The sequence below is a fragment of the Vagococcus allomyrinae genome (genome assembly GCF_017829975.1).
Taxonomy (GTDB): Bacteria; Bacillota; Bacilli; order Lactobacillales; family Vagococcaceae; genus Vagococcus_D; species Vagococcus_D allomyrinae.
On sequence record NZ_JAEEGA010000006.1, the window covers coordinates 230,686 to 288,356 of the forward strand.

Genomic DNA, 57,671 nt, shown 5'->3' on the forward strand with positions numbered 1-57,671 from the left:
ATGAAACAGAAGATGTGATTTATAAAGTCAGTTATGCCGTAGTACCAGCACTTTCAGCTACACCAAGTGTTGTGTCACTCAATAAATCGGAGAATGTGAATGTCTATGTCTTTAACCCGCTCCTAGCAGCACCGGATCGTCATATCTATTTAACTAATAGCGTGAACATCAACGATAAATTACCTGTCATTACGGAATGGCAACATCCAAAGGCTGCCACGTTGACTCAGCTTGATTTTACTGGAACGGCTCCATCTGTAACAGGGGCCAAAGCTGCTTCTATGGATTTGCTGACTGAAGAAGTTGTCAATGGCAGTCTTAATGAAGTGACTTTGTCAAATAACGCTAAATTTAATCCTTCGTTAGGTTTTAAAGTCTATGTATTTAGACCTGAAATTACTAGTTCCAATAAACAAATTGAATTAGGTGACAGTACAACCTTACAAGAGCGAAAGGTTAAGACTTCTTGGAAAAATACGAAGACGACTTCGACCGTCATCGAAGGAACGGAACCAGTTGTATCTGCAGAACCTCAGAAAGTAGGCAGTTCCCAGATTGAACCGGCGATTGTCAGTCCAAGCGAGACAACGAATTATGCTTGGTTAGTAAAGGCTAATAATCAAAATGTTAGTCAGTATACTAGTCACGTAAACGCTGATTACGGCACTACTCCGAAACCAGCAGGTGCTCACTTTACGATTTATGTGGCGACGAGCCGTTTGACGATTAAAAAGGATGTCATAGCCAACGGCCCAAGAACTTTCGGAGATGAAACATTCTTATTTGAAATCACTTGGAGAAACGGTCAAAAGGTTGAAGTTTATTATCAAACGATCACACTAAACGAGAATCAAACTTCTGGTCAAACAACGCTGATGGAATTGAAAGCAGGTACTTATAGTATTAAGGAAATAAGTGAGTGGTCCAGTCGTTATGAGGCAGATACTAAACAAAAAGATATTCAAATTAGTAGCAAGAATCCAGGCACAGCGACATTTAAGAATACCCTTAAGAATACGAAGTGGTTGAGTCATGAAACGAAAGCAGTGAATCAGTATAACCCAGTGCCGAAGAAACGAGCTGATGTCAGGTGACTAAATTAATCAATCAACTTGGCTCATTACTAGTATTGGCATTAGCATTGTTAACGTTCTTCTTCTTTATAGGAAGAACCCAGGGAAGGGGGGCGTTTATCGTCCTTTCAGGCTCCATGGAGCCTGCTTATCCCGTCGGTGGCGTCGTCTTTACCAAACCATTAAATTTTTCTGAACTAACAGTTGGAGATGCCATTACCTTTCGAAGTCAAGGAAAAGACAATAAAGTGGTGACGCATCGTATTATTGAGATCAATCAGCAGGAAGGTTTTGCTAGAACTCAAGGGGATGCCAACAAAGTTCCTGATGGGCAAGTTGTCTTACCTAAAGATATCATTGGCAAGGTAACCAGCGGGGTCCCTTATCTCGGTTATGGCCTAGTTTTTTTACAGAGTCATTTAGGTAAGTGGCTAATGTTAATGATCGTGATAAGTAGTCTAATAATTTATGTGATTCGTCGATTTATTCTGACAAAAAAATCGACTATAACAGAAGTTAAAGTATGAGATGGGAGGAGATGAAATGAACAAGCAGTCCAAATGGCGACTAATGTTAATCGTGATATTCGTATCGGGCGGTTTACTATTAGTCAATAAGACTCAAGCTTGGCTGTTAGCAAAAACAGATGAGCGGGCTAATCAATTTACAGTAGGTAAGGTAACTCACGAAATTGAGGAAAAGTTTGATAAAAACTTAAAAACAGATGTGAAAATTACGAATACGGGTAACACGACAGCTTTTGTTCGAGTGAAAATTATTCCCCAGTGGCTGGATAAAACTGGCAATAACAGTGTGGGATTGGTGGCAACTGATACCTATGACATCGTTTTTAATGAAGTGAATTGGTTTGAAAAAGATGGTTTTTGGTATTGCCGTCAACCAGTAATGAGTGGTGAACAAACGGCTGTCTTGGTGAAATCGGCTAAACCTAAGGAGCAATTAGCTGAGGCGTATCAGGAGAAACTCTTCAATTTAGAAGTTATCACACAAAGTGTTCAGTCGTCACCAATTGAAGCAGTAATGGAATTATGGGGCGTAGACCCTAGTAACTAAAAAACTTGGAGGTAATTAACATGACAAACAATCGGAAAAAAATCGCAGGGTTATTAACAATTGGTTTATTATTATTAGTTGGAATTGCAGGCACATTCGCTTATTTAACAGATAAAACAGCACCTAAAGTCAACACGTTTACAGTTGGGAAAGTGGGAATTACCTTAACTGAACCTAAATGGGACGCAGCAACTAATCATAAAATCATCCCAGGAGCAGTTTTAGAGAAAGACCCAACAATCACTGTGACAGCGAACAGCGAGACGGCCTACGTCTTTGCTGAACTAGCGTTTACAGATAGTCTTGCTAAATATGAGTCGGCGGTGACCATTAATTATAGCTCTGATTGGACGCTCTTGAAAACCGATGGAAACAAGAAAATTTATGTGTATAAAACAACGGTACCAACTAAAAGCACTGATACAGTATTAGCTCCTGTCTTTGGTCAGTTGACATTTGCTAATACGTTAACAGCAGCTAGTCTTGAAGAATTGAAAACAGCTCAACTAACCGTTACAGGCTATGCAATTCAAGCATCAGGTTTTGCCGACGCAACGGCAGCATGGAGCGAAGTATCTAAATGATAACTGCCCACAAAACAGCATAAAAGGCGATTAATTCTTTTTTAAAGTTCCAAGAAGGTAATTATAAAATCAAAATAAGTCTTGCTTTTATTCACTATTTTTGGAACGGATGAAAGAGTATTCTATGCCGAATGATTTGTGGCAATCAATTGTTACAAGGTTTGTGGTACAAGTCGAAAATACTCAAGTTTATTGGCTTGTATCACGTTTAGGAAGGAGCGAAACAACGATGAAAAAGAAAGTAGCGGGAGTTATTTTGCTGTTAGGATTATTGGCAGGAGCTGTTTATTCAACACTGGCTTTGTTTAGCGACAGTCAAGTAAAAAAAGGAATCATTACTACTGGTCAAGTGAAGATTGCTTTAATTGAGGAAGATGCTAAAGGTGCTCCTTATGTTCAAGGAAATGATATTTTAGCCCCGGGTGATGAAATTAATCGAGTGGTATCCGTTGAGAATGTCGGGAATAAAGCTGCGTGGGTGCGAGTGAAAGTAGTTAAAAATTTTGTTGTCCCAAGAGCTGATATTGAGCCAGCTGAATTACGCTTAATTGAAGTTGATTATCAGAGCAAGTGGGTTGAGAAGGATGGTTATTATTACTATCAAGAAAAATTAGCCCCAGGTGCGGAAACTGAACCATTTTTCAAGCATGTTAAGTTGAATTTATTAGCTGATAATCGTTTTAGTAGCCAAGAAATTAACGTAGATGTAACGGCAGTTGGGGTCCAAGCGGATAATAACGGTACAACTGTTACAGACGCAACTGGCTGGCCGAATTAGCTAAATAAGTTAGAGTATTGAGGGAGGTTTAAAAGATGAAAGAACCAAGGAAACACCGTTTACCTATCCTAATACTGCTAATCAGTTTTTTCTACTTATTACCGATCATTGGTCAAGCTGCGGAGTTGGAAGATAGTATGCTGAATTATCAAGGGAATGGTACTTTTCAATTAGAGACGGAGGATTTGTTAGCCAAGTTTAAAGGCGTCATGCCAGGGGATAAAGTGCGGCAAAAGCTAACCATCAAAAATGATAGTGACAAAGAGGTTGAGATTAGTCTGAGCATTGTTAGTACTGATCCGATTGACTTAGCTTTTTTAGAGCAGCTAAACCTGACCTTAAGTCATGGGGCCGAGGTCCTTTATTCTGGTTCTATTCATCAGATGACGGAGAAGTCGGGAACGCTATTAGGTGAGTTTAAAGTTGGGCAAGATGAGGAATACTACCTGGATTTGACTGTTCCACTAAGTTTGGATAATCAGTTTAATGGCTATTTAACGACTTCAGAATGGACATTTGTAGCGACAGACAAAGCTGTTACACCGCCTGTTAAACCAGAGCCAACAAATCCAACAGAACCAACGAAGCCTGAGCCAGTCCCAGCCATCCCCACAGCTAGTAATAAGGTGAGTCCTACTGGTTACAGTCGATTGCCACAAATGGGAACAAAAGAAAGCTGGCAAGTAATAGGGATGTTACTGTTGATATTGGCAATATCAACAGTCGGCATGAAGCAATTGAAAAAGAGTGATTAGTGAAAGTAAGGAAGAGTCGATAAATTAACTAAAACAATGTAGTGATGACTGTTAGCAAGGTCGTTGTTGCATTGTTTTTAGTTTTAGTTATGAAGGAAAGAAATTTTTATCAAAGGCAAAGGTGGGGAGGTGATCAGTTCAATTAACAAGCGTATGCGAAAAACATTGCGTTAAAAGGACATAACGATTAAAATATAACTAAGGCTGAAGACTGATTTTTTACAAAAAGGTTACGAATTGACTGTATTTTTGTTACAAAGGTTGGTAAAATAGGATAACAGGGTACGAAGAGAAAGGAAGTGAGACTTATGCTTGGTGGGTATCCCTTAGAAACGATTTATTTTTACGCATTAATTGTTTGTGCAGCCTTGGCAGTTCTCTTGTTTATTTTTGGTGATATCTTTGATTTTGATGGACCAATTGATCCGATGTTAATCGTTCCGTGGGTTGCATTTACGTCGTTATTTGGATATATCGGTGAGAAGTTTTTTGTTGGAAATAGCTTGATGGTTTTCTTGATAGGGGCCGGCATCTCAACCTTGCTTGTTTTCCTATTAAATTTTTACATAGTAGTACCATTGCGAAATTCTGAAGCCACAATTTCAACCTCTGAAAAAGATCTTGAAGGTCGGACAGCAACAGTGGTGACGCCAATTCCTATTAAAGGGATGGGGGAAGTTCAATTTAAAAGTGTAACCGGCTCTATTACACGACCGGCTAGCTTTTACGAGCCCCAAGAAGCTGGAATTGCTAATGGCGAATTAGTGTTGATTATTGAAATTCGAGAGCGTGTCTGCTATGTGGTGCCGTATAAAGAAAGCTTCACTAAGTGAGGGATTGATCAGTCGATTAATCAGAATGGTGAATAAAAATTATCTGAAGGAAATCTCGTTAGTTAATCAACAGAAGAGGTTCAGTTATAGTGTCGCTAGGAGGGGCCTGATCTTTGATGAATCACTGTCATAAGGTTATATCTTGCTAGTGATACTGTCTCTATAAAGAAAGAGGAGGAAGAAACATGATATTGTTAGTACCGATTGGATTAGTCGTTTTTATTTTATTGATGTTACTAGTGGTTTTTATCACGAAATACCAAACAGCCAAACCCGATGAGGCTTTGATTATTAGTGGAAGTTATTTAGGGAGTAAAAATGTTCATCAGGATGAGTCTGGTAATAAAGTGAAAATTGTTCGTGGTGGCGGGTCATTTGTATTGCCTGTTTTTCAACGCTCAAACCGCTTAAGTTTACTTTCAAGTAAATTAGATGTTTCTACACCTGAAGTATACACTGAGCAAGGTGTACCGGTTATGGCAGATGGTACATCGATCATTAAAATCGGTTCTTCTGTGGAAGAAATTGCCACCGCAGCTGAACAGTTTTTAAGCAAAACTCGTGATGAACTTGAAAACGAAGCTCGTGAAGTATTGGAAGGTCATTTACGTTCGATTTTAGGGTCGATGACTGTTGAGGAAATCTATCAAAACCGTGATAAATTTAGCCAAAGTGTGCAAGAAGTTGCCAGTGTTGATTTAGCTAAAATGGGATTGATTATCGTTTCATTTACGATCAAAGAAGTTCGCGATAATAATGGTTATTTAGATTCATTAGGTAAACCGAGAATTGCGCAAGTGAAGCGTGATGCCAATATTGCCGAAGCTGAAGCGGATAAAGAAACTCGTATTAAACGCGCACAAGCTGAAAAAGAATCTCAAAAATCAGAGTTAGAGCGTCAAACTGAAATTGCAGAAGCCTCTAAAGAAAAAGAATTAAAATTAGCGTTGTATAAAGAAGAACAAGATGTGGCGAAGGCGAAAGCTGACCAAGCCTATAACTTGCAAAGTGCGAAGGCTCAACAAGAAGTTATTGCTCAGGAAATGGAAGTAAAAGTTATTGAGCGTCAAAAGCAAATTGAGTTAGAAGAAAAAGAAATTATCCGTCGTGAGAAACAATACGATTCAGAAGTGAAGAAAAAAGCAGATGCTGATCGTTATGCTCGTGAACAAGAAGCTCAAGCTTCCAAAGCCCGCGAAGTTGCGGAAGCCGAAGCTGAAAAATTCCGTGTGGAAGCTATGGCCGAAGCCAACGCTTCTCAAGTCCGTTTAGAGGGTAATGCGGAAGCCGAAGCGATTTTAGCACGCGGTACTGCTGAAGCTGAAGCGAAACAAAAAATTGCTGAAGCCTTTAAACAATATGGCGAAGCAGCTGTTATGAGTATGATCGTTGAAATGTTGCCGAACCTTGTTAAGGAAGCGTCACAACCGCTGGGCAATATCGAGAAGATTACAGTTGTTGACACTGGCCAAGGTGGCGAAGGAAGCGGTGCTAATCGTGTGACTAACTATGCGACTAATTTATTAGCTTCTTCTCAAGAAACATTGAAAGAAACCACTGGTTTGGATTTAAAAGAGATGTTACAAAACATGGCTAAAAAGAATGGTCAAAATGTAGTTAATGTAACGGAAGCAAAAGAAGATTAAGAAAAAACGACTGCGAGAAATCGCAGTCGTTTTTTGAGCGGAAAGCAGACATTACTCAGAACTTAGTGGAAGTTGTCATCTTGTTTTTGATAGTCAGCAAGTTGTCGTTTAAGTGTGGCAATTTCTTGCTTTTGAGCGAGAAAGGCTTCTTGGAAATCTGGAGTGACCTCGTGTGTTATCTTAGCATCAGGAGGTTTAACAAAGCGATTAACTAATAAAGCAACTAGCGTGCCGATGACAGTGTCCATAATACGAGAGATAGCATACCAGAAGGTTTCAGTCTCAGGCACTGTTAAAACGATGATAAATAGGGTAGCACAGGCTCCGACAATGCCAGGATTAAAGTTGAGAGCATCAGAAAATATAATGATAAAAATGACAAATAGAGGTATGAGGATCAGCTCTGCATAAAAACTATAATTAAAAATCCGATAGATGTAGATATAGATCAGTGCTAAACTCCCCCCTAAAAGGTTCCCTATGATTCGATAGGAGCCAAAGTGAATGGTAGATGAAACATCTTCCCTCATGGCGAAGACCGCGGCTAAGCAGGCAATTAAGGGGGCATCACGCTGAAGTAATTGAAAGAGCAAGATACAGAGCAAGACAGCTAGGGCTGTTTTGAAAGTTCTAAGTCCAAATCTTATAGGACCGGCTATCATTTTCCACGCTCCTTACTTTGAGCCGCTTCTTTCTCAAAGGTTTTAATAAGGCTTAATGAATAATCAATGTTTGCCTGGGCCTCTTCGCTAACGATGTCCATCGCCCCGTATGTTCGTTGAATAATGGATAATTCTTCATCCAGATTATCATCTTCCATTGGCAAGTCATCATAAAACTGTTTTTCTTGAGCGATACTAGTCTCAACGTAGACGTTTAAAGAATCAAAATTACTTGTGACGATTTCCAAACTTCGACTGATTAAGGTTAGTTGCCCATTATTAACATCTGCACCATTTTTTTTGACAATCCGATCTAGTTCTTTTTTTATCGTCTTAATGTTTTTTTGGTTCTTTGTCATTACGCTGTGTAGTTCTTGGCGTAGTTGCAAATTATCAAATACCTCACCTGTTTCATCAATAAACAGTTCCATGGCGGGGTCTGTTTCGCGATCTGTCTGAAACGCCTCAGGAATTTCTTCAATATAGGCAGAAAGTTGCTGATAGTTGTCACTTTGCTCCGTGAGGGCTGATTTCAAATCAGCAACGTTGGTTTTGGCTTGCTCCAACTCTTCAGTAATACCACAGGCAGTCATAAATAGAAGTAGTAACAACAGAAAACCAAACAGTGGTTTTTTTCTCATCTAAAAAATCTCCTTTTTACTATGTTATGATGTATTTAGACGTTTCTATTGTCTATCATACCATAAATGGGTGAAAAAATTGGCTTTAAAGGTTATAAAATCACTCGGTTTAAATGCTAAAGCATGCTATTCTAGATAGGTAGGAGTTGAATGAAGTGAAAATTAAAATTGGTTTAAGAACCGTTAAAACCGCAGTTTGTGCAGCGTTAGGGATTTTACTTGCCCAACAATTGGGTTTACTCTATCCGGCATCTGCGGGAATCATTGCCATCCTAAGTGTAACGAATACTAAACGTTCATCCTTTGAAACAGGTTTTTATCGAATTTGTTCATTAGGTTTAGCCACTGGGATTGCATTTATTTGTTTCAAAGTAATTGGATTTAACGCGGCTGCTTTTGGTATTTATTTACTTTTATTTATCCCGCTTGCTGTCAGAGGAAAAATGTCAGAGGGGATTCCAGTCAGCTCAGTTTTAGTGACTCATTATTTGGTGGAAAAAAGTTTAGATTATCGACTGATTGGTAATGCATTTTGCTTATTATTTATAGGTGTAGGGCTCGCTTTATTGGCCAATAGTTATATGCCGGATATCAGTCATAATTTACAGAAAAGTCAGAAAAAAATTGATGAAAAAATCCGCCAGTTATTGTTGGGCATGAGTCATTATTTAGCGGAAGATGGGGAGGCTATCTCCTGTGGTCCTTTATTGAGTCAAGTTGTTGTAGCCTTGGCGGAGGCTGAGGAAACAGCCCAACGTCACGGTGATAATCAGTTGTTGACAAGCGACGATTATTATTTTAATTATTTTACCATGCGACGTCTGCAAGTCAATGTTCTCGGTAAGATGAACGATTTGGTGAATCGTATTGATTATCGGCAAGGAAATACCGAACAGATGAGAGCCTTACTGACATTTTCAGCAGTAACATTTGCAGAAGAAAATGATGGTTTGGAGATTCGTAAGCGAATCGAAGAAACCTTGGCGTATTATCGTGATGCCCCACTGCCTAAAACACGGGAAGAATTTGAAAATCGAGCACGACTTTATCAGTTATTAAATGAGTTTGAACGGTTCATTGAGATAAAAATTGATTACACGATTAAGAATCAAAAAAAGAAACTCTCTTGGGACTAACTAAGAGAGTTTTTATGGTCAGTTGTGTCTAACAAGTAAAGGTTAAGGAACATGCCTCAGAATTGTTTTAAAGACGGCTAGTTAAAATAGACAGATATGGCTAAAAGGTTAACACTATAAAGCGCATGATGAAGAGTGTCTGAAAACCGTAGAGCCAAAAAATTTACGGAAGGGGTGATGAGGGGAGGGGACGTTGAAAGTAAAACACCGACTCGAGAGTCGGTGTTAGACATCAGTTTTTTATTTTACAGGACTTAAGGCTTCCACTGGGTGCGCATTTGATCCATTAAGTCCATAACATCGGTTGTTAAGTTCAATGAGTCATTAGGTAATGTGCCGTCAATCATTTGGTTCATGTTGCTCACTTCGTAGTTTAATGCCAACGTTTCTTCTCCTGCGCGGAAGGTTTCAACTTCCCCATCTAAATACGTAATAATCGCTGTATCTGCTCTAGGATAGTCATTGATTGTAATAAAGGCTTTCTCAAAAGCGACAATACCTTGTTTAGGCATTTTGGCTTGGAAAGTAAACGCAATCGTAGCCATCTCGTTTTGCTGATTGCGAAGAATAGTGACTGATTGTTCATCGACACCAGTTTGAAAAGGGCTCATTGTGGACTGGACAAAATCAGGCTGTTCTGATAAAAAGAGACGCACAAAGGATAGAGCATAAGTGCCAATATCCAAGATGGCACCACCTGCTAGTTCAGGACTAAAAAAACGGTTAGTCGGATCGGGCTCTTTGAAACTGCCAAATGATGCTTGAATCATTTTTAACTTGCCGAATTCCCCGTTGTCAATGCGTTCTTTAAGAGTTAGGTACAAGGGCATATTAAAGAGTGTCATAGCTTCGGCTAAAATCAAGCCTTTTTCTGCAGCTAACTGTTTAGCTTGGGCTAATTCTACTGAATTCATGGTGATCGCTTTTTCGCAAAGAACATGTTTGCCATTTTCTAAAGCAGGCAAAATACTTTCCAAGTGATGGTTGTGAGGAGTGGCGATGTAGACGACGTCCACAAGTGGATCAGCAAATAAGTCATCATAAGAACCGAAAGCTTTGGTGATATTATGAGCTCTTGTGAAGGCCTCAGCTTTCGTTAAGTCACGGGAAGCCGCGCCGTAAAGTTCTCCTAATTCTGGGTTGAAATTTTCAGCAAATTGAGTGGCAATCGAACCAAGTCCTACAATTGCCCAGCGGTAATGTGTCATAAATAATTTCCTCCTAAATTTAATCACTGTCTAAAGTTGAATCAAAACTAAAAAGCGCAACGTCACTGATTGCTTGCTGGCAAAATCTTTAAAGAATTAATTCAATAATAAGCGAGGGAATAATTAAGTGATGATTCCCTCATCTGACTAATATAAGTATAGCAGAATTGTGTATGACTTGAAAAAAAATCAACTTTTTCTTAATATTATAGGTGAAAGGTGCTTTTTTTGAGTGACCGTTGTAGAATAGAGAATGAGGTGATGAAAATGCATCAAGCTATGGTAAAAATTATTATCGATCGAATTCTAAGTCAATTTGATTCGGAGAATCGCTTTTGTAGCGATTATTTAGAAGTGCCTCTTCAACAATGGGAAGAGTGGAAACGTGGCAGTCTTGCTATGCAGCCAGAAGAAATGCAAAAAATTAAAAGTCTATTTTCTGATTATGAGTGGATGTTAATGCAGAAAATTATTAAACAAACGATTCTCTTTCCTGAGAAACGCAATTATGTGGTAATGGAGTATAAACGAGTTAAGTCGTTAATTGCCAAAAAGTGGCTTCAATCTGGTGAGGCAACAGTCGAGTTAATTAGTCAGAAAGATACCTATTCAAAATCACCAAGAGCTCAAAGTAAGGAAATGATCAATTTGAAAGTTTCCATGGAATATGGTGTGTGGGGATATGATGATATTTTGGAGTTCTCTTTACCAGCTGTTATTCAAAAACAAATCGAAGATTCGCCTGTAGATTTGCTTGAATGGGTCAATGAAAATTTAACCGATACTTATGTTACCAATGAAGATCAAGAGTGAGGGATGTAATGACCAAAAAAATAATTGGTATTTTGTCTGTTCTGATGGTTGGGTTTATGGTAATCATTTTTTTCTTTCCGCCTGAGACGCAACCAAGAAAAGAAGCCGTGTCAGAAAAAAACACTAAAACGGCAACCTCGACTGCTGTTGCTACTAAAAAAGAAGTAGATAGTGAGTTACCAGATGTATCAAGATCGGATTGGCAACTGATTTTAGTCAACCACGACACTCCTGTAACAGCAGAACCTAAAACCTTAACGGCCATGAAAAACGGTTATCAGATTGATAACCGAATTTATGATGCTTACTACAAAATGGAAGCAGCAGCGGCTGAAGCTGGTTATTCTTTAACAGTTATTTCGAGTTATCGATCAATCGCTGATCAAGAAGCGGTTTTTGACGCAGATGTCAGCAAATATTTGGCAAGCGGACTGAGCGAACAAGAGGCTGAGGCAAAGGCTGAAGAATATGTTACACATCCAGGAAGAAGTGAGCATCACACGGGCTTGGCAGTTGATGTGGTTGATCAAGTCTGGTACGATCAGGGAAATGGATTAGAGGAAGAATTTTTTGAAACAGAAGCTGGTAAGTGGATTGATCAAAATTGTGCCAAATATGGTTTCGTCATCCGTTATCCTAAAAATAAGGAAGAAATAACGGGCATTAATTACGAACCTTGGCATTTACGCTATGTTGGCACTGAGAGTGCGAATTATATGGTTAGCCATCAATTAGTATTAGAAGAATATTTAGATGTATTAAAAGAAGCAGGTAAATAATGAAAAATCAAAAAAAACGACCGGCTAAACGCCCCAAAAGTTATCAACGACGAACAAAAAAGAACTGGAAACAGTCTTTAACATTGTGGATTGCGGTTATTTTAATGTTAACTTTTTGTTTTGTCCTGAGCCTATCGTTGTTAAGTGAACACTATGAGCGACCGCTAGAGGTCGCGCAAGTTCCTCAGTCAGAACTGTTTATTGATGAAATAGCCCCACACGCGAAAGTGATTCAAGAACGGCATAATATTTTACCAAGTATTATTTTGGGTCAAGCAATTCTTGAGTCTGATTGGGGGCAAAGTCAATTGGCAGCGACTTATGGTAATTTATTCGGGATCAAGGCGTATGGCAACACGGATAAAGTTAATCTAGGAACCAGTGAATTTGTCGATGGTAAATGGATCGAAATCAAAGCTGATTTTCGTGTCTATCCTAATTGGCAGGCGTCAATGGATGATCACGCCTTACTATTTGTCAATGGCGTGGATTGGAATCCAAATCTTTATCAAGGTGTTATTCAAGCAACGACATACCAAGAAGCAGCCAGAGCTTTACAAGCTGCCGGTTATGCGACCGATCCTAATTATCAAGAAAAAATCATCGGTGTCATTGAGACCTATAATTTGAATAAGTATGATTAAAATCTTTTTTAGGGTGGAATATTGAACTGAAACTATTTCATGGTATAATAGGTATTTCAGTAACTGTTAGGCTAATTTTCAAAAGAGTGAACTGATTTCAGGGTGTTATGTCTTTAAATCGAAAAACAAGTTAGTTTAACATGACCTATTTAAATAAAATAGAACAGAATGATAAAAGGAGTTAATCAGATGAGAAAGCATGTTAAGGTCATAAAAGGATTTTTAAGTGGTTTATTAGTGTCAATATGTCTGTTGGGAGTAGGGCTGGTTACAGAAGCTAGCAATGTTGGACAACCATTACCCGAAACTGGTGAAGAAATAGCTAAAACCGGTTTAGTCATTGGCGGTATTATCATCGTCATTGTGATCATTATCGTATTAATTCGTCGTAGAAAGAAATAGAAGTAGGAGCTGGGGATGACCTAGCTCTTTTTTATTGCCAATGGTATTATTTGTGAGGCATTTAAACTTTTAAAAATAGTGGACTCTAAACGGAAATTCTGAGATATGGTAGTGGGAAATTTGTCCGAAAAGTTCTATTATCATCAGTTATATTTTTATATTAAATGTTTATGTTAAAAAATGAAAAAGCTTATTTTGTTGTAAATCTTAATAATCTAATGAGAAAATTAAAAATTATTAAGTTTTGGCTTGAAATAATGGGAATTATGGTAGATAATTAAGAAAACTTTTTGAAAAATTACAAGCTTGTATATGATCATAATTGGTTGATCGTCTCTACCTGGTGCCGTAAATACCAGACTATAAGCAGAAATAGGCATATTTGACCTTTTTTTGCTATGAAAAATAGCAGAAAAAGGTTTTTTTGTATTTTTTTAGGAGCAGTGTAAATCTAAGGAGGACAAGATGGAAATTTTAAAGAATCGAATCAGACAAGATGGAACAGTTTTGGAGAATGGTGTATTGAAAGTGGATAACTTTTTGACTCATCAAGTTGACCCAGTGTTAATGGAGGCTGTTGGAAAGGAATTCGCTGAGCTATTTAAAGCTGAACAGATCACAAAAGTTGTGACGATTGAAGCATCTGGCATTGCTCCTGCAATTTTTACAGGTCTATTTTTGAATGTACCTGTCATATATGCTCGCAAGGCCAAAAGTTTAACTATGAAAGAAGAATTACTGACAGCAGAAGTCTATTCATTTACAAAGCAAGTGACAAGTAATGTGTCAATTTCTCAAAAGTTTTTAAATGAAGAAGATAATGTCTTAATTATTGATGATTTTTTAGCAAATGGTCAAGCTGCCCTAGGCTTAGTTGAATTATGTCGTCAAGCAGGCGCTAAGGTTAACGGTATCGGCATTGTGATTGAAAAATCGTTTCAAGACGGTCGTGAATTATTAATTAGTAAAGGATTGCGAGTTGAATCTTTAGCCCGTATTGCATCGTTAGAAAATAATCAAGTAGCGTTTGTGGAGGAAAATTAGCATGGAACAGTCATCTAATGGTAAAGCAGCAGTTTTAGGCTTACAACATTTGCTAGCGATGTATGCTGGTGCAGTCGCTGTCCCGTTATTAATTGGTCAAGGGCTGGGCTTTAATACAGAACAAATGACTTACCTGATTTCGATTGATATTTTTATGTGTGGTGTGGCCACCTTGTTACAACTAACTGTCAATAAATACTTTGGGATTGGCTTGCCTGTTGTTTTAGGCTGTGCGATTCAGGCTGTCTCGCCATTGATTTTAATCGGCTCAACTAAAAGTATTGGGGCGATGTATGGTGCTATTATTGTGGCTGGGATCTTTATCGTGGTGATTTCCGGTGTTTTTTCTAAAATAGAGAAGTTTTTCCCGCCTGTTGTCACAGGGACGGTTATTACGGTGATTGGCTTGACTTTAATACCTGTTGCGATTGAAAAAATTGGTGGAGGCGTTAAAGGTGCCGAAGGCTTTGGTGATTTACGGAATATTGGTTTGGCGTTCTTAACGATCGCTCTTATTTTAGGGGTACAAGCTTTTGGTAAAGGTTTTTTTCGATCTATTTCAGTTTTAGTAGGCTTAGTTGGGGGAACCTTGGTTGCGTTAGTAACTGGTATGGTTAATTTCTCTGCCGTAAAGGAAGCTACTTGGCTTCATTTACCGCAACCATTCTATTTTGGGTTCCCAGAATTTGATTTAATGTCAATCTTACTTATTATTATCGTGTCAATTGTCAGTATGGTCGAATCTACAGGTGTTTATTTCGCTCTGGGAGATATTACGGGCCAGAAAGTTGGGAAGGAAGAATTAAAAAAAGGCTATCGTGCTGAAGGTTTGGCTGTGATACTTGGTGGCATTTTCAATACATTTCCATATACCGGTTTCTCGCAAAATGTCGGACTTGTTCAATTATCAGGCATTCGTTCAAGACGGCCGATTTATTTTTCGGCGTTTTTCTTGATTGCATTAGGGTTGTTGCCAAAGGCTGGTGCAGTAGCTCAAATTATTCCTGAGCCTGTATTAGGTGGTGGAATGTTAGTAATGTTTGGGATGGTGGCTGTACAGGGAATGAAGATGTTGTCTAAAGCCGATCTGTCCAATGAAAAGAATCTATTGATTATAGCCATTTCAATTGGCTTTGGTCTTGGGTTTAATATGGTTCCGACGGTCTTTTCACAATTTCCAGCAGCTTTACAAATGTTTACAGGGAACGGTATTGTGATGAGTAGCTTTACGGCTATTTTGCTAAACATCGTGTTTAATTATGGCAATTTAGAGGGAACAAGATCAGTTGTAGCAGATAAAAGGGCATAAAAAGCCGAAAGATAAGCCATTAAAAAGAGGTGTCACCTAATCGGTTGATTTTACGTCAAGTATATCTTAAAAGAATGTCAAAAAATTTGACTGAAAGTTTTGACACTAGCTCCTGCCATTGTTAAACTAAGGAAGGAAGGTTGCCCTAAACGCCTTTACCTAGTCTTAAAGAAAGCAGGAGATGACGTTGTCAGAATTATTTATACCTGGTCAGACAATTGGTATAATCGGTGGTGGTCATTTAGCCCGATTATTAACGCTATCAGCTAAATCCATAGGGTTTCATGTCGGTATTTTAGCTCCAGAGCAAGGATGTACCGCAGCCGAAGTGGCTGATTGGCAGATAGTAGCAGATTACACAGATCAGTTGGCGATGGTTCGGATGGCTGAAAAGTGTGATGTTTTAACTTTTGAACATTTGGATAATGATCTTTCGTTAATCCGTCAAGTCGATGAGCTAGTGTCAATTCCTCAAAGTTTAGAATTATTGGAATTTCCTCAAGATCGGTTATTAGAGCGAACGTTTTTGGATGCCAGTAATATTAACATAGCCCCTTATGCGCAAATCAATCAGATTGGCGATATTGAAAAAAATATTGAAGCAATCGGCTTTCCTTGTATTTTAAAAGGCGATCGAGGCCAAGGAAATGCTGAAAGCCAGCATGTGATGAAACGTATCTCTGATATTAGAGGCTGTTTGCCATTAGTGAGAGAGGGAACTTGCATTTTGGAAGCGATGATTCCGTTTGAAAAAGAGATCACTGTGATGATCGTCGGAAATGGCAATCATGATTATTCCAAGTTTCCAATTGTGGAGACCCGTTATCATAAGGACGGCCGGTTTGCTCAAGGGATCGTGCCAGCTGAGTTGCCAAATGAAATTACTGAGGAAGCTTATCGTATTGCGGATGATATTGCCGTCACGTTAAACGTCCAAGGTATTTTAACGATTGAAATGTTTGTCACAGAAGCCGGCATGATCTATGTTAATTCTTTAGCGCCAGGCCCACATAGTGCTGGCCACTATTCTTTAGAAGCCAGTAATTTATCTCAGTTTGACGCTCATATCAGAGGCATTTGCGGGTGGCAATTGCCAGATATTAAACTTTACTCAGCAGCTATTATGATGAATGTCGCAAGTGAACAGTTAATTGAAACAATCAGCTACATCCCTTTTGAAAAAAATTGGTATCACCATTATTATGGCACAACCTCTTTAAGTAAAAATGATACTGTGGGTCACATAACGATTTTAACGGACGACGTTGAGTCAGAACTGGTTCATCTTGAGGGGATTCAAATCTGGGAAGAAAACTCAGATTACAGATAAAGTAGTTGACTAATAAAATTAGAGGAGATAGTTAAATGATTGAACGTTATACACGCCCGGAAATGGGAAATATTTGGACAGATGATAACCGCTACAATGCTTGGCTCGAGGTTGAGATTCTGGCTGCTGAAGCTTGGGCAGAGCTCGGCGAAATTCCACAAGAAGATGTGGAGAAAATCAGAGAAAAAGCCACGTTTAACGTTCCTCGTATTTTAGAAATTGAACAAGAGACCCGTCATGATGTGGTGGCCTTTACGCGAGCCGTTTCCGAATCTTTAGGAAATGAAAGCAAGTGGGTGCATTATGGTTTGACGAGTACGGATGTCGTTGATACGGCTTATGGCTATTTGCTTAAACAAGCCAACGATATCTTGCGTCGTGATTTAGCCAGGTTTACTGAGATTATTGGCGAAAAAGCGAGAGCGCATAAATTTACAGTTATGATGGGGAGAACCCATGGTGTTCATGCTGAGCCGACTACTTTTGGGTTGAAATTAGCATTGTGGTACTCAGAAATGACACGTAATATTGAGCGCTTTGAGCATGCGGCTAAAGGCGTTGAAGCGGGCAAGATAAGTGGGGCTGTCGGGACGTTTGCCAATACGCCACCAGCAGTTGAAGCGTTTGTCTGTGACAAATTAGGGATTCGAGCACAAGATATTTCGACGCAAGTGCTGCCGCGTGATTTGCATGCAGAATACGTTTCAGCTATGGCGATTATCGCCACTAGTATTGAAAAATTTGCAACGGAAATTAGGAGTTTACAAAAATCGGAAACTCGTGAAGTGGAAGAATTTTTCGCTAAAGGTCAAAAAGGTTCTTCGGCGATGCCTCATAAGCGAAATCCGATTGGATCTGAAAACATGACTGGGCTAGCTCGCGTGATACGTGGTCATGTCCTAACGGCGATGGATAATATGGTTTTGTGGCATGAACGTGATATTTCTCATTCATCGGCAGAGCGGATTATTATTCCTGATACTACGATTTTACTTGACTATATGTTAAATCGCTTCAGTACAATTGTCGAAAATTTAACAGTTTTTCCAGAGAATATGAAACGAAATATGGATGCGACATTTGGTTTGATTTATAGTCAACGCGTCTTACTACAATTGATTGATAAAGGGATGACTAGAGAAGAAGCTTATGATTTAGTTCAACCAAAAACCGCTTATGCTTGGGATCATCAAACCCAATTCCGTCCGCTGTTGGAAGCGGATGAAACCATTATGGCCGCCTTAAGCCACGCCGATTTGGATGAAGCTTTTGATTATCATTGGCATATGAAGCATGTTGAGACACTTTTTGATCGTGTTGGTTTAGGCTAAAGTGAGAGGGGGGACGATGATCGTCTCTCTCTTTTTGTTTATGACAGCTAAGGAGATGTTTACTTGTTTTTCTGAATGATGAAAAGTTTGGTATACTGGATGCAGTGAATGAAAGAAAAGGATTAACTTATGCGAATAAAAAAAACTGAGAAAAAGGTCTATGATTATTTATTAATTCAAATCGAAGAAGGCGTATTTGGGCCAAATAGCAAAATAGTCGAACAAGATGTGGCTTATCAACTCGAAGTCAGCCGTTCGCCAGTCCGAAGCGCTTTGCTTAGATTAGAATCTGAAGGATACATTAAATTGATTCCTTACAAGGGAGCTGTCGTGTTAAGTAAACAATTGGACAGTAAAACCTATGTTGAGCAGTTAAAGGTGTTTGAATTATTGTTTATCCAGTATCTCTTTCAGGTTGAGACAAAGAAGAACCAACTGCCTTTTAACCAGATTGTTGAACAATTAACATTTATTTCTCAAGGAATTGATACGCAACCAAGAGAAACGGTTATTAGCATGGAAATGGACTTATTCAAATTGCTCTTAAGTGAGCAATCTAATCATTACTATAAACAATTATTGTTGGGGATTATCAAAGGTGTGTTGGAAACCGATTTCGTCGGTGTAACATTGCCAGAGGAAGAAGCCCCCCTTCTGTTTTTTTATCATTTAAAGAAATTAGTGGGGTATTTAGAAGATGGACAGTATCCTCAAGGTCGTCGCGAAATAAGAATTTTAATCAATCACTTAGTCTTGGCAGTAATAGACAAACAAGACGTGGGACAATTAAATAAGTATGAATCGTAAGTGGTTACATGTATAATGAAAGATGTGTGAAGGCACAAAGAATTAATTAATGACAACAATGGCTGGAGTCTTACAGTTTGTTTCTGTTTTAGCAATTTTGGCTAGAACCAAGGGAGAAAGGTGTCAGTGAGACCCTGTAAATAAAAGGAGGAAGTGTCAGTGGAATACATTAATTTAGGTGGAAATGAAGAGTTGAAAGTGTCGCAAGTGGCTTTAGGTTGCATGCGAATGACCAGCTTATCTCAAAATGAGGCAACATCATTGCTTGAGACAACGGTTAATGAAGGAATTAACTTTTTTGATCATGCTGATATTTATGGTGCTGGTGAATGTGAAGTGTTATTCGGTAAAGCACTAAATGATAGTTCAATCAAACGTGAGGATATTTTTATTCAAAGTAAATGTGGCATTCGTCAAGGGATGTTTGATTTTTCTAAAGAGCACATACTTTCTTCAGTTGATGGAATCTTACAACGGTTAGATATTGATTACTTAGATGTGTTAGCGTTGCATCGTCCAGATACGTTAGTTGAACCAGAAGAGGTAGCTGCTGCCTTTGACCAGTTAGAGAAAACAGGAAAAGTTCGTCATTTTGGTGTTAGCAATCAAAAGCCCATGCAAATTGAGCTGTTAAAAAAGAGTCTAAACCAACCGCTATTAGTGAATCAGCTACAGTTTGGCATTATGGCAACAGGAATGGTCGACCAAGGAATTCATGTTAATATGAAAGATGATGCCAGTGTGGATCATGATGGCAGTATTTTGGATTATTCTCGTTTACATGACATGACAATCCAAGCGTGGTCCCCTTATCAGTACGGCTTTTTTGAAGGTGTATTTTTAGGAAATGAGAAATTCCCTGAGTTAAATGCGACCATTGATACTTTAGCAGAAAAATATAATGTGACGAATACCGGGATAGCAACTGCTTGGATTTCGAGACATCCAGCTAATATGCAAACAATCTTAGGAACGATGAAAGAAAGCAGAATTAAAGAAGTGGCTAAGGCGTCAGATATTGTGTTAACTCGTCAAGAGTGGTATGAGATCTATCGCGCTGCTGGCAATATTTTACCATAATCATAATCAATGGCCTGTTCTCGCGAGAGGGCAGGTTTTGGTGTTTTGCTTGGAAAGCTGCCTAAGTCTTTTAATTGACGTGGGACTGGTTTCATAGACTATTCTATAGAAAGTAGGCAGTCAATGCGGCTTACCTTAAATCGGAGTTGTAACTGACAAGAAATTGTGACCGTGTGTCAGTTTCGTTATAATGACCTTAACAAGTTGGAAGGGATTGATTAGATGACAACAATTCGAGATATAGCCAAGCTATCAGGATACTCGGTATCAACGGTTTCCCGAGTATTGAATAACCACCCTTATGTCTCTGAAGAAAAGAGGCAACAAATCCAAGAGATTATCGATGAAATTAACTATATCCCTAATACTAAAGCCCGTCATTTGAGTTATGGGAAATCATTGAATATCGGCGTCGTTCTCCCACTGACCAACAATTCATGGTTTGAACAAACGATCAGTGGGATTATTGACGAGGCGGCTAAAGCGAACTATACTGTGACGCTGTTGCCAACCAATTATAATCGAGAATTAGAGCATCATTTTTTAACAGAATTGTTGGCAAAGGCTTATGATGGTTTGATTATTTTATCCCGTGGGATGTCTTTAGAAACAATCGAAGAATATGCCCAGCAAGCGCCAATTGTCTGTTGTGAAGATACGGGTGAATTTAATATTTCATGTGTTTACATTGAGCGCAAAAAAATGTACAAACAAGTATTTGAAGAGATTAAGGCGGAGGGGAAAATGCCAGTTGGTTTAACTTTAAGTCGGAATGAGCGCAAAAGTGCCAGCATGAGAACAACAGTTGAAAGTTTTATTGAAGTTTTTGGCTCGTTAGACCAAGCGGTTATTTTTCGTGATTGTCGCACGTTTGAGGAAGGCATGGCAGCGGGTGAATTTTTTGCCAAACAAAGCAATCCGCCACAAGTAGTGTTTGCAAACGGTGATGAGGTGGCAGCAGGTATTTATGATTATTATCAAAAAGGACAAGGGATTGGAATTATTGGGCAAGGAAATGAATTACTAAGTCGCATCTTGGGATTTCCAACCATTTTACATCCACTGAAAGAAATGGGCAAATTAGCCTTTAAGAGTTTATTTGATCAAGAAGTAACTCAAATAAAACTGGAGAGTCGCTGGATTAACCAGTCATAGTCTGAAAGCTGAGCGCTAAAGTCCCTTTTTTTCCTCCTAAAGCTACTCATGATACACACATGCTCAGACCGATCTGGTAAAACCATTCCAAGCGAACCGGCTGTTCCGCTTGTTCGCGTTTTGCGAAAGTGCCGAGCCTTAACTCTAGCATTTAAAATGCGTAGAAGTTTAGGACATCGAAGAGCCTTAACTCTAGCATTTAAAATGCGTAGAAGTTTAGGACATCGAAGAGCCTTAACTCTAGCATTTAAAATGCGTAGAAGTTTAGGACATCGAAGAGAGAGGATTATTCATAAGTCATCTGGTGTTATGCAGGATGTGCTGGGATGGCGAATTTCCCAAATAACCCGGGTAGCTAGTCTTTGAGCATTAATGGGAAAGACTGGCCTAAAATAAACGCGAAGGATTGGAAGGTGGGCTAGAAAAAAAACCGCACCGCCTTCAATTAAAGAGAGAGGACGATCAACACCGATTACTAAGCCAGGTCGCACGATAGTGACTGGATTTGTCAGTTTGTTTAAGTCGTTTTCTGCTAGTCGTTTATGTTCAAGGTATTCTTTAGGAATCAATGGCCCATTGGCGTTGGCTGAAAGAAAGACATACGGTATTTGGGGATAGTGAGCTACTTGATCAGCGATCAGTTGATTAGCCAGTACGATCATTTTTTGATAGGTTAGACGCTTTTTCTGGTTTTCTCGTAAAATGCCAATTAAGTTAATGACACCAGAAGCGTTGACCACGTACTGTTGCCAGTTCTTGTCAGTGAATATATCAGATTTTACCCAAGTTATCAGAGGATGGTTGCGCAAAAACAGGTTTTGGGGCTCTCCTCTTCGAGAAATGCTGACAACAGGAATTTTCTGGTCAACAGCTTCCTTGCAAATCGCTTGACCAATAAAACCACTTCCGCCAAAAATTAAGAGATAGTTGGTCATAGTAACCTCCTTTCTATGTTTATCATACCATGTCAAGATGAAACAGTGGAGTGATGTGATTTTATTAAGCAAAACTATTTTACAAATCTCCAGAGGTGTGATAAAGTATATAAGCGAATGTGAGGTAATGATAATGAACAAAGCAACGCCATATATTAGACGAAACGGCTCCCTACAAATGAATTAGATGAAGCATTGTATGGAGCATTAAAAACGATAGACTCTTCATCACTTTTTTTGGAAAAAATCAGGCTTGCAAAAGTCTTATTTGAGTTGTCTAAATTAAGTGAGGATAAACAGATTTTATCAGGCTGCTAGGATGTATTTAGTGGCCTTTGTATGAAAAAGCAGAGGTTGGTAGGTGACTACTGAACTCTGCTTTATTTTATTTTGAAAAAGGAATGATGACAATGAGTATCTTAACAATTGAAGATTTGAACTATGCGTTACCTGATAAAGTGTTGTACCAAGAAGGCAATGTTACTCTAAATAGAGGGGAACATATGGGGTTAGTTGGTAAAAATGGTGCTGGGAAAAGTACCCTAATTAAAATTTTGATTGGTGAGGTTTTAGCCGATTCAGGCAAAATTACTTGGCAAAACCATGTCAAATTAGGTTACCTTGAGCAATATTTATTGATAGAAGAAGGTCAGACTATTCGGGAATTTTTGCGCACATCGTTTAAATTTCTTTATGATTTAGAGAAAGAGATCGAAGGCTTGTATGCTGATTATGGAGAAAGTTTGGCTGATGATCTGCTCGAAAAAGCAGGGAAGAAACAAGAAATACTTGAACAAAGTGGTTTTTATGCGATCGAACAAAGAATCGAAAAGATGGCCTTTGGGTTGGGAATTGCAGCGATTGGCATGGAGAAGAAGTTGAGCGAACTCAGTGGCGGACAGAAGTCTAAGGTCTTTCTAGCAAAATTGTTATTAGAGGAGCCGGATGTGCTATTACTTGATGAACCTACCAACTATTTGGACGATACTCATGTTCAGTGGTTAGCGGGTTTCCTAAACGATTTTGCTGGTAGTTATTTGGTTATTTCTCATGACTATCAGTTTTTGAATGAAATCACCAATTGTATTTGTGATATTGAATTCGGACGCCTACAGAAATATCCTGGTAATTTAAAGAAAGCGTTGAAGCTGAAGGAAATTGCCAATGAGAATTATTTAAAAGAATACCATGCTCAACAGGAGAAAATTGATAAATTGGAAAATTATATCCGAAAATACAAAGCGGGTTCCCGGTCGACCATTGCCAAAAGTCGAGAAAAACAATTAAATAAAATTGACCGTCTATCAGCACCTGAGCGAGTGTATCAAAGTGCTTTTGAATTTCCTCACGCTCCAATTTTGGCAAATTATCTGATCGAAACCAAGAACTTAGCAATTGGTTATAAGCATGCCTTGTTGCCTACTATCGATTTAATTGTTCAGCGAGGCGAAAAAATAGCGATTAATGGGTTTAACGGAATTGGTAAGTCAACTTTGCTGAAAACGTTAATAGGTGAGATACCAGCTTTAGGGGGAAATGTCATTTTGCCAGAAGGATTGGAAATTAATTACTTTTCTCAAGAGTTAAATTGGCCTAACCAGAGTCTGACCCCTTTTGATTACGTTCGAGAAGCATATCCTACATTACTAGATAAAGAAATCAGAACTCAACTAGCTCGCAGTGGTATTCACGATGACAATGTAAAAAAAGCAATGAAATTTTTAAGTGGAGGTGAGCAAACGAAGGTGAAACTCTGTATCATGACGATGATCAAGAGCAACTTATTAATTTTGGATGAGCCAACCAATCACTTAGATACAGATACCAAACGAGCACTTCGCCAAGCTTTAGATGCTTATGAAGGGACGATGTTAATCGTTTCTCATGAGGCTGATTTTTATGAGAACTTAGTGGATAGAATTGTGAATATTGAAGACTTACAAGCTGGATAAGCTAGTCTGTGATACAATGTTGTTATTAAACTACGTGGTGAAAATGGATGATAAGTTGAGGTTAGCATATTGAAAGAAAAGAAAAAGAGCAGGTTTCCAAAGAAATTATCGCCGGTTCAATTCATTGTTTTGAGTTTTTTTGGCGTGATACTAATAGGAATGCTATTATTATCATTGCCAATTGCGTCAACGACTGGCGACACGAATTTATTAGACGCATTATTTGTTGCCACTTCCTCGGTTTGCGTTACTGGCTTAACGACGGTTAATACGGCTGCTCATTGGAGTTTATTTGGTCGAGGGGTAATTCTTTGTTTAATTGAGATTGGTGGCATGAGTTTTATGCTGATGACCCTTTTTTTTACAATGGTGGTTGGCAAAAAAATTAATTTTGGAACGCGCTTGGTACTAAAAGAGGCTCTGAATCTTGACGAACACACGGGTGTGTTAAGATTAGGCCTCTATGTACTAAAGTTTTCCTTTTCTGTTCAGCTAGTTGGAACAGTTTTATTGCTGGTCTCTTTTGGCCCTAAATACGGTTTTTGGAAGGGTCTAGGGTACAGTCTTTTTCATGCTGTCTCAGCTTTTTGTAATGCGGGATTTGATTTGTTTGGTGACAGTCTAGAAAGCATGCGACAGGACAGTTATGTCATGATGGTTTTAGCGGGGTTGATTATTGCTGGTGGATTCGGGTTTGTCGTTTGGCGAGAAGTTTTAACCTGGTTTAAGACGAAAAAAATGTCGATTCATTCGCGCTTAGCGCTTAACGTCATGGGGGGCTTACTAGTCGGTGGCTTCTTATTGTTTTTGTTGATTGAGAAGAATTTAGCTGCCTATAGTGAGGACTTATCATTTGGGCAACGACTAGTGAATACTTTTTTTCTAACGGTGACACCACGGACAGCTGGGTTCAACAGTATCCCTTATAGCGACTTATCTGATGCCAGTCTGATCGTGACGATGATATTGATGTTTATTGGTGGGAACTCGGGATCAACCGCTGGCGGGCTTAAAACATCAACTCTCGGTGTTTTAGGGCTATATGCTTGGGCGAGTATTCACGGTCGCGAAGCAACTGTTTATCGGGAGCGGACAATTAATCGTAAAGTTATCATGCGGGCTTTTGCTCTTTTCTTTATCTCAACGGCCATTGCAATTTGTGCCATCACCTTATTGTCAATGACAGAAACAATTCCAGTAGGGGTTGGAATTGAGTATGTGGCATTTGAAGTTTTTTCAGCTTTTGGAACGGTTGGTGTGACAATGGGCTTAACACCAGAACTGACCCTAATCGGAAAAGGCGTCATTATTTTATTGATGTTTATTGGACGAGTAGGGGTTTATACGTTCTTATTAGCCGTGGCTCGCCGTCAAAAAAATAACGATACTCTGATTCGCTATCCGGAAGAAAATATCATGGTTGGCTAAAGGTTTTAAGTAGTCTATGGTTACCTTTACAGTGGTACGAAGAGGTGACACGCAGACGATCATTTCAACGGAGAACTACCTTTTTGCTGTAAACCAAATAAAAGACGTCTCAAATGCATGACAATTTGAGGCGTCTTTTAGTTTAATTAGTGTCAAAATTATATTTCAACGATTTGCGAGAATGGAATGACAAGCCGTTTGTTTAATTCCTGAACCCGAGTGGTATCAATTTGAGAAGAATCTCTTACCTCTACTAAAGCTGATAAATCATATAACTTTTCAACTTTTCCTTTAAAGCATTCTTCAAGTAAGGGACTTGCGCATTGATATGTGTTACCGACAACGATTAAATCTGCTTCCATGAAAATTCACCTTCAATTTCTTATACAAAAAGAATCACCAAATCTAGTTGTATTTTTTTAGTACCCTTATCTTACGATACTTGCCTGATGATTTCAATATGAATATTCATAAATAACTCATTTTTTGTTAAAAAAGACTAAATTACTCATAAAAACAACAAAAAATTCATGTTATTTTCACATTTGATAAAGAAATTAGCACATTTGTAATTTTTAAACGCTTCATCAAGTTAAAAGCGATAAGTGAAAACGAATTTTTTATCAATTGCTCGGTTAAGTGAAAGCTGGGTCCGTCCATCTCAATCAATTCATAATTCATAAAACTTTAGTTTTAGAGATTAGGGATATCGGAGCGGATCTAGTGGGTGGGACAAAAGGACTTTATGTTCCAGTGTCGTCTTCACTAAGTGACATGGCTTCTAGTAGCAGTTCAAGGAAAATATCGCCGTTTAAGAGACTTGGCAAATAGATCTTTGCTAAAATGGTGTTATCACTGTCTAAGAGATTGACTTGTTGACCGTAATGCCAAGATAAACGATCTTTTTTACGAGAAGCCGATTTTGAAAAGTGATGCAGTTGGACATCTGCAATGTCAAACATGTCAACCGGTGTGCCATCGATGGTCAATTGGTGTCCTTGCCAGACGATTTCAGCTCCCGTGGGCATAATTTGAGAGACTGGTAGATTTCCTTTGCTTTCTTCAATGATCAATTCACGATCAAAGTCTTCTTGCTGACTTGTATCAACCGAAATGGCGTGATGTTTAGCTAAATAGGGGAACACAATAGCTTGACCAGCTTGGAGTTTCTCACGTAGTTCACGGCCCTTTAGGGCGTTAAAATGCTCAATAATATCTTGTTGAATCAGGCCAATCGGCATTTTTTTATCCTCTTTATCTCTTAAATAAGGAGAGAGAACGGTCCAGGAAAAATTTTTGTGTTCGTAGAGGGCGACGACATCTCTGAAACCGTATTCCATAGCGTCGGGCAGACGTAAAAGATGAATAAAATCGACATTATTCAAATTAACCGTATAGGAAGCTTTTCGGCTATGTACGTCAATGCTGTTATCAGATATGGTAAATGAAATTTTTCGTTTATCAACCATTAAATAAACGATGGTGGCGATAAACAGGATCAAGAAAAAGATAGATAGACCAATCAGTAGTCCGCTAGCGGATTTTAAAGTTGTTAAAGAGAACTTTAAACTTCCTATCGAGACTCGCGTTAAAGAGGTTAAGGTGAATCCAAAAAGTATTCCAAGGCATATACTTGCTGTCATAAATAGTGTAGCCCAGATAGTTAATGCTAATTTATGTTTGGTTATTCGTGTTAGCGTCCGATGTTTCATTAAAGTTCCTCCTTTTAGGATCGGTTTGATGAACGACTAAAGGTTAATCACTAAATGTCTTTTCATTATAACATGTTTTCGATGTATCCGTTGGACTCTAAAATGATGAGAGAACGATGGTTGGGTCAAAGGAAATTTCCTGCTGGAAGAAGGGAGTCATTCGTCAGTTATGTGAAATAAATGAGTAAAACACGAACAATAAATGCTTCAATTAATAGTAATATAATAAAATATCAGTAAATGACTTGCTTTTTCTGGTAATATAAGGTAAATTATCTTAGGAAGCAAACGTAGAACTGTTAATTAATTGTTAATGTTCGTGTTTTCTTTCTAATATAATGAGTTTAAACTCAACAGGAGGTTATCAACATGAAAATTTTCGATTATGAAGATGTTCAATTGATTCCAAACAAATGTATCGTAGAAAGTCGTTCAGAATGTGATACAAGTGTGGTTTTAGGAAAACACACCTTTAAAATGCCCGTTGTCCCTGCTAATATGCAAACAATCGTTGATGAGTCCATTGCTGAATGGTTAGCATCTAATGGCTATTTCTATATTATGCACCGTTTTGAAGAGGACAAACGAATTCCGTTTATCAAAGAAATGACTGAAAAAAACTTGATTTCATCAATCAGCGTTGGTGTTAAGCAAAATGAGTATGAGTTTGTAGAAGAATTGGCTGCTCAAGGATTGATTCCTGATTATGTGACCATTGATATTGCCCATGGTCATTCCAATGCTGTGATTAATATGATTCAACATTTAAAACAATTTTTACCTGATACCTTTGTTATAGCGGGAAATGTGGGAACCCCCGAGGCTGTCCGTGAATTGGAAAATGCCGGTGCTGATGCGACGAAAGTTGGAATTGGACCTGGTAAAGTGTGTATTACTAAGATAAAAACCGGTTTTGGAACAGGTGGTTGGCAGTTGGCGGCCTTGCGTCGCTGCAGTAAAGCCGCTCGGAAACCATTGATTGCAGACGGTGGTATTCGAACTCATGGTGATATTGCCAAGTCTATTCGCTTTGGTGCTACCATGGTGATGATTGGTTCCTTATTTGCAGGCCATGAAGAATCACCAGGTGAAACAGTTGTCGTGGATGGCGTGAAATTTAAAGAATATTTTGGTAGTGCGTCTGAATTTCAAAAAGGTGAAAAGAAAAACGTTGAAGGCAAGAAAATGCTATTGCCATACAAAGGCGCTTTAGTTGATACCTTGACGGAAATGCAACAAGATTTACAATCGTCTATTTCTTATGCTGGTGGTAAGGACATCGGTGCGATTAGAAAAGTTGATTATGTCATTGTTAAAAACTCAATTTTTAACGGAGATTCTATTTAATCCCTTTTTAACGATCTTTCCTTGGCGGAGAGGTCGTTTTTTATTTTCTCTGATATTGGTTTATTACTTGACCTGTCGTAGTAATAATGCTAAAATTGAATTACTTCGACAGACGTAGTATATCAGTCGTAGTAAAATAGTTCTGAAGATTAGAAAGGGTGTGAGCAGATGATCAGTAGTGATGTGATTCGTGGGTATAACGATCCGATGATCTTATCGATTTTAATTGAAGGAGACTCGTATGGCTACGAAATTTCTAAGCGAATTAGAGAAATTTCAGATGAAAAATATATCATTAAAGAAACGACGTTATACTCTGCTTTTACTCGCTTGCAAAAAAATGGTTACATCGATTCTTATCCAGGGGATGAAACCTTTGGCAAGAAGCGCACTTATTATAAAATAACGCCGGCCGGACTAGAGTTTTACCTAGCTAAACGAGATGAGTGGCAGATTACTAAAGAAGTTGTGAATAAATTTATTGGAGGAGATAGCGAATGAATACGATAGCAGATTATTTGGAAACAATGTTTATCAATTTACCTGAAACTTCTGACATCATGCAACTGAAGTATGATTTGTATGCAAATATGGAAGATAAATATAACGAGTTAAAGATGGCAGGGAAAAGTGAGAACGAGGCCATTGGTGTTGTTATCTCAGAATTTGGGAATATTGATGAAATATTGGAAGAGATGAACGTTCACTATCGCGAAGAAGAAGTGGAAGAAAGTATTCCTGTGGTGGATTTAACGGAGGCTCTTAGCTATGTAGAAGCTAAAAAGCGAATTGGCTTAGGGATTGGCATTGGGGTATTCTTTTGCGCGCTGGGCTTAGCGATCTTTTTAACGATTGCGGTGCGATTTGATTCACCTGTCGGAATAGTGCCAATGATGATTTTAGCTGCAATCGGCGTTGGTCTCTTTATAGTCAGCGGTTATAAAAATAACACCTTTCAATATTTGCAGAGAGACTTTGTTATGACTGGCGCTTCTCGAAAGGTCATTCAAAATGAAAAGCAGGCCTATGAGAAAACGCATATTTTGGCGATTGTTCTTGGTGTTACAGCCTGTATTGTCTCGGTCGTGCCTTTTTTTATGATCGTTTTCCTCCGTCCATACGATGATAATTTTGTTGGTTTGGGGTTGGGGTTAATTTTAGTGATTGCTTCACTGGGGGTTATTTTCTTAGTTTATACAGGTAATGTTACATTGGCATTTAACACGCTGCTAAAAAATGCAAAATCTCATCAACCGACTAAACAGGAAGTGGCCTATAGTCGTGTGGATCACTTGTTTGAAGCAGTTTACTGGCCAATTGTTGTGGTTATTTACTTAGTTTGGAGTTTTACTGGATCAGGGATGAGATGGTCGTATAGCTGGATTATTTTTATGGTAGCAGGAATTTTACAGGAAGCCATAAAGGCCCTTATCGGGATTGTGCCTACTGATAAAAAATAAAAAACGTCTTGAGGATTGTTTCCTCAAGGCGTTTTTGTGTGACACAAGCAATTAATCATGTCGAAAAATGATTAATTCTGGTTAAAATTAGGGGTTGTGCGTTTATAAAAACTAGTGACAATTTGCTTAACTGGGTAGTAGACAACAGTCACAATTACGAGTGTCGAGATACCGTTTACGAGAGAGGCAGGCAGTGAAAGGAAAGCGGCAACGGCAGCAGGTTTCAAACTAGCACCAGCAAACATGGCAATAGCAGTACTCTTTAAAAAGGTCATTGCAAGTTTGGTGATAACCGCACTGACAGCTACTAAGATAATTTTGTAGATGTGATCATCCTTTTTATTGAAGGCCATATAAGTAAGGGTGGCAACACCGCCTACAACAAAGCTCTCTACGATGAAATAAGGTGCTTCTGCAGCAAAACCGTTCATTACATCAAAAATAGCGAAACCTAAGCCACCAGCAAGGGAACCTTTACGAAAACCAAGTGTTAAAACAGCTAGCAATAACACTGAATTACCTAAGTGAATAAAAGGAGCTCCTACAGCTGCTGGCATAGGGATGCGAATCATGGTTCCGACAAATGTTAGGGTGGCGAAAAGGCCTGTTAAGACAATGTCTGCCGTTGAAATTTTCTTTTTTTCCATGTTAATCTCCTGCTTTCATGACTAGTTGATTAAGGCCGAGGCAGCCGTGCCTCGGCATGATTATACGCACCGTGCCACACGTGGCCTAAGAAAGGATTGATTTCTAAGCCATCTTTAATGGCCGCTGCTACAAAGGCCTTTCCTTGAATCACCGCTTCTTTTACCGTAAATCCTTTAGCTAATCCTGCAGTGATAGAAGCGGCAAATGTGCAGCCAGCTCCATGATTAAAATCGGTTAAGTACATCTCGTTTTCTAAAGTGGTAAATTCTTGCCCATCATAAAAAATATCGATTGCTTGATTGCCAGCGATCCGTTTACCACCTTTCACCACGACATTTTTTGGACCTAAATCGAGAATGCGCTTCGCCGCTTCTTTCATATCTTCAATCGTGTGTAATTCTCCTAGACCAGATAGAATACCCGCTTCTATCAGATTAGGCGTCGTGATAGTTGCCACAGGTAAAAGTAGCTCTGTCATCTTTGCGACGTTTTCAGGTTGTAATAACTCCGTTGTGCCTTTACATGCCATGACCGGGTCAATCACCACATTTTGTTGGTTAAAAACTTCGATGTAGTGACGAGCGACTTCAATGGTGCTAATTTCACCAAGCATGCCTGTTTTTAAGGCAGCTAATGGAGCGCCAGCATAAATGGTCTTTAATTGTTTCGCCACGATGTCTGAATCGACGGAGGTTACGGTGTGAGACCAGTTGTCATCAGGATCCATGGTCACAAAACTTGTAATGGCTGAAAAACCAAAGGTACCGTATTCTTGAAATGTTTTTAAATCTGCTTGAATGCCAGCTCCGCCACTTGAGTCAGAACCGGCAATGGTTAATACTTTAGGAATCATATTGTGTTAGCCTCCATCATTTTCTTGATATCTCTATCATAAACGATTCATTGATTGACAAAAACAGCCAATTGGGTTATTTTTAACTCATCCAATTAATGGGATGTGAAAAAGATGTGGCAATTGCCAGTGAAGAAAACCAAGCCAATTTATCAAAGTATTGTTGAATTGGTTATTGAACAGATAAAATTAGGTCGACTATTACCAGGTGAAAAATTACCTCCAGAACGTCAGTTGGCCACAACCCTTGGTGTCAATCGCTCAACGGTTGTTCATGCATTAGATGAATTGGCGGCCATGGGAGTGATTATTCGTAAACAAGGGAGCGGGACCATCATCAATGAAGGCAAATGGGGCGTTTATACTGGGGCAGCTACTAATTGGCGAAGTTATTTGTCTGGTGCCTTTAATCGTCGTGACCCTTATCTGGAAAAAGTCAGTCAATTGGCTAAAACGGCGGAAAATCAAGTGATCGACGCCTATACAGGAGAACTTCCTTTAGAATTAATTCCCAGCTTGGAATTACCGAGCGTATCGTGGAATGATTTTTTACTGGAAGAAAGTTTACAGGACGATTTAGGTTATCTGCCATTACGGCAACAAGTAGTAGAAGTTCTCAACCGGGAACGTTCTTTAGCGCTAACGACCGACCAGCTGTTGTTAACTTCCGGAGCTCAGCAAGCCCTATTTTTGATTATTCAAGTTTTGCTTCAAAGTGGTGATGCAGTGGCCATTGAAGAACCCTCTTCTTTTTATCCTCTGCCGATTTTTCAAGCGGCAGGTATTCGTTTGTATGGTGTTCCAATCGATAGTCAAGGCATGAAGGTGGAATTGTTAGAACAGATGATTATCAAGCGGAAAATAAAAATGGTTTTGGTGAATCCCAATTTTCAGAACCCGACTGGCACGACCATGTCTTTGTCTCGCAGAAAACAGTTGATTGCTCTATGCCAACATTATCAGATTCCAATTGTAGAAGATGATGTGTTTAGTCAATTGTATTTTTCAGAAAAAGCTAAACCTATGTTGTTAAAGCAATTAGACAGTGAAAATGTGATCTATATTGGATCACTGTCTAAAATCTTAGGAACGACTACTAAGATTGGCTGGTTAAGTGCGCCTGTCAAAGTAACGGAAAAATTGGCTGAAGCACGTCGTGAAATGGATTTCACCTTAAGTATCTTTCCTCAAGTTTTAGCGCTATCGGCTCTGACTAACCAGCAATTCGATCACCAAATTAGTATGTTACGTCAGGAATTAAAGCATCGTCGAGATGTCTTAATTCGTTGTTTACAGACGCATCTAGGTGAGGCAGTAAGTTATGTTATTCCAGAAGGAGGTTATTATTTGTGGTTGGAGATTTCAGGCCATAAAATTAAGTTAAAGCAGTTTGAGCAACTGTTAGAACGGGGCATATTAACCATGCCGAGTTTTGTATTCGGAGCCAATTATCAAGGGTTGCGAATCAATTTTGCTCGATTGTCGGATCAGGAATCTTTGGAACTGGTTCGAGTATTAAAAGCAACATTTATCAATTAAGGATTAATATGCAGAAAAGAGAGAAGGCTATTTTGTCTTCTCTCTATTGTTATTTATTATCGGCTGTAAACCGAGGGATAACGTGGGTTAAGCAAGGAAAATAACACTGAAATCCAGTAGCTAATTATTTATGACCTGTGTTAGAATGAACCATATCGCGAATAAAACTGAAAAAAGGGTATATCAAAGTAAAGAGAGAAGGGAAGAAAGTGGTACTGACTATCAAAAAATTAATCAGCCATCCACGACTAGCGGATATTTTCGTCATGACAAAAGAAGAGCATCTGGAACGGGAGATTAGCACTGTAACAGTTCTCGATGCACCAGATGGTCCCAGTTGGTTGAAAGGAGGCGAACTAGTTCTGACTTCAGGTTACATCTTTAAAGACGACAAAGAATTGACCACTTTTATCGAATACTTGATTAAAGTCAATGCCAGTGGCTTGGGGATTAAATTAAATCGTTATCATCAGCAATTATCTGATGAGGTGATTGCGTTAGCTAATCACCACTCCTTTTCGCTGGTCTTAATTCCATATCATTGTGTGTGGTCTGATGTGATTTCTATTTACTACTCGTTAAAAGAAGAGGAAGAAGGAGGCGTTCACCAAATTGCTTCTAAAGATATCTATGCTTTGTATGTTTCGGCTAAGTGGGGAACCAGTCAATTTGCTAAAGATCTTGCGGCTTTAATCAATTGCGAAGTGTTGGTCTTTAATTACAAACAGGAGATACTGTTCGAACATCATCAAAAGAACAATAAACCGCTCAGTGAATTACTAAATCAGGCTTTTTTAAAGCGATTTAAAAATCGTTACATCGAACGAGTTGACAATGATTCCTATTTATTTAAGCGAGGATTTGAGCGAAATCAATCGTTGTTTATCCTTATCCGTAGTGATAATAGGATGCTATTAGAGAGCGTATTAGAAGTCATTGTGATGTTGGATCGTTTTCAGAAAAATGATGATGTGAATACAACCATCGATGAAGAGTATGGTTTTTTTCTCAATAAGTTAGCGACACAAACACTGACGACAGAGGAGTTAACCCATTTTCAAGAAATTCATCAAACACAAGATGTCTATTATTCTGCCATTGCAATCGTTGAAAATAAGGACAGTTACACTATTTTTAATCAGTTTAAAAAGTATGTTTATCAAGAACTTTCTAAAAAAGATGTGGTATTTCATCACCATCTACAGTTTAGTAATGACCATGAGTCGCTGATTGTTTTGATAGAAATTCGTGAGGAACATTTGGTGGGCAGTATTAAGTTGCACGAGGCTCTTCAGCGAGTGGCTCAGCGTTTTTATGAAAAACTAGGGGATCGGGTTGTGATCAGCGAATTTTATCTTGGGCTAAACGATGTACGACGCTGTTATGAACAAGCTCAACAGACTCTGAACATCGGCAGGTTAACGTATCCCAATCAAGGATTTATTGCTTACGATCAAATTGCCTTGTTTGCTTTTGCCTCTCCTCAGCAATTAGCGTCTTTAAACTTCTTTGAGATTGAAAGTTTACTTCAGGAGGAAGGGAAAAATTCTTATGATATCGTTCAGACTTTGGAAACCTATTTAGAAGAGAAAAATTTTAAAAAAGCAGCGGAGCGGTTATTTTTACATGAAAACACACTGCGCTATCGCATTCAAAAAATGAAAGATATTTTACGGATAGATTTTGAGGACAATTTTTATGCGTCGCATTTATTAACTAAAATTAAGTTGTGGAAATTGCTGTAAAATAGGTACAGGGAAAAGACCTTAGTGTGACTATCGCAGTCTTTAATAAGGTTTTTTTTTGTGAAAAAAGCGGTTTGTAAAAATAAACGAAAAAAACAGTTTATTTTGTAGAAAAAAACAACGAAAAAATGAAAGCGTTATACTATGATGGAAGAAGAAAAAAAGAGAGTCAGGTGATGCAAGGAATGACTGAAACAAAAGGTGTGATATTTAACATACAACGCTTTTCTTTACATGATGGAAAAGGCATTAGAACGGTTCTGTTTTTGAAAGGATGTCCCTTAGCTTGTCGCTGGTGTTCAAATCCTGAAAGTATTTCAGGAAAAGTTGATATTTTTCAAGATTTAACCAAATGTATCGGTTGTGGTCTTTGTCAAAAAGCATGTCCAGAGGATGCTATCTACTTCGATAAAAAACAGAATACCTATATCATTAATCGTGAAAAATGTACGAATTGTGGACTGTGTGCGGAGGCTTGCCCAACTACTGCGATTACTTCAATTGGGCAAATTAGAACGGTCACCCAAGCAGTGGCAATGATTAAACGTGATCTTCCATTCTTTACTAATTCTGGTGGTGGCGTCACGTTAAGTGGCGGTGAGATTTTGTTTCAACCTGCCTTTGCTTTTGAGATTTTAAAGACGTGTAAAGAAGATGGCATTGACACTGCTATCGAAACATCAGGAAATGGGAAGTGGAAGTGGCTCAGTCAAATCGCAACCGTCACCAACACGATTTATTATGATTTGAAAGCCATGGATGCGGAGTTGCATCGCCAGCTAACAACGGTCAACAACGATAAGATTATCAAGAACTTAATCGCTTTAGATAGGCTGATCGGTGAAATGTCAGTGGCTCAACGCCCTCAACTAATCATTCGCATCCCGATGATTGAGGGGAGAAATGTGACGGAATCAAACATCAAAGAGACAGCTGATTTTTTAAAAACCAATCTGACTTTTTACGATCATTTAGAATTGTTGCCTTTTCATAACTTTGGCGAATCTAAATATCGTCAATTAGGCAAGACTTATGAATTTGCTGGAGTGGCAAATATGGGGGAAGAAAACTATTCGAGATACTTAGAACGTTTTAATCAATTAGGCATAAAAACTAATGTGATGACATGGTAAGAACATGGTCGTTATGTTGAATTTATAAAACAATAGGAGGATTTCAATGAGTAAAGTAGTTGAAGCAACAAGTAATGTGGAATTTGAAGAGTTCTCTCGAACCGATCGTGTCCAACGGCTGAGAGACAAGTTTATGAAAACTCGTCCGAATGTTGATATCGAACGTGCTGTGATTTACGATCGCGTCTTTAAACAGTCGGATGAATTGGCAAATGATCCCTTAATTGTCGCTCGTGCTAAAGCCTTTTACACGTTTTTGAACGAACGCACGATCTATATTGAGGATGACCAGCTTTTCGCCGGATCATTTGGAAAACAAGCTCGAGCTTTTCCTATTTATCCTGAAAGTGTTGGAGATGATTTAGTAGATGAGTATCGCAAGTTGCCTACGAGAGAAATTGATAGTTTTGACTATGCAGAGGAGGACCGCTTAATTTTGGAAGAATTATTACCAAGATGGCATGAGCATTCTCTACGACAACAAATTTTTCCTAACATGGATGACTTTGAAAAAAATCTCTTTTTAATGCATCCGAAAACTAGTATCGTTGGCGGAACCAACGTCTTCACTTTGGATGTTCCGCTAAATGGCCCGGCAGGTCATATTACACCTGATTATCAAACCGTTATGGCAGAAGGCTTTTTGGGAATCAAAGAGCGGGCGGAAAAAAGATTAATTGAGGCTAAAGAAAAAGGCGATAAAGAAGGCGTTGATTTCTTAGAAGCGGCGATTATTTCGTGTGATGCCATTGCTAATTTCGCAAAACGTTATGCTGATTTAGCCCGTGGGATGGCAGCTGAAGAAACCGATGAAAATCGTAAAACTGAGTTACTCGAAATGGCTGAACGTTGCGATCGTGTTCCAGCGCTACCACCTCGTAACTTTAAAGAAGGACTTCAGGCCGTTTGGTTTACATTTGTTGGGATTCAAATGGAAGCGTTCCAACGGTGTTTCAGTGCAGGACGTCTGGATCAGTATTTAAATCCTTTTTTAGAAAATGACTTAAACGAAGGAACGATTACGATGGCTGAGGCTCAGGAAGCATTGGATTGTTTGTGGATGAAGTTTCCAGAAACCAATTATATTAACTCTGAGTATTACTCTCATATCGCCTCAGGATTCCCATCTCAACAGCAAATCATCGTCGGTGGGCAAACACCTGAAGGAAAGGAATCTTCTAACTTGCTGAGCTATATGGCAATTCAAGCTTCAATTAATACGTTATTACATCAGCCGAGTATTTCTGTTCGATTCTGCGAGGATACACCAGATAGTCTGATTTCTAAAGCGTGTGAACTGGCTAGATTAGGAACGGGTCATCCATCCTTCTTTAATGATCGTCGTTGTGTGCCAGCTCTGGTTAGAAAAGGCATCGAGTTAGAAGACGCTCGGGATTATTCATCAGTTGGTTGCGCCAGCATTCAGCCGACAAGAAAGGATAAAGGTTCTCATAATGCAGGGTATATCAATGTTGCTAGTGCTTTAGAGTTTGCTTTGCATGATGGGTATTGGAAGAAAGGTGATCGTCAAATGGGCTTACACACAGGCGACCCACGTGAGTTCACTGACTTTGAACAAGTCATTGGGGCGTTTGAAAAGCAATTAGGTATGATGATTGACGTGTATTCAAAGACTGCGGTTAAAGTTGAAGAAGCGCATCGTGACGGTGTTCCAACACCATACATTTCTTGTTTTGTTCAAGATTGTATCGGTCGCGCTCGCGATAGAAGTAATGGCGGTGCTTTGATTAACTCTGGAATGACGCCACGAGGAATTGGTTTGGCAGATGTGGCCGATTCATTAGCCGCGATTAAGAAACTGGTCTTTGACGATCAAACATTAACGATGGGGCAATTGCTTGATGCTTTAGAAGCAAATTTTGAAGGGCAAGAAGAAGTGCGACAACTGTTGATTAATAAAGCGCCTAAGTATGGAAATGACGATGAGTTAGCAGATGAAATGGCCATGCGTACGGTAGATATTTACGTGAACGAAACAGATAAGCACGAAAGTTTATTTGGAGGCAAGTTCCACCCAGGCTTTAGTTCAGTGTCTTCTAACGTACCTTATGGAACAGCTGTTGCAGCATTACCAAATGGTCGTAAAGAATTTGTACCGTTGGCTGACGGTTGTTCGCCTAGTCATCATGTGGATAAAGAAGGACCAACTGCAGTCGCGATTTCTGCTGGTAAATTAGATCATGAAGGGATGAGCGGCGGTTCTATCTTAAACGTGAAATTTAATCCATTAACGGTGGCCGGAAAAGACGGTTTGGCTCATTTGACTCAATATGCTAAAGGAGCTTTAGAAGCTGGGGTTTGGCATATGCAATACAATGTTGTGGATGTAGAAACACTGCGTCATGCTCAAGAACATCCAGAAGAACATCAAGATTTGATTGTGCGTGTAGCAGGATACAGTGCCTTTTTCTGCGGATTGAGTAAGCAGTTGCAAGAAGATGTTATTGACCGGACAGAACATTTGATTGCTAACTAATTTTTCTTAATAGACTAACTGAAAAAGCAAAGACTGGTTCTTTGCTTTTTTAAAAGGAGAATTTTTAATGTATCAAGACATTATATATGAAGAAACAGGCAAAGTTGCCACGATCACTCTCAATCGACCAGCAAAAATGAATGCTTTATCTGATCAGATGAGGTCTGAGATTCGACAAGTAGTGGCTCATTTACAGCGATCAAATGAGATTCAAATTGTCATATTAACAGGGGCGGGAAAAGCTTTTTGTGCTGGTGGTGATATCAATGTTATGAAAGCGAACATCGATAAACAAATTCCTTATGAGGATCGCTTGATGGCTTATCGACGAGATGTGGTTGAAATGGTTCAGACTATTAAAAGTATCCCCCAATTGCTGATTGCGAAATTAAATGGTGCCACCTTTGGAGCTGGCTGTAGCCTTGCCTTGTTATGTGATATCCGAATCGCCGCCAGTCATGTAAAATTTGGTCTGCCTTTTGCCAAACGGGGGCTGATTCCCGATTGGGGGGCTAGTTACTATTTGCCCCGAGTGATTGGATATGCCAAAGCCATCGAGCTATCAGTATCAGGTAGAACGTTTTCAGCCCAAGAAGCCAAAGCCATCAATTTAATTGACTACGAGGTGCCTGAGTTAGAACTTGATGAGTTTATCTCGGCTTATATAAACAAAGTCTTAATGAGTAGTCCCTTTGCCATCCGGATTATTAAAAAAAATATGGAAGCATCCTGGCATCAGAGTTTGGAAACGGCTCTTGAGCAAGAAGCAAGTCTTCAAAGTAGTTGCTACCTTTCTGATGATCATCGTGAAGGGGTTGAAAGTTTCATTGACAAAAGACAACCTGAGTTTAACGGAAAATAACAAATAAAACGTGATGAGAGAGGTGGAAATACATGAGAGAAGTTGTCATCACTCACGGTGTGCGAACGCCAATTGGCAAGTTTGGACAATCCTTAAAAGAAATTGACGATATCAGTTTAGGAAAACAAGTTCTGGCAGAATTGGTGCATGTGCGCGCGGATCTTGATCCTCATGAGATTGATCATGTGATTTTGGGAAAAGTGAAACAAAATGCCAGTCTTGCCAATGTGGCTCGTAATGTGTCATTAGCAGCCAAGTTAGCGGAAGAAACCCCGTGTTTTACAGTACACCGACAATGTGGTTCTGGGTTGCAGGCGATCATGGATGGATTTGAAATTATTAAGGCGGAAGAAGCGGAAGTCATCGTGGCAGGTGGAGTCGAAAACATGAGCCAATCGGCATACTTTATTCGCAATACTCAAAATGGTCTTGGTAGTTCTGGAAATGTTAGGATCGAAGACTCTTTAATTGCCGGTGGTCCAAGTTCTATCCCAATTAAGAAATTCGGAAATTTTCCTATGGGATTAACAGCTGAAAACTTAGCTGATCAATATGATATTTCACGAGATGCCCAAGATCAATTCGCCCAAGAAAGTCAAGAACGAATGGCTCAGGCCATGGCATCAGGCTATTTTGACTCGCAATTGTTACCTGTTAAAAATAGTACGGGAGACGTGGTATTGGCCCAAGATGAGCATCCATTTTTAAGTAGTATAGAAAAGCTAGGTAGTTTGAGGCCGGTCTTTAAAAAAGACGGCAGTGTGACAGCAGGCAATTCGTCAGGTCGTAATGATGGCGCCGCCGCCGTTTTGATGATGACTCAAGAAAAAGCCGAAAAATTAGGGTATCAACCACTAGCAAAAGTTATCAGTATTGGGGCCAGCGGTTGTGATCCATTGATCATGGGGGTTGGTCCAGTGGAATCGACTCGAATTGCCTTAAAGAAAGCGGGCTTGACCATCGATCAACTAGACGTGATTGAGCTAAATGAGGCTTTCGCGGCTCAGTCGCTAGCTGTAATTGAAGAGTGGTCAAAGTGGAGTCAATCGAAAAAAAAATTGAGGGAAAAAATTAATCCCAATGGTGGAGCTATTGCTCATGGCCATCCACTAGGATGCACAGGAGCGGCTTTAACGGTTAAGTGCATGTATGAACTGCAACGAATTGAGTCTCATCGTTATGGGCTGATAAGTTTATGTTGTGCTGGTGGACTCGGCGTTTCAGTTATCATTGAGAAAGTCAAGGAGGGGTAAGACATGGAAAAAGTTGTGATTATTGGTGCCGTCCGTACCCCAATTGGTAAGTATAATGGGCGTCTCAAAAGTTTGTCCGAATCAACCTTATGTGGCTTAACCCTAAGCAGGCTTCTTGCTGAGTTAAAACTCGACGATCAACTGAATGAAATCGTCATTGGTAATAGCAAACAAACAAGTGATCCATCCAACTTGGCACGTTATGCTATGTTGGATGCGGGGTTGCCAGTCAGCATTCCAGCTTATACTGTTCAGCGACATAATGGTTCGGGAGGGCAAGCTATAGCTAAAGCGTACTGGTCAATAAAAAGCGGGATGAGTGAGGTGATTTTGGCTGGAGGAGCGGAGAGTATGAGCCAAATTCCCATAGAGATTCAACAATCTCGGTTTGTGTTTAATGGAGAGAGTGACGTAATCTTCGAACCGATTGAACGTCAAGTAGAAGAGGCCCAGCCGAAGGACATTTACGGGATTTGGGGAACCGTAAAATTAGCCGAAAAGCTGACGGAACATTACCGTTTGACGTCAGACCAACTAGAAGCTCACCGCTTAGCTTGTAATGAAAAAGCCAAAGAACGTAGCAAAGTTGTTAAGCGACTCTTCCCAATTGACGTTAAGCTACGAAAAACAACGGACTATGTTGCTGAAGACTATCTAGGAAATCATCAGTTGATTGCTACACCGGCAGACGGGGCAGCAAGTTTGATCTTAACGTCTGAAACCTATGCAAAGGCTCGAAAATTGCCGATATTGGCGGAAGTATTGAGTTTAAAACAGACTGCTGGTCATCCGATAGAAAGTGGCGTCGTTGATGTCAAAGGAGTTCAATTGGTCCTAGAACAAGCGGGTATCGAGCTAACAGACCTTGATGTCATTGATTTAGCAGAAGTTTCGGCAGCTTATGGTTTAGCTTTTAGGCAGGAGCTGGCAACTCTTGGAAAAGTTAAAGAGATTGCTGAAAAAATCAATCCTTACGGTAGTTTTTTGGAAAGTGGTATTCCTGGTGGTGCGACGAGTCCAATTCAATGTGTAAATGTTATAGATTATTTAGAAAAGAAAAAGAAAACAAAAGGCTTAATTATCACACAATGTGATGGCGGACAAACGATGACTTTACTGATCAAGAGGAGAGGATAATTAATGACGATTAACACGGTTTTGGTAGCAGGGGCAGGGTTTATGGGAACGGGGATTGCCCAAGTGTCAGCAGCAGCTGGCTACGACGTTTTATTATGGGATCTTCAAGAGTCATTTACGGAGAAAGCTTTAGCGAACGTGGCGGCGTCTCTGGATAAACGCATTCTTAAAAATAAATTAACAGAAGCTGAAAAACTCGATATTTTAGCCAAGATTAAGCCAATCAGTCAATTAACAGAAGGTAAGCGAGCTGATTTGGTGGTTGAAGCAATCATTGAAGATCTGGCTGTCAAGTCTAATTTGTTTAAAGAGCTAGATGACATTTGTGGACCTGAGACGATCTTTGCCAGTAATACTTCGGCGATACCGATCAGCACGTTGGCAACTAGCACACAAAGGGAAGCACTGTTTATCGGAGCACATTTTTTTAGCCCAGTACCAGCTATGAAGTTAGTTGAGATTGTACAAGGGTTAAAAACTGCAACTAGCACGTGCCAAGTGATTCAAGAGTATGTTGAATGTCTGGGTAAAACTGGGGTAGTTGTAAAGGATGGCCCAGGTTTCTTGGTCAATCGAGTGATGCATGCCTTTAGACAAGAAATATTTGCCTGTTTAGAAGAAGGCGTCGCAAGTCTGGAAGACATTGATACAGCAGTTAAATTAGGGTTAGGCCATCCTTTAGGTCCTTTTGAATTGAATGATTTTGCTGGGTTAGACATCGGTGTGGCGACGATTGAAAATTTGTACGATGGCTTTAAGGATCCTAAGTGGGCCCCGAATTTAACCGTTAAACGACTTGTGGAAGCGGGAGATTTAGGTCGAAAGACTGGCAAAGGTTGGTACGATTATACATCTGGTGAAAAACGCAAGCGGAAGGATTTAAATTTATAGGAGGAGAGATGGAGATGAAAGCTTATTTAGCAAAGGATTATCAAACCATGAAAGTTAGTCTGGATGATGATGGGATTGCTTTGGTTCGATTTAATCGGCCAGAGGCGTTAAATGCGGCAAACATCGAAATGAGCGTGGAACGATTGGCCATTTTTTCTCATTTAAGCACCGATGAAGCTGTTAAGGTGGTGATTATTACCGGAGATGAAAAGGCGTATTGCGCTGGAGGAGACCTGGCTGCATTTTCGCAGTTTAATGTTTCAGAAGCCATGACTTTTTCAGCTCGCGGCTTGGCTTATCAAAAAGCGTTAATGGATATGCCGAAGCCAACGATTGCTGCAGTAGCAGGTTATGCGTTTGGGGGCGGTTTTGAAAACGTCTTGTTGTGTGATTTAAGAATTGCGGCCGTTAATGCTCAGTTCTCTCTGCCTGAGATCAATGTGGGGATTTTTCCAGGTGGCGGAGGAACGCAACGTTTGGTGCAACACATTTCACCGGCGTTAGCTAAAGAGCTGATTTTTTTAGGGACACGCCTCGATGCTCAAAAAGCGTTGGATTTAGGCTTGGTTAACAAAGTAGTGGCAGTTGATGACTTGCTGGAGGAAGCATTTGGTTGGGCACGTCAATTGGCAGCCAAACCTTCACTTGCCATTAAACAAGCTAAAGCAGCTATCAATCACGCATGGGGAACAACGATAGAAGTAGGAATGGAGAATGAGGCAACAAGTTGGTCAGCACTTTTTGGAACTGTCGATCAAAAAGAAGGTATGCAAGCATTTTTAGACAAAAGAAAACCTAAATTTTTAGGCAATTAAGGAGTGAAATAATAAAAATGAATAATACATGGTTAATCGTTGGAATACTCATTACATTCTCGTGTATGGTCGGGATTGGTATCTATACGTCTCGTCGTGTTAAAAACTCGGCTGATTTCACCGTAGCAGGACGCTCAGCTTCACCGGTGATGATCGCAAGTACGATTTTAGGGAGTTGTGTCGGCGCAGGAGCGACGGTCGGAACAGCAGAAACAGCCTTTAAAATCGGTATTGTTGGTTGGTGGCAATCTTTAGGAATTGCAGTCGGTTGCTTAATTTTAGGTCTGTTTTTAGCACAACATATCTATAAAACCAAAACCGAAACCGTTTCGCAAGTCTTGGTTAAAACATATGGACCCAAAGTCGGGCCAATTACTAGTTTATTCGGGGCAATTGCGGTTTTCTTTTCCATCTTATCACAAACAAAAGGATTTATTCCTTTGTTGCAGTCCTTTATTCCGGTGCCGATTGTCACAGCATCAGCCATTTGTGTCGCTTTGGTTTTAGCTTATGTTCTGTTTGGCGGAATTTTTGGAACAAGTCTTGGTGGTATGTTAAAAATGATCATTATTTTGATTTCATTGATTATCTGTGCCATCATCGCCTTTTCTGGTTTAGGTGGTATCTCAGGGATTAAGAGTAGTTTCGATTTTGATCCTTGGTTAAATCTATTCTCTCGTGGTGTTTCTAAAGATATTGCCATCGGCTTAGGGTTTGCATTAGGAGTGCTTGTGACACAGGTTTATATCCAAGCAGTTTTATCGGCTCGAGATGCTAAAGCTGCCCGTGATGGTGCCATTTTGTCTGCGTTTATCGGTTTCCCAATTGGTTTGTTCGGCGTCTTGGTGGGCTTTTATATGAGACAAAATTTTCCATCAATCGATCCGGCTCAGGCTTTTCCGCAATTTTTAATATTGAAGTTTCCACCAGTATTAGCAGGGATTAGTATTGGCGGATTGATGCTAGCAGCATTAGGTAGTAATGCTGGTTTAACATTAGGTATCTCAACCACCGTGAGTCGAGATATTTACAAAAAAGTCTTTCGGAAAAATGCCGATGACAAAGAAATGCTCCTTGTCCTTAGAATTATCATGGTAATAGTTGCGGTGGCTGCCGGTATTTTTGCCATCACTAAGGCCGGAGAATTGATTCAAACCTTTATCTTCTTGTCATTTGGTTTGCGAACCTGTGTGTTTTTAGTGCCGATGTTATTTGCTTTTTACTATAAGGGTCGTTTAACAAATGAAGCGGGAATCGCGGCTGTCTTAGTAGGGCCGACGGTCAACTTAGTCTGGAATCTATTTAAACCAACTGAGCTTGACCCGATATATGCTGGGTTAATTGGAGCCACGGTCGCCTTTATTCTTGTTAACGAAATTGCTAAACGCATGAAGAAAGAAGACACAGGAGTACCATTATCAGCAACTGATACAGAATAATACAGAATAATTGAGGTGAGGAAAGATGAGCAAAGCGCTTGAAGGGGTGAAAGTATTAGAATTAACCCATGTGATTTCAGGGCCTTTTTGCGGGATGTTATTGGGGGATTTAGGGGCCGATGTCATTAAAGCCGAGCGACCAAAAGTTGGCGAATTTTACCGTGAGGAAGCTCAGAAAAATGAAGCAGGAATTAGTATTATTTATCCAACCTATAATCGCAATAAAAAGGGGATTACGTTGAATGTAAAAGCGAAAGAAGCAAAAGAGATTATGGAGCGGTTGATTAAAGAGACGGATATTTTTATTGAAAACTACCGCCCAGGGTTACTAAAAAAGCTTGGTTTTGGGTATGAGGAGCTAAAAAAAATCAATCCCAAATTGATTATGGTGTCAATTTCTGGTTTTGGTCAGAGCGGGCCTTATGCTAATGCACCAGCTTATGATATGACGATTGCGGCTATTAGTGGGTTAATGTCAGTCAATGGTGAGCCCCAACATCCGATGAAAACCGGCCCAGCCATTTCGGACTTTTTATCTGGAATTTACGGTGCGGTGGGAGCGCTAGGCGCTCTACATCACAGAGAAAAAACAGGAGAAGGACAATACATTGATGTTTCGATGATGGAGTCAGCTATGTCTGTTTTTGATGCTTTTTTTGCTCAAACTCATTACACTGGTGAAGCGCCGATGGGAATGGGGAATCGGCGAGCTAACTACGCTCCAGTAAATTCTTTTAAAGCAAAGGATGGTTATGTCTATATTGCTGGTTCGAAGCAAAGTCACTGGGAGTCTTTAGTCAAAGTGATGGGGCGTACAGATCTGTTGGCTGATGCGAGATTTATCACAGCCAAAGATAGAAAAAAGAACGAAGGTGAAATTGAAGGAATTGTTGAAGCGTGGACTCTGACGTTGACGATGAGTCAACTGATTGAAAAACTTGAGGAAGAAGCCATTCCTTGTGCACCAGTGAAAGGGTTGAGGGAAGTGATGGTTGATCCTCATGTGAAGGCTAGAGGATCGCTGATAAACATTCCTTATCCTGGTTTAGGCGACTATCCAACCCCAGCTTTTGCGCCTAAGTTTTCCAGTATTGAAGTTTCCCAAAATTCTGCGCCTTTATTAGGGGAACACAATCGAGAAGTTTATTGTGACATTCTGGGATATACAGAAGAAGAATTTCAAGCGCTAAATGATACAGGGGTAATTTAACTACCGTTAAAAGCCGCGTCGATCGACGTGGCTTTTTAGATAGCCAATTGGCAATGGGTGGAAGAAAAGGTACAATAGAACTAGAAAAAAAGTAAAGGAGAGTTATATGACAACGATTATCGATCATTTACAAGCCCATCGTAGTTATCGAGATTTTGATGAGAACTATGAGTTACCTGAGGCAGACTTAAGGAGTATTTTAAAGGCAGCACGCCAAGCACCAAGTTGGATGAATGGACAATTTTATAGTATTTTAGTTATTCGTGATCAGGAGAAACGTCGCCAGTTAGTAGAGTGGAATCCTGGGAACCCACATATGTTAAACTCCTCTATTTTTGTGATGTTTATTGCCGATTTCCAGCGAACATCTGCAGTGAGCCAACATTATCAACAGGAATATCAAGTAACAGGTAATCTTGACGCCTTAATCACTGCCACAACAGATGCCGCCTTAGCGGCTGAAAACTGTTTGATAGCAGCTGAAAGTCTCGGTTTAGGAGGGTGTGCCATTGGCAGCATTCGTAAGCATTCACAAGAGATCATTGACTTGTTTGAACTGCCGGAGTATACCTTGCCATTATTTGGCCTTGCTATTGGCAAACCAATAGTGGAGATGAGAGTCAAACCGCGTTTACCTGAGCAGGCGGTTATTCATTATGATCGCTATCAGCCTTTGAACTATCAAGACATTCTTGAGTATGATCAAACGATGAAAAAATTTGGTGAGGCTCGGGAAACAAAACTTTGGAGCCAGAAATTTGCCGATTATTTTGAGAAGAGTACAATACCAAATTATGAAAAAGTACTCAAAAATCAAAAGTTTTTATAACAGGAAATTATCAATTTTAAAGTAACTAACTAGTTTATTTGACCGTTATTTGTGAATAGTGAGAAAGAAAATCGGTTTTTATTTGACAGTTCTTGTTTTAGAGCCTATAGTTAAGGTGTACCTAAAATAAAAACCAAATAATCTGTTAGGTGAGGCTCCTATATGGAAATACGCTGCTGCCCAAAAACATCGAGAGATGCCAATGGGTCAACTGGAATTGTCGAGAAAGGCTCTTCTTAATGTAGCTGACAGTAATGTCTAAGCCATATAGTGCTAAAACTCGACGTTGAGATTACTTTTTTGCTATGTCTAAGGGCCTATTTAGCAAGCACTTCTCACGCCGAGAAGTGCTTTTTGTCTTTTTTTAGACAACATTTAACAATGTTAAAGTGTTTTATTTTAAATGAGGTAACGGGAAAGGATGAGGAAAATGAGGCAACAATTGATTCAAGAACCAACTGAGCCTGGAAGTGATCGATGGCGAAGAAGAGAGTTAAGTCATTTTCTGACACATTCTAGTTAAATATAAGATCTGAAACACGTTATTATTGTTATATTATCGGTGAATACCAACGTTTAAGGAATGGTAGAAAAATGTCTAAGTTTTTTTCTTCGCGAGAAAGTGAGGAAAAATTAATGATGAATACAAGTAAAAATAAAAAAACAACAATCAAAATCAACCGGCAAGAAGCAAAAGATTCAGAATTGAAAAAATTAGCAGCCTTATCAGAAAGAGAATTAATGATGGAGTTTCGCACATCAGCTGACGGTTTAACAACAGCTGATGCCGCCCTGCGCTTAGAGGAACATGGTCCCAATGAAATTGCAGCTCAAAGTCCGATACCTGCTTGGAAGTTATTGTTTCACGCCTTTCAAGATCCCTTTGTGTATGTCTTGGCATTATTATTAGTTGTATCAGCTATTACTGGCGATTATGATGCGGCGGTGATTATGGGAATCATGATCTCTTGTAGTGTGATTATCAAGTTTATTCAAGACTTTCGTTCTCAAAAAGCCAGTTTTGAGTTAAAAGAAATGATTGAAAATACTTGTGCCATTACTCGTGATGGTGTCACGACGGAGATCCCTATGGATGAAGTCGTACCAGGTGATATTGTGACGTTATCAACCGGTGATATGATTCCGGCTGACGCGGTGTTGATTTGGACCAATGATCTATTCGTCAATCAGTCATCTTTAACGGGTGAATCAATGCCTGTTGAAAAATTTGTCGATGCAGGCATAGACGTCCAAAAAATTCAGTCTGATGATATTACAGCATTGGATATGCAAGATTTAGTCTTTATGGGGACTGACGTCCTAAGTGGCCAAGGGAAAGCGATTATTTTACGGACAGGTGAAGGCACCTTTTTTGGGGACATTGCGAAAAGTGCCAGTGGGAAGCGTGGTGATACGGCCTTTGATGTCGGAATTAGCAAAGTTAGCAAATTGTTATTGCGAATGGTTGCGGTTCTATTTCCAGTAGTTCTTTTGTTAAACGGCTTTACGAAAGGCGATTGGAGCCAAGCTTTCTTCTTTGCGATTGCGGTGGCAGTTGGTCTAACACCAGAGATGTTGCCGATGATCGTCACCAGTAATTTGGCTAAAGGGGCCTTAAGCTTGTCAAAGGAAAAAGTGATTGTCAAAGAGTTGGCTTCGATTCAAAATTTAGGTAGCATGGACGTGTTATGTACCGATAAGACTGGTACCATTACTGAGGATCGGGTCGTCTTAGTAAAGCATGTCAACCCATTAGGGGAAGTGGATGAGGCAGTCTTAGACATGGCTTACTTAAATTCAAAATACCAAACCGGATGGAAAAATTTAATTGATCACGCTGTCCTTAATTACTATGACACCTATCCTGAAAAACAAAGCTTTGAAACAGTGAAAAAAGTGGATGAAATTCCTTTTGACTTTTCTCGTCGTCGCCTAACAGTAGCCGTTGAATTGGACGGCCACCATGTCATGGTGACCAAAGGGGCGGTTGAAGAGATGGAAGACAGCTGTTCTCACGTGGCAATCAATGGAGAGCTAGTGGCAATTACTGAAGAACTAAAAAAGCAAATGCGAGATGTCAACATTAAGATGAATAAACAAGGGATGCGCGTGATTGCGGTGGCTTACCGAAAAGATGTTCACAGTGAGCCTGTTTATACAGTGAAAGATGAAACGGGCATGACTTTAATTGGATTTGTCGGTTTCCTAGACCCGGCTAAACAATCGGCTGTGACAGCGATTGCTTCCCTTCATCAACATGGTGTTAATGTCAAAGTGTTGACCGGGGACAATGAAATAGTGGCCCGCAAAGTTTGTAAAGACGTGGGGATTCAAGTCGACGAGGTGTTAAATGGCTTGCAAATAGCGGAAATGTCTGATGAAGAACTGCGAAAGAAAGTTGATGGCATCAATCTGTTTGCTAAATTATCACCAATGCAAAAATCGCGGATTATTGACCTGCTGCAAGTTAACGGGCACACAGTAGGGTTTATGGGCGATGGGATTAATGATGCACCGGCTTTAAGAAAAGCGGATGTGGGGATTTCGGTTGACACAGCAGCAGACATTACCAAAGATGCCAGTTCTATCATATTATTGGAAAAAAGTTTGAATGTGCTCGAACACGGTATTTTAGAAGGCCGTAAAGTGTTTAGCAATATGATGAAATACATTAAAATCACCATTAGTTCTAATTTCGGTAATGTTTTTTCAGTGTTAGTGGCAAGTGCTTTTCTACCATTCTTACCGATGTTGTCCATTCAATTATTAATCCAAAATTTGATTTATGATATCGCCCAACTGACGACGCCTTGGGATAATGTGGATGAAGAGGACATCATCAAACCAGTTTCCTGGGAAACAACTGGTTTATTGAAGTTTACACTCTGTATCGGACCTGTTAGTAGTATTTTTGATATTGCGACTTTCTTAGTTATGTGGTTTGTTTTTGGCGCCAATACAGTGGCGCAACAAGGGGTGTTTCAAGCGGGATGGTTCTTGGTAGGATTGATCAGCCAAACACTGGTCGTGCACATTGTGCGAACCAAAAAGTTGCCATTTATTCAAAGTAGAGCCAGTCTTCCACTAGTTTTATCTAGCGTCGTGGCAATTGTGGCTGGTTTAGTTTTAGTCATAAGCCCGCTTAGGAAGGGGTTTGATTTTGCAGCTTTACCAGTAGCTTATTGGCCATGGTTAGTTGGTATTTTAGTTGCCTATGTTATTACAACTGAAATCGCCAAACGGATTTATATACGGGTAAATAGAGAATGGTTATAAGGTGACAATTAAAATGAGACTGGTGCTAAAGGCCAGTCTCATTTTTACTTTATGTTAAGATTTCATGAAATAAAGAAAGTTCGTGTTTTAACTCGAAAAATGATTAGAATAGCAAAAAAGTTTGGTAATAACGGATAGGATAATAAAAAAACGTTTAGCGAACAAAATACTTATTTCACTAACTAATTGAAAAGAAGCGTTGGAAAAAGTTTGAAAATGGACGATTGGTTGGGCGTGGTGAGTTGTTTATGCAGAAAAAAGAACTGAGGGTCTTTGTGAAAATGAAGGATGTCTTAAATTGGGACAGCATAAATGTTGATAAATCAGCGTGATATAAATTATAATTAAGATGTTGTATAACAGATTAAAGAACTGACTTATACAGAATGTAACAGGAGCGAACAGAAATGAAAATAAAACCATGAAAGCGGTGATTATATTAGTGAATTGATTCACTATATACTACAGACGTAGGAGCTGTCCTATTTTTGCGAGAAAGTGATTTTTTGAGCCGCTTTGCTTGCAATAGTCTGTTTCTCGTGTTAAATTAAGAATGTGCTCGCAAGGAATACTAATACAGATTTCTTGCACTGTTTGGAAACGAACACTAATAATGCAAAAGAGAGAGGATTGTGTAACAATGGCGACTAAAAAGAATAGCCCAGTTGATTTTGAAGCTTTGTTAGAAAATATCAACGCTGATTTTCCAACTTTACAAGTATTAGATGAGAATGGAAAAGTGACTAACCCAGATTTAATGCCAGATTTATCAGATGAAGAATTGGTTGAATTAATGACTAATATGGTGTGGGCTCGTGTCCTAGATCAACGTTCGACAGCATTAAACCGTCAAGGCCGTTTAGGTTTCTACGCTCCAACAGCTGGACAAGAAGCCAGTCAACTAGGCAGTCAATTTGCAATGGATAAAGAAGATTATCTATTACCTGGCTACCGTGACGTTCCGCAATTAATTAAACAAGGATTACCATTAAAAGAAGCATTCTTATGGTCTCGTGGCCATGCTGCTGGTAACTATTACCCAGAAGAATTAAAAGCTTTACCACCACAAATTATCATCGGCGCGCAATACGTGCAAGCTGCTGGTGTGGCATTAGGACTTAAAAAACGCAACAAGAAAAATGTTGTGTTTACATATACAGGTGATGGTGGTTCATCACAAGGTGATTTCTACGAAGGCATTAACTTTGCGGGCGCTTATAAAGCAAACGCAGTGTTCTTTATTCAAAACAATGGCTATGCCATTTCAACACCACGCGAAAAACAAACAGCTGCTAATACATTAGCTCAAAAAGCTGTTGCTGCTGGAATTCCAGGGATTCAAGTTGATGGTATGGATGCCTTAGCTGTTTACGCTGTTACTAAAAAAGCAAGAGATTGGTCAATTGCTGGTAACGGCCCTGTTCTAATCGAAACATTAACTTATCGTTATGGTCCACATACATTATCTGGTGATGACCCAACACGTTACCGTACCAAAGATATTGAAGATTATTGGGAAAAACGTGATCCATTGGCTCGTCTACGTATTTTCTTAACAGAAAAGGGTCTTTGGACTGAAGACAAAGAAGAAGCAATTATTGAAGCAACTAAAGAAGAAATCAAAAATGCAATTAAGGAAGCCGATGCAGAACCAAAACAAAAGATTTCAGATTTCTTGAAAAACATGTTTGAAGTTTCTCCACAGAGCATTAAAGAACAAATTGCAATCTACGAAGCGAAGGAGTCGAAATAACAATGGCACAAAAAACAATGATTCAAGCAATTACAGATGCACTTGCAATTGAACTTGAAAAAGACCCTAATGTTTTAGTTTTTGGTGAAGATGTCGGTAATAACGGTGGTGTTTTCCGTGCGACTGAAGGCTTGCAAGAAAAATTTGGCGAAGATCGTGTCTTTGATACACCATTAGCTGAGTCTGGAATTGGTGGTTTGGCATTTGGTTTGGCATTGGAAAACTATCGTCCAGTTCCTGAAATTCAATTCTTCGGTTTTATCTTTGAAGTAATTGATGAGGTTATTGGTCAAATGGCGCGTACTCGTTACCGTATGGGTGGCACTCGTACGATGCCTATCACCATCCGCGCGCCTTTCGGTGGAGGTGTTCATACACCTGAAATGCATGCTGATAACTTAGAGGGATTGATCGCTCAATCTCCTGGTATCCGTGTCGTTATTCCAAGTAATCCATACGATGCCAAAGGACTATTGATTTCAGCGATTCGTGACAACGATCCAGTTGTTTTCCTTGAGCATATGAAATTATACCGTTCATTCCGTGAGGAAGTGCCAGATGGCGAATACACGGTTCCTTTAGATAAAGCGGCAGTGACTCGTGAAGGTTCTGATATCTCGATCATTACTTACGGTGCGATGGTTCGTGAATCAATCAAGGTTGCAGACAAATTAGCTGAAGAAGGAATTTCTGTTGAAATTATCGACTTGCGTACAGTTGCGCCACTTGATATTGATACCATTATTGCGTCTGTTGAAAAAACTGGCCGTGTGGTTGTCGTTCAAGAAGCTCAAAAACAAGCGGGAGTTGCTGCTCAAGTTGTTTCTGAAATTTCAGAACGTTCTGTGTTGTCATTAGAAGCACCAATCGGTCGCATTTCTGCACCAGATACTATTTTCCCATTTGGTCAAGCTGAAAATGCTTGGTTACCAAATGCGACAGATATCGAAGCAAAAGTAAGAGAAATCCACGCATTTTAAGAACCTCTTTGAATGCATTAAACAAATTGATAATGGCTAAAAGGAGTATGCGCAAGCTTACTCCTTTAGCAGATAGTAATGACCAGAGTCTGAGCTGTTAAAACTTCAAACCATTTCATTCTTCGGGCAACCGATTATTCAATGGTTTTTAGGTTTGCACCGCTCAACTTTTATCAGACTTGATGAAAAGAAGGGAAGTATACGATCATGGCATTTAAATTTAAATTACCAGATATCGGTGAGGGCATTGCAGAAGGTGAAATCGTTAAATGGTTCTTCGCAGTCGGCGATACAGTTAATGAAGACGATACATTATTAGAAGTTCAAAATGATAAATCAGTGGAGGAAATTCCATCTCCAGTGACAGGGAAAGTTCTTAGCATTTTGGCTCCAGAAGGAACAGTGGCTAATGTCGGCGACGTCTTAATCGAAATCGACGCCCCTGGTCACGAAGATGAGAGTCCAGCCGCACCTGCAGAAGCTTCAACTCCTGCACCAGCCGCACCGGCTGCAACTGGTGGAGTTTTCCAATTCAAATTACCAGATATTGGTGAAGGAATTGCAGAAGGCGAAATCGTTAAATGGTTCTTTGCAGCTGGCGATACAGTCAATGAAGATGATACCTTATTAGAAGTTCAAAACGATAAATCAGTGGAAGAAATTCCATCACCCGTGACAGGGAAAGTCGTGTCAATCGTGGTTCCAGAGGGAACGGTTGCCAATGTTGGTGACGTGTTAATTGAAATTGACGCTCCAGGGCACAATACTGCTTCAGCATCAGCACCTGCTGCTCAAGCTACAGCAACAACTGCTTCAGCAGCGCCAGCCGCTGTCCCAACAGCCGCTGATCCGAACAAACGTGTTCAAGCGATGCCTTCAGTTCGTCAATACGCTCGTGAGAAAGGTGTAGACATTACAGCTGTTGTGGCAACTGGTAAAGGTGGCCGCGTCCTTAAAGAAGATATTGATGCCTTTGCAGGCGGCTCTGTGGCTCCAGCGACAACAACTGCAACACCAGCAGCAACAGAAGCGTCAGCAACAGCAACAGTTACTAAACCAGCAACACCAGCACAACCGTATGTTGGCAGTGGCGAACCAGAAACACGTGAAAAATTAACGCCAATGCGTAAAGCTATTTCGAAAGCAATGGTTAACAGCAAACACACAGCGCCTCACGTGACTTTATTTGATGATGTTGAAGTCTCTAAAATGTGGGATCACCGTAAGAAATTTAAAGATGCAGCTGCCGCTAAAGGCACTAAATTAACCTTCTTACCATATGTGGTGAAAGCACTTGTGGCGACAATGAGAGATTTCCCAATCTTAAATGCGTCTATCGATGATGCTACCCAAGAGATTGTTTATAAAAACTACTACAATATCGGAATTGCAACAGATACACCAAATGGTTTATTTGTACCAAACATTAAACACGCCGATTCAAAAGGCATGTTCCAAATTGCTGATGAAATCGTTGAAAATGCTGGTAAAGCCATGGAAGGTAAATTAGCTGCGGCAGAAATGCGTGACGGCACTGTTACTATCAGTAATATTGGATCAGCCCGTGGTGGTTGGTTTACACCAGTTATTAATTACCCTGAAGTTGCGATTTTAGGTGTAGGGACGATTGCTCAACAACCAATTGTCAATGAAGATGGTGAGTTAGCAGTTGGTCGTGTTATGAAATTATCATTGAGTTTTGATCACCGCATCGTTGACGGCGCAACAGCTCAAAACGCTATGAACAATATCAAACGTTTATTGGCGGATCCAGAATTATTATTAATGGAAGGATAAGGTGAGAAACTAATGGTAGTAGGAGATTTCGCATTAGAATTAGATACAGTCGTAATCGGTGCTGGCCCTGGAGGTTACGTAGCAGCTATTCGTGCCGCTCAAATGGGACAAAAAGTAGCGATTATCGAGCGTGAATATATTGGTGGTGTTTGTCTAAACGTTGGATGTATTCCTTCAAAGGCGCTAATTAGCGCTGGACATAAATACCAAGAAGCACTTGATTCTGAAGTCTTTGGTGTGACGACTGAAAATGTTAAACTGGACTTTGCTAAAACACAAGACTGGAAAGACAATGTTGTGGTAAACAAATTAACAACTGGTGTTAAAGGTCTCTTGAAGAAAAATAAAGTTGAAGTGTTAATGGGCGAAGCCTTTTTCGTCGATGAGCACACATTGCGCGTCATTCATGAAGATTCAGCTCAAACTTATGAATTCAACAATGCGATTGTGGCAACTGGTAGTCGCCCAATCGAAATCAAAGGATTCAAATTTGGCGGTCGTATCATCGATTCAACTGGCGGCTTAAACTTAACCGAAGTACCTAAAAAATTGGTAATCGTCGGTGGTGGTGTTATCGGCGCTGAACTAGGCGGCGCATATGCTAATTTAGGCGCTGAAGTTACGATTCTTGAAGGCTCTCCGCAAATTTTACCAACCTTTGAAAAAGACATGGTAAGATTAGTCGACAAATCATTTAAAGACAAAGGCGTTAAAGTTGTCACTAAAGCAATGGCTAAAGAAGCGATTGATAATGGTGACAGCGTCACAGTTAACTATGAAGTTGACGGTAAAGCTGAATCAATCGAAGCTGATTACGTGATGGTAACAGTTGGTCGTCGTCCAAATACCGATGAGCTTGGCTTGGAAGTTGCGGGCGTTGAAATGACTGATCGTGGCTTAGTTAAAGTTGACAACCAAGGACGTACCAACGTGAAGAGTATCTTCGCTATCGGTGATATCGTTCCTGGTGCTGCTCTTGCTCATAAAGCAAGTTATGAAGCTAAGATTGCGGCTGAAGCGATTGCTGGTAAACCAGTAGCCGTTGATTACCGTGCAATGCCGGCAGTTGCCTTTACTGATCCTGAATTAGCAACAGTTGGGTTGACCCAAGCAGAAGCTAAGGAACAAGGCTTAGATGTGAAAGTTTCTAAATTCTTATTAGGTGGTAATGGCCGTGCCATTTCACTTGATCAAACAGAAGGATTTATTCGTCTAGTCACAACGAAGGAAGATAACGTGATTGTTGGTGCACAAGTTGCCGGTGTAAGTGCAAGTGATGTGATTGCTGAACTAGGTTTAGCAGTTGAAGCTGGCATGAACGCTGAAGATGTTGCCTTGACGATTCACTCTCATCCATCATTAGCCGAAGCGGTTATGGATGCGGCTGAATTAGCTTTAGGTTTACCAATTCACGCTTAATTGATTGTAAACTACCTTTCATGGAGAAATCTGTGAAAGGTAGTTTTTTAGTATGCTCCCAAAAATTGGAACTAATTTGACATCGGATCGTTAATCGTTTACGATTAATCAAACAATAGCGGGTTTATAAAACAATTTGTTGAAAGACAGTTGGTTTGATATAGAAGGAAAGTAGGAGAGGAGATAAGTTGGTATATCTGAAAGCTATTTTAGCAGGGACTTTAGTCACTGCTTGTGTTATCGTTGGAGCAGGTTTGTTTGGTTACAGTGGTGAAAAAGTGCTGGGATTAATGATTTTGATAGGGGGGCTATTAGCAGGGAGTTTAAGTGGGATTTTTAGTAATGGAGAGCGCCAGCATCCTTGGAATAAATGGAGCCAGCGCGAGTTAGTGGATTCGATTAATCAAGGGGTGTTGGTATTTCTTTTTACTTTGCCAGTGATCGTTGGCTTTTTTATCAATTATGTACTTTTCATCAAATAAAGACGGCTGATGTGATATCAGGCGTCTTTATTAGGTGATTGGTAGGCTTTCCGAACTAATTTGGGGAATTGATGGGCTAGTCGTTCAAATGCTCGTAAGACCTTTTCAGGTATGTCAACGTGGGCGATAAATTGTTTCCCTTGAGGACCGTAGCCTTGAAGATCATCTTTTAAGCGGGGGATTTCTCCTAAAATTAATTCAATGTAGCGTTTGGGTTCCCACATGCCCCAGATCGTTGGTTCGAGTTTTAAGCTGTCTTGAGACTGGCTAAAAAGGGGGAGGTAGGGAGCGTAGCTATAGATCTGGGTTAATTTAGTCGGCCATATTTTAGCAAAGGTGGCTCCCATTCGTCGTTGCATAGCAGCATCTTGCATGATAAGTGTCTGTTTGGGGGAATAATCTGATGCCAATAACGTGTCTAAAGCAAATTGAACATTCTCACCACAATTAGTGGACATAGTTTCCAAGAGCAGTGAATCAACTGGGACATGGTAAGTTGCTGTTAAATAATCGGCAAAGAGGATGGCCTCTGGTTGGTTAGCTATTTTGGATTGAAAGGCCGCTTGCAAATGATCAGTTGTGTGACCGATTCCCCCTACTACCATGATTTTTTTGACTAAGCCAGCTTGCCAAAGTTCTCCCAACACATCAGCTGCCGCTGGAATGGCTCCACCGAACAGAATAACTAAATCAAAGCCGTCAAGCCCTTGTTTTAAGAGGGTTTCTTTGTTTAAATTTGGAAAATCCCTTTGTGCCAAATAGTTACTGATAAGATTGAGGTCGCTAATAAATTCTGGTTGATGTGACAAAGCGTTTCACCTGTCTTTCTTAGTTATAAAGTGGTTACTTTTTAAGTATAAACCATTCGCTTAAGGAAGTGGAATTATCTTTTGTGTTATTTTATACCTGAGTCCTCTCCGTCTTTAAAAACAGATATGGTATAATTAGCAAATAATCTGGTTGTAGGAGGAGAAAAATGAAACTAGTGTTGGAAACCGTTACGAAAAAATTTGATCAAAAGGCAATTATTGAAGGTGCTTCATTTGAATTTGAAAAGGGAAAGATATACGGTTTACTAGGGCGTAATGGGGCAGGGAAAACCACGTTATTTAACTGTATTTCACGAAATTTACAACTTGATAATGGCCAAATCGCCATAGAAGAAGGAGATCAACGAGACGATAATTATGACAAT

The 57,671-nt window shown here is 39.7% G+C and carries 53 protein-coding genes and 2 riboswitches (2 of these 55 only partly in view); of the genes, 44 read left to right on the plus strand and 9 right to left on the minus strand.

Going from position 1 to position 57,671, the window contains the following annotated elements; genetic code table 11:
* The 8 genes from I6N95_RS11115 to floT form a co-directional block, all read left to right on the plus strand.
* Positions 1-1,094: the 3' portion of a vWA domain-containing protein gene (locus I6N95_RS11115; RefSeq protein WP_245249431.1), read on the plus strand. The gene continues 1,936 nt to the left of window position 1, outside the view; only the last 1,094 of its 3,030 coding nucleotides appear in the window; its start codon lies beyond the left edge, outside the window; it ends in the stop codon at positions 1,092-1,094.
* On the plus strand, positions 1,091-1,600 hold the full coding sequence (locus tag I6N95_RS11120; protein WP_209527608.1) for a signal peptidase I: 510 nt from the start codon (positions 1,091-1,093) through the stop codon (positions 1,598-1,600). Before I6N95_RS11115 ends, I6N95_RS11120 begins: the two co-directional genes overlap by 4 nt.
* Before the next feature lie 16 nt (positions 1,601-1,616).
* Positions 1,617-2,147: a hypothetical protein gene (locus I6N95_RS11125; RefSeq protein ID WP_209527610.1), complete on the plus strand. Its 531-nt coding sequence runs from the start codon at positions 1,617-1,619 to the stop codon at positions 2,145-2,147.
* A gap of 20 nt (positions 2,148-2,167) precedes the next feature.
* Positions 2,168-2,731 carry a SipW-dependent-type signal peptide-containing protein gene (locus I6N95_RS11130; protein ID WP_209527613.1) on the plus strand — a complete coding sequence of 188 codons (564 nt, stop codon included), beginning with the start codon at positions 2,168-2,170 and terminating at the stop codon, positions 2,729-2,731.
* 229 nt (positions 2,732-2,960) lie between these two features.
* Complete coding sequence (locus I6N95_RS11135) at positions 2,961-3,509, plus strand: hypothetical protein (protein ID WP_209527615.1); 549 nt, start codon at positions 2,961-2,963, stop codon at positions 3,507-3,509.
* Between the two features lie 35 nt (positions 3,510-3,544).
* Positions 3,545-4,264, plus strand: a complete 720-nt coding sequence (locus I6N95_RS11140) for a hypothetical protein (protein WP_209527618.1) — start codon at positions 3,545-3,547, stop codon at positions 4,262-4,264.
* A gap of 308 nt (positions 4,265-4,572) precedes the next feature.
* Positions 4,573-5,097, plus strand: coding sequence for an NfeD family membrane protein (locus tag I6N95_RS11145; RefSeq protein ID WP_209527620.1), 525 nt, complete (start codon positions 4,573-4,575; stop codon positions 5,095-5,097).
* 185 nt (positions 5,098-5,282) lie between these two features.
* Positions 5,283-6,743: a flotillin lipid rafts scaffold protein FloT gene (gene floT, locus I6N95_RS11150; RefSeq protein ID WP_209527623.1), complete on the plus strand. Its 1,461-nt coding sequence runs from the start codon at positions 5,283-5,285 to the stop codon at positions 6,741-6,743.
* Between the two features lie 62 nt (positions 6,744-6,805).
* Here floT and I6N95_RS11155 read toward each other — a convergent pair whose 3' ends face one another.
* Entirely contained in the window at positions 6,806-7,405 is a 600-nt protein-coding gene (locus tag I6N95_RS11155) for an FUSC family protein (RefSeq protein WP_209527624.1), read from the minus strand.
* A complete protein-coding gene (locus I6N95_RS11160; protein WP_209527626.1) occupies positions 7,402-8,046 on the minus strand; it encodes a hypothetical protein in 645 nt (214 codons plus the stop codon). The genes I6N95_RS11155 and I6N95_RS11160 overlap by 4 nt, the downstream gene beginning before the upstream one ends.
* Before the next feature lie 161 nt (positions 8,047-8,207).
* Between I6N95_RS11160 and I6N95_RS11165 the strand changes: the two genes are divergently transcribed.
* On the plus strand, positions 8,208-9,182 hold the full coding sequence (locus I6N95_RS11165; RefSeq protein WP_209527776.1) for an aromatic acid exporter family protein: 975 nt from the start codon (positions 8,208-8,210) through the stop codon (positions 9,180-9,182).
* 254 nt (positions 9,183-9,436) lie between these two features.
* Here the strand turns inward: I6N95_RS11165 and I6N95_RS11170 are convergent, their stop codons facing one another.
* The gene (locus tag I6N95_RS11170) at positions 9,437-10,390 is read right to left on the minus strand and encodes a Gfo/Idh/MocA family protein (RefSeq protein WP_209527628.1); all 954 of its coding nucleotides are present in this window, start codon (positions 10,388-10,390) and stop codon (positions 9,437-9,439) included.
* 267 nt (positions 10,391-10,657) lie between these two features.
* Between I6N95_RS11170 and I6N95_RS11175 the strand changes: the two genes are divergently transcribed.
* The 11 genes from I6N95_RS11175 to I6N95_RS11225 all read left to right on the plus strand — a co-directional run bounded on the left by I6N95_RS11175 (position 10,658) and on the right by I6N95_RS11225 (position 21,084).
* Positions 10,658-11,203: a hypothetical protein gene (locus I6N95_RS11175; RefSeq protein WP_209527779.1), complete on the plus strand. Its 546-nt coding sequence runs from the start codon at positions 10,658-10,660 to the stop codon at positions 11,201-11,203.
* 8 nt (positions 11,204-11,211) lie between these two features.
* Entirely contained in the window at positions 11,212-11,982 is a 771-nt protein-coding gene (locus I6N95_RS11180; RefSeq protein ID WP_209527630.1) for a M15 family metallopeptidase, read from the plus strand.
* Positions 11,982-12,626, plus strand: a complete 645-nt coding sequence (locus I6N95_RS11185; RefSeq protein WP_430727534.1) for a glycoside hydrolase family 73 protein — start codon at positions 11,982-11,984, stop codon at positions 12,624-12,626. The genes I6N95_RS11180 and I6N95_RS11185 overlap by 1 nt, the downstream gene beginning before the upstream one ends.
* 189 nt (positions 12,627-12,815) lie before the next feature.
* On the plus strand, positions 12,816-13,028 hold the full coding sequence (locus I6N95_RS11190; protein ID WP_209527631.1) for an LPXTG cell wall anchor domain-containing protein: 213 nt from the start codon (positions 12,816-12,818) through the stop codon (positions 13,026-13,028).
* A gap of 286 nt (positions 13,029-13,314) precedes the next feature.
* Positions 13,315-13,411, plus strand: a riboswitch (purine riboswitch).
* 82 nt (positions 13,412-13,493) lie between these two features.
* Positions 13,494-14,072 carry a xanthine phosphoribosyltransferase gene (locus tag I6N95_RS11195; RefSeq protein WP_209527634.1) on the plus strand — a complete coding sequence of 193 codons (579 nt, stop codon included), beginning with the start codon at positions 13,494-13,496 and terminating at the stop codon, positions 14,070-14,072.
* Position 14,073: 1 nt separating this feature from the next.
* The gene (locus I6N95_RS11200) at positions 14,074-15,381 is read left to right on the plus strand and encodes a nucleobase:cation symporter-2 family protein (RefSeq protein WP_209527636.1); all 1,308 of its coding nucleotides are present in this window, start codon (positions 14,074-14,076) and stop codon (positions 15,379-15,381) included.
* A 187-nt stretch (positions 15,382-15,568) separates the two neighbouring features.
* Entirely contained in the window at positions 15,569-16,711 is a 1,143-nt protein-coding gene (locus I6N95_RS11205) for a 5-(carboxyamino)imidazole ribonucleotide synthase (protein WP_209527638.1), read from the plus strand.
* A gap of 35 nt (positions 16,712-16,746) precedes the next feature.
* Positions 16,747-18,042 (plus strand): adenylosuccinate lyase, encoded by a 1,296-nt coding sequence (gene purB / locus I6N95_RS11210; protein ID WP_209527640.1) that lies wholly within the window; start codon positions 16,747-16,749, stop codon positions 18,040-18,042.
* A gap of 129 nt (positions 18,043-18,171) precedes the next feature.
* The gene (locus I6N95_RS11215; RefSeq protein WP_209527642.1) at positions 18,172-18,849 is read left to right on the plus strand and encodes a GntR family transcriptional regulator; all 678 of its coding nucleotides are present in this window, start codon (positions 18,172-18,174) and stop codon (positions 18,847-18,849) included.
* Between the two features lie 222 nt (positions 18,850-19,071).
* Complete coding sequence (locus I6N95_RS11220) at positions 19,072-19,929, plus strand: aldo/keto reductase (protein WP_209527786.1); 858 nt, start codon at positions 19,072-19,074, stop codon at positions 19,927-19,929.
* Positions 19,930-20,151: 222 nt separating this feature from the next.
* Positions 20,152-21,084 carry a LacI family DNA-binding transcriptional regulator gene (locus I6N95_RS11225; RefSeq protein WP_209527644.1) on the plus strand — a complete coding sequence of 311 codons (933 nt, stop codon included), beginning with the start codon at positions 20,152-20,154 and terminating at the stop codon, positions 21,082-21,084.
* Positions 21,085-21,374: 290 nt separating this feature from the next.
* On the opposite strand, the gene I6N95_RS11230 is transcribed toward I6N95_RS11225, so the two are convergent.
* Positions 21,375-22,019, minus strand: a complete 645-nt coding sequence (locus I6N95_RS11230) for an NAD-dependent epimerase/dehydratase family protein (RefSeq protein WP_209527645.1) — start codon at positions 22,017-22,019, stop codon at positions 21,375-21,377.
* A gap of 410 nt (positions 22,020-22,429) precedes the next feature.
* On the opposite strand from I6N95_RS11230, the gene I6N95_RS11235 reads away from it, so the two are divergent.
* Together I6N95_RS11235 and I6N95_RS11240 are read left to right on the plus strand one after the other, a co-directional pair.
* Positions 22,430-23,971 (plus strand): ABC-F family ATP-binding cassette domain-containing protein, encoded by a 1,542-nt coding sequence (locus I6N95_RS11235; RefSeq protein ID WP_209527647.1) that lies wholly within the window; start codon positions 22,430-22,432, stop codon positions 23,969-23,971.
* A 66-nt stretch (positions 23,972-24,037) separates the two neighbouring features.
* Positions 24,038-25,399 carry a TrkH family potassium uptake protein gene (locus I6N95_RS11240; RefSeq protein WP_209527789.1) on the plus strand — a complete coding sequence of 454 codons (1,362 nt, stop codon included), beginning with the start codon at positions 24,038-24,040 and terminating at the stop codon, positions 25,397-25,399.
* A 158-nt stretch (positions 25,400-25,557) separates the two neighbouring features.
* Here the strand turns inward: I6N95_RS11240 and I6N95_RS11245 are convergent, their stop codons facing one another.
* Positions 25,558-25,761: a DUF2187 domain-containing protein gene (locus I6N95_RS11245; protein ID WP_209527649.1), complete on the minus strand. Its 204-nt coding sequence runs from the start codon at positions 25,759-25,761 to the stop codon at positions 25,558-25,560.
* 381 nt (positions 25,762-26,142) lie between these two features.
* Entirely contained in the window at positions 26,143-27,111 is a 969-nt protein-coding gene (locus I6N95_RS11250; RefSeq protein ID WP_209527651.1) for a hypothetical protein, read from the minus strand.
* A 369-nt stretch (positions 27,112-27,480) separates the two neighbouring features.
* Between I6N95_RS11250 and guaC the strand changes: the two genes are divergently transcribed.
* The 3 genes from guaC to I6N95_RS11265 all read left to right on the plus strand — a co-directional run bounded on the left by guaC (position 27,481) and on the right by I6N95_RS11265 (position 29,918).
* Positions 27,481-28,458, plus strand: a complete 978-nt coding sequence (gene guaC / locus I6N95_RS11255) for a GMP reductase (RefSeq protein ID WP_209527653.1) — start codon at positions 27,481-27,483, stop codon at positions 28,456-28,458.
* Positions 28,459-28,626: 168 nt separating this feature from the next.
* On the plus strand, positions 28,627-28,959 hold the full coding sequence (locus I6N95_RS11260) for a PadR family transcriptional regulator (RefSeq protein ID WP_209527656.1): 333 nt from the start codon (positions 28,627-28,629) through the stop codon (positions 28,957-28,959).
* Positions 28,956-29,918, plus strand: coding sequence for a permease prefix domain 1-containing protein (locus I6N95_RS11265; RefSeq protein ID WP_209527660.1), 963 nt, complete (start codon positions 28,956-28,958; stop codon positions 29,916-29,918). Before I6N95_RS11260 ends, I6N95_RS11265 begins: the two co-directional genes overlap by 4 nt.
* Positions 29,919-29,989: 71 nt before the next feature.
* Here the strand turns inward: I6N95_RS11265 and I6N95_RS11270 are convergent, their stop codons facing one another.
* Both I6N95_RS11270 and thiD read right to left on the minus strand, forming a co-directional pair.
* Entirely contained in the window at positions 29,990-30,565 is a 576-nt protein-coding gene (locus I6N95_RS11270; RefSeq protein ID WP_209527663.1) for an ECF transporter S component, read from the minus strand.
* A gap of 29 nt (positions 30,566-30,594) precedes the next feature.
* Positions 30,595-31,419 carry a bifunctional hydroxymethylpyrimidine kinase/phosphomethylpyrimidine kinase gene (thiD, locus tag I6N95_RS11275; protein WP_209527667.1) on the minus strand — a complete coding sequence of 275 codons (825 nt, stop codon included), beginning with the start codon at positions 31,417-31,419 and terminating at the stop codon, positions 30,595-30,597.
* A 114-nt stretch (positions 31,420-31,533) separates the two neighbouring features.
* Between thiD and I6N95_RS11280 the strand changes: the two genes are divergently transcribed.
* From I6N95_RS11280 to I6N95_RS11365, 18 genes are all read left to right on the plus strand, one after another.
* Positions 31,534-32,958, plus strand: a complete 1,425-nt coding sequence (locus tag I6N95_RS11280) for an aminotransferase-like domain-containing protein (protein WP_209527670.1) — start codon at positions 31,534-31,536, stop codon at positions 32,956-32,958.
* Between the two features lie 209 nt (positions 32,959-33,167).
* Positions 33,168-34,703: a PucR family transcriptional regulator gene (locus tag I6N95_RS11285; RefSeq protein ID WP_209527673.1), complete on the plus strand. Its 1,536-nt coding sequence runs from the start codon at positions 33,168-33,170 to the stop codon at positions 34,701-34,703.
* A 185-nt stretch (positions 34,704-34,888) separates the two neighbouring features.
* Positions 34,889-35,836 carry a glycyl-radical enzyme activating protein gene (locus I6N95_RS11290; RefSeq protein WP_209527677.1) on the plus strand — a complete coding sequence of 316 codons (948 nt, stop codon included), beginning with the start codon at positions 34,889-34,891 and terminating at the stop codon, positions 35,834-35,836.
* Between the two features lie 46 nt (positions 35,837-35,882).
* Positions 35,883-38,333 carry a glycyl radical protein gene (locus tag I6N95_RS11295; RefSeq protein WP_209527680.1) on the plus strand — a complete coding sequence of 817 codons (2,451 nt, stop codon included), beginning with the start codon at positions 35,883-35,885 and terminating at the stop codon, positions 38,331-38,333.
* A 67-nt stretch (positions 38,334-38,400) separates the two neighbouring features.
* Positions 38,401-39,195: an enoyl-CoA hydratase/isomerase family protein gene (locus tag I6N95_RS11300; protein ID WP_209527682.1), complete on the plus strand. Its 795-nt coding sequence runs from the start codon at positions 38,401-38,403 to the stop codon at positions 39,193-39,195.
* 32 nt (positions 39,196-39,227) lie between these two features.
* Complete coding sequence (locus I6N95_RS11305) at positions 39,228-40,448, plus strand: thiolase family protein (RefSeq protein WP_209527684.1); 1,221 nt, start codon at positions 39,228-39,230, stop codon at positions 40,446-40,448.
* Positions 40,449-40,451: 3 nt separating this feature from the next.
* Positions 40,452-41,585, plus strand: coding sequence for a thiolase family protein (locus I6N95_RS11310; RefSeq protein ID WP_209527686.1), 1,134 nt, complete (start codon positions 40,452-40,454; stop codon positions 41,583-41,585).
* Positions 41,586-41,588: 3 nt separating this feature from the next.
* Entirely contained in the window at positions 41,589-42,476 is an 888-nt protein-coding gene (locus I6N95_RS11315; RefSeq protein ID WP_209527688.1) for a 3-hydroxyacyl-CoA dehydrogenase family protein, read from the plus strand.
* Between the two features lie 14 nt (positions 42,477-42,490).
* Entirely contained in the window at positions 42,491-43,291 is an 801-nt protein-coding gene (locus I6N95_RS11320; protein WP_209527690.1) for an enoyl-CoA hydratase/isomerase family protein, read from the plus strand.
* A gap of 17 nt (positions 43,292-43,308) precedes the next feature.
* Positions 43,309-44,730 (plus strand): sodium:solute symporter family protein, encoded by a 1,422-nt coding sequence (locus tag I6N95_RS11325; protein ID WP_209527692.1) that lies wholly within the window; start codon positions 43,309-43,311, stop codon positions 44,728-44,730.
* A 25-nt stretch (positions 44,731-44,755) separates the two neighbouring features.
* Complete coding sequence (locus tag I6N95_RS11330; RefSeq protein WP_209527694.1) at positions 44,756-45,940, plus strand: CaiB/BaiF CoA transferase family protein; 1,185 nt, start codon at positions 44,756-44,758, stop codon at positions 45,938-45,940.
* A gap of 106 nt (positions 45,941-46,046) precedes the next feature.
* Complete coding sequence (locus I6N95_RS11335; RefSeq protein WP_209527698.1) at positions 46,047-46,769, plus strand: nitroreductase family protein; 723 nt, start codon at positions 46,047-46,049, stop codon at positions 46,767-46,769.
* Between the two features lie 134 nt (positions 46,770-46,903).
* A riboswitch (M-box (ykoK) riboswitch) is annotated at positions 46,904-47,068 on the plus strand.
* A 337-nt stretch (positions 47,069-47,405) separates the two neighbouring features.
* The gene (gene mgtA / locus I6N95_RS11340; protein ID WP_245249437.1) at positions 47,406-50,045 is read left to right on the plus strand and encodes a magnesium-translocating P-type ATPase; all 2,640 of its coding nucleotides are present in this window, start codon (positions 47,406-47,408) and stop codon (positions 50,043-50,045) included.
* A 640-nt stretch (positions 50,046-50,685) separates the two neighbouring features.
* Positions 50,686-51,798, plus strand: coding sequence for a pyruvate dehydrogenase (acetyl-transferring) E1 component subunit alpha (gene pdhA, locus I6N95_RS11345; protein WP_209527703.1), 1,113 nt, complete (start codon positions 50,686-50,688; stop codon positions 51,796-51,798).
* Positions 51,799-51,800: 2 nt separating this feature from the next.
* Positions 51,801-52,778, plus strand: coding sequence for an alpha-ketoacid dehydrogenase subunit beta (locus I6N95_RS11350; RefSeq protein ID WP_209527704.1), 978 nt, complete (start codon positions 51,801-51,803; stop codon positions 52,776-52,778).
* 207 nt (positions 52,779-52,985) lie between these two features.
* Positions 52,986-54,575 (plus strand): dihydrolipoyllysine-residue acetyltransferase, encoded by a 1,590-nt coding sequence (locus I6N95_RS11355; protein WP_209527707.1) that lies wholly within the window; start codon positions 52,986-52,988, stop codon positions 54,573-54,575.
* A 12-nt stretch (positions 54,576-54,587) separates the two neighbouring features.
* A complete protein-coding gene (gene lpdA / locus I6N95_RS11360; RefSeq protein ID WP_209527709.1) occupies positions 54,588-55,994 on the plus strand; it encodes a dihydrolipoyl dehydrogenase in 1,407 nt (468 codons plus the stop codon).
* Positions 55,995-56,182: 188 nt separating this feature from the next.
* Positions 56,183-56,476 (plus strand): hypothetical protein, encoded by a 294-nt coding sequence (locus I6N95_RS11365; RefSeq protein WP_209527716.1) that lies wholly within the window; start codon positions 56,183-56,185, stop codon positions 56,474-56,476.
* Between the two features lie 17 nt (positions 56,477-56,493).
* Here I6N95_RS11365 and I6N95_RS11370 read toward each other — a convergent pair whose 3' ends face one another.
* Positions 56,494-57,285: a YdcF family protein gene (locus I6N95_RS11370; protein WP_209527718.1), complete on the minus strand. Its 792-nt coding sequence runs from the start codon at positions 57,283-57,285 to the stop codon at positions 56,494-56,496.
* 167 nt (positions 57,286-57,452) lie between these two features.
* On the opposite strand from I6N95_RS11370, the gene I6N95_RS11375 reads away from it, so the two are divergent.
* A protein-coding gene (locus tag I6N95_RS11375) for an ABC transporter ATP-binding protein (protein ID WP_209527722.1) crosses the window boundary here: on the plus strand, positions 57,453-57,671 show its beginning. It continues 534 nt past the right edge of the window; only the first 219 of its 753 coding nucleotides appear in the window; its start codon is at positions 57,453-57,455; its stop codon lies beyond the right edge, outside the window.

Bases quoted from the DNA above. Each gene is read 5' to 3' on its own strand.
- I6N95_RS11125 (WP_209527610.1), top strand. From the start codon at position 1,617: ATGAACAAGCAGTCCAAATGGCGACTAATGTTAATCGTGATATTCGTA.
- I6N95_RS11130 (WP_209527613.1), top strand. From the start codon at position 2,168: ATGACAAACAATCGGAAAAAAATCGCAGGGTTATTAACAATTGGTTTA.
- I6N95_RS11135 (WP_209527615.1), top strand. From the start codon at position 2,961: ATGAAAAAGAAAGTAGCGGGAGTTATTTTGCTGTTAGGATTATTGGCA.
- I6N95_RS11140 (WP_209527618.1), top strand. From the start codon at position 3,545: ATGAAAGAACCAAGGAAACACCGTTTACCTATCCTAATACTGCTAATC.
- I6N95_RS11145 (WP_209527620.1), top strand. From the start codon at position 4,573: ATGCTTGGTGGGTATCCCTTAGAAACGATTTATTTTTACGCATTAATT.
- floT (WP_209527623.1), top strand. From the start codon at position 5,283: ATGATATTGTTAGTACCGATTGGATTAGTCGTTTTTATTTTATTGATG.
- I6N95_RS11155 (WP_209527624.1), bottom strand. From the start codon at position 7,405: ATGATAGCCGGTCCTATAAGATTTGGACTTAGAACTTTCAAAACAGCC.
- I6N95_RS11160 (WP_209527626.1), bottom strand. From the start codon at position 8,046: ATGAGAAAAAAACCACTGTTTGGTTTTCTGTTGTTACTACTTCTATTT.
- I6N95_RS11170 (WP_209527628.1), bottom strand. From the start codon at position 10,390: ATGACACATTACCGCTGGGCAATTGTAGGACTTGGTTCGATTGCCACT.
- I6N95_RS11175 (WP_209527779.1), top strand. From the start codon at position 10,658: ATGCATCAAGCTATGGTAAAAATTATTATCGATCGAATTCTAAGTCAA.
- I6N95_RS11180 (WP_209527630.1), top strand. From the start codon at position 11,212: ATGACCAAAAAAATAATTGGTATTTTGTCTGTTCTGATGGTTGGGTTT.
- I6N95_RS11185 (WP_430727534.1), top strand. From the start codon at position 11,982: ATGAAAAATCAAAAAAAACGACCGGCTAAACGCCCCAAAAGTTATCAA.
- I6N95_RS11190 (WP_209527631.1), top strand. From the start codon at position 12,816: ATGAGAAAGCATGTTAAGGTCATAAAAGGATTTTTAAGTGGTTTATTA.
- I6N95_RS11195 (WP_209527634.1), top strand. From the start codon at position 13,494: ATGGAAATTTTAAAGAATCGAATCAGACAAGATGGAACAGTTTTGGAG.
- I6N95_RS11200 (WP_209527636.1), top strand. From the start codon at position 14,074: ATGGAACAGTCATCTAATGGTAAAGCAGCAGTTTTAGGCTTACAACAT.
- purB (WP_209527640.1), top strand. From the start codon at position 16,747: ATGATTGAACGTTATACACGCCCGGAAATGGGAAATATTTGGACAGAT.
- I6N95_RS11215 (WP_209527642.1), top strand. From the start codon at position 18,172: ATGCGAATAAAAAAAACTGAGAAAAAGGTCTATGATTATTTATTAATT.
- I6N95_RS11220 (WP_209527786.1), top strand. From the start codon at position 19,072: ATGCGAATGACCAGCTTATCTCAAAATGAGGCAACATCATTGCTTGAG.
- I6N95_RS11225 (WP_209527644.1), top strand. From the start codon at position 20,152: ATGACAACAATTCGAGATATAGCCAAGCTATCAGGATACTCGGTATCA.
- I6N95_RS11230 (WP_209527645.1), bottom strand. From the start codon at position 22,019: ATGACCAACTATCTCTTAATTTTTGGCGGAAGTGGTTTTATTGGTCAA.
- I6N95_RS11235 (WP_209527647.1), top strand. From the start codon at position 22,430: ATGAGTATCTTAACAATTGAAGATTTGAACTATGCGTTACCTGATAAA.
- I6N95_RS11245 (WP_209527649.1), bottom strand. From the start codon at position 25,761: ATGGAAGCAGATTTAATCGTTGTCGGTAACACATATCAATGCGCAAGT.
- I6N95_RS11250 (WP_209527651.1), bottom strand. From the start codon at position 27,111: ATGAAACATCGGACGCTAACACGAATAACCAAACATAAATTAGCATTA.
- guaC (WP_209527653.1), top strand. From the start codon at position 27,481: ATGAAAATTTTCGATTATGAAGATGTTCAATTGATTCCAAACAAATGT.
- I6N95_RS11260 (WP_209527656.1), top strand. From the start codon at position 28,627: ATGATCAGTAGTGATGTGATTCGTGGGTATAACGATCCGATGATCTTA.
- I6N95_RS11265 (WP_209527660.1), top strand. From the start codon at position 28,956: ATGAATACGATAGCAGATTATTTGGAAACAATGTTTATCAATTTACCT.
- I6N95_RS11270 (WP_209527663.1), bottom strand. From the start codon at position 30,565: ATGGAAAAAAAGAAAATTTCAACGGCAGACATTGTCTTAACAGGCCTT.
- thiD (WP_209527667.1), bottom strand. From the start codon at position 31,419: ATGATTCCTAAAGTATTAACCATTGCCGGTTCTGACTCAAGTGGCGGA.
- I6N95_RS11280 (WP_209527670.1), top strand. From the start codon at position 31,534: ATGTGGCAATTGCCAGTGAAGAAAACCAAGCCAATTTATCAAAGTATT.
- I6N95_RS11290 (WP_209527677.1), top strand. From the start codon at position 34,889: ATGACTGAAACAAAAGGTGTGATATTTAACATACAACGCTTTTCTTTA.
- I6N95_RS11295 (WP_209527680.1), top strand. From the start codon at position 35,883: ATGAGTAAAGTAGTTGAAGCAACAAGTAATGTGGAATTTGAAGAGTTC.
- I6N95_RS11300 (WP_209527682.1), top strand. From the start codon at position 38,401: ATGTATCAAGACATTATATATGAAGAAACAGGCAAAGTTGCCACGATC.
- I6N95_RS11305 (WP_209527684.1), top strand. From the start codon at position 39,228: ATGAGAGAAGTTGTCATCACTCACGGTGTGCGAACGCCAATTGGCAAG.
- I6N95_RS11310 (WP_209527686.1), top strand. From the start codon at position 40,452: ATGGAAAAAGTTGTGATTATTGGTGCCGTCCGTACCCCAATTGGTAAG.
- I6N95_RS11315 (WP_209527688.1), top strand. From the start codon at position 41,589: ATGACGATTAACACGGTTTTGGTAGCAGGGGCAGGGTTTATGGGAACG.
- I6N95_RS11320 (WP_209527690.1), top strand. From the start codon at position 42,491: ATGAAAGCTTATTTAGCAAAGGATTATCAAACCATGAAAGTTAGTCTG.
- I6N95_RS11325 (WP_209527692.1), top strand. From the start codon at position 43,309: ATGAATAATACATGGTTAATCGTTGGAATACTCATTACATTCTCGTGT.
- I6N95_RS11330 (WP_209527694.1), top strand. From the start codon at position 44,756: ATGAGCAAAGCGCTTGAAGGGGTGAAAGTATTAGAATTAACCCATGTG.
- I6N95_RS11335 (WP_209527698.1), top strand. From the start codon at position 46,047: ATGACAACGATTATCGATCATTTACAAGCCCATCGTAGTTATCGAGAT.
- mgtA (WP_245249437.1), top strand. From the start codon at position 47,406: ATGATGAATACAAGTAAAAATAAAAAAACAACAATCAAAATCAACCGG.
- pdhA (WP_209527703.1), top strand. From the start codon at position 50,686: ATGGCGACTAAAAAGAATAGCCCAGTTGATTTTGAAGCTTTGTTAGAA.
- I6N95_RS11350 (WP_209527704.1), top strand. From the start codon at position 51,801: ATGGCACAAAAAACAATGATTCAAGCAATTACAGATGCACTTGCAATT.
- I6N95_RS11355 (WP_209527707.1), top strand. From the start codon at position 52,986: ATGGCATTTAAATTTAAATTACCAGATATCGGTGAGGGCATTGCAGAA.
- lpdA (WP_209527709.1), top strand. From the start codon at position 54,588: ATGGTAGTAGGAGATTTCGCATTAGAATTAGATACAGTCGTAATCGGT.